This window comes from Mesorhizobium sp. M2E.F.Ca.ET.219.01.1.1, from assembly GCF_004016445.2.
Taxonomy (GTDB): Bacteria; Pseudomonadota; Alphaproteobacteria; order Rhizobiales; family Rhizobiaceae; genus Mesorhizobium.
The window spans coordinates 1-53080 of record NZ_SADT02000013.1 but is presented as its reverse complement, the minus strand read 5'-3'; the positions used below and the strand labels follow the sequence as shown (position 1 = coordinate 53080).

The window sequence follows — 53080 nt, the reverse complement described above, 5'->3', positions numbered from 1 at the left end:
GGTTATGGCGGAGCGGCTGCACCCGATCCCATTCCGAACTCGGCCGTGAAACGCTCCAGCGCTGATGGTACTTCGTCTCAAGACGCGGGAGAGTAGGTCGCTGCCAGGTCTGCTAAACGCATGTTCACCCTCACAGCCGGATCAAGCTCCGGATGGAGGTAAATCTTCTCTCTGCGATTTTAGTGATGCATGTCGTCGGCTCAAAACCGCTAATACTTTTGAGCGACATGCATGAGGCCCGCCAAACGGGATCCCGGGCCGCGTAAGCGGCCCTTTCATTTGGTGCGCCATCTACCTATTTGTAGGCCAGCCTATCCGTAGGCGTGCGCTTACGTCCAAGAACGCAAGCAAACGCTTGCTCGTAGTCGCAAGCAAACGCTTGCTCGTAGTCGCAAGCAAACGCTTGCTCGTAGTCGCAAGCAAACGCTTGCTCGTAGTCGCAGGCAAACGCTTGCTCGTAGGTGACGCGGGGTGGAGCAGCCCGGTAGCTCGTCAGGCTCATAACCTGAAGGTCACAGGTTCAAATCCTGTCCCCGCAACCAATTTTATCATAAATCAATTACCGCCTCGGTCTAACCGGGGCGGTTTTTGTGTTGGAAGGGCGCGCAATCGCCGCGGCGAGCCAGAGGCGCATCACCGCTCCGAGAAGTCGCGCGAAACGGGAACGCGGGCAGGTTAGCGCGCCAAGGCGCGGTGTACCCCGCCTTTAAGGCTGCTGGTGTTGGTAAAGATAGGCACCCGGGCCGATGTCGGAAAGACCGCTTTGCGCCCGATGCCATCCGTCGCAGTATCCTCCGGCGTTTCCTAAAAACGGTCATCGCTGGCGTCCCGGGCAGGCCAATCGCGATCGGTTCGCTTTGTCAGGCCGCGCGACTGAAACGATCCGCTCTGAAATCATCGAGCGGTGTTTCGCAGCGACCAGTCGTGATGAGTTCGGCCATGGCCTCGCCCACGCCCGGACCTAACTGGAATCCGTGCCCGCAGAAGCCGAAGGCGTGGAACAGGCCCGGCGTCGTCGCTGATTGTCCCATGACCGGCAGCATGTCGCGTACATAGCCCTCGCAGCCCGACCATGTGCGGATGACCGCGACCTTTGCGATCGCCGGCAACAGCCGCGCGACGGCGCGCAATTGTATCGGCAGCCGCATCGGGTCGGCGGCCGCGTGGCCTGGATCAAGGTCGACCGATACCCTTTCGGCCGCCCCGCCGAAGACGATGTTGCCCCGCTCGACCTGACGCAGATAAGCGCCATAGTCCTTGTCGCGCGTCCAGATGCCGACCACCGGCAGGACCCGATATGGTAGCGGCTCGGTCACACCCATCTGCGGGCCGCGCGCTTCCAGTGGAACCTCTTCGCCGAATCGCGCGGCGACGCGCGCGCCCCAGGCGCCGGCGGTGTTAAGCAGGCAGTCGGCGGCGAAAGACCCTTTCGAAGTGGCGACAAGGAAACCGGAGCCGGTGTGCTTGATCGTCTCGACCTCAGTGTCCTCGACGATTTCCGCGCTGAGCTTGCGGGCAGCCTCGGCAAAAGCTGGCGCGATCAGCCGCGGATTGCCGCTGCCGTCATGCGGCGAGAACGATGCCGCGATCGCCTCGGGGCCGAGGCCCGGAAAGCGGGACCGGATCTCGTTCGGCCCCAGTTCCTCCAGTTCGAGCCCCCATGGCCGCGCGGCTTGAGCATAGGCGCGCATGTCGGCAAGGCTTCCTTCGTCGAAGATCAGCCTTATGTGACCGGTCGCGCGGAATTCCACGTCGCGGCCAAGCATTTTTTCCGCTTCGCCCCACAGCCTCAGCGATCGGTGGGCCAATGGAAGCTGGGATAGATGGCGCCCGGTGCGCCGGATGTTGCCGAACGAAGCGACGGTCGCGCCGGTGCCGATCCGGTTGCGCTCGATCAGCGTCACGCGCGCGCCGCGCCGGACGAGGAAATACGCCGAAGCCGTCCCCATCAGGCCGCCGCCCAGCACGATCACATCCATAGTCATTCCTTGATCCTTGGATGCATCCATCTTGTCGGCGCCACTTCATTGCGTCAAAGATGGGATTGGGCAAGACCCATAAGCTTTACCTATGGAGTGGGCAATGCGGGCCCGGCAGCTCGAAGTGTTCATCGCCGTCATGCGCGCCGGCACCGTGACCGCCGCGGCGCGGATGCTGAACATCTCCCAGCCTGCGCTCAGCCAGATCCTGCTCCACACCGAGGACGAGCTCGGCTTCACGCTGTTCGAGCGGGTTAAGGGCAGGCTGCGACCGACCCCGGAAGCGCTCGAGCTCTTCGCCGATGCCGAGCGGCTGTCCGCGGGGCTCGACGGCCTGCGCCGCAAGACAACCGACCTGCGGCTCGGACGGACCGGACTGGTGCGGGTCGCGGCCTCGCCGCCACCGGCCATGGCGATATTGCCGCGCGCCTTCACCGCATTCCGGGCGAGGCATCCCGATATTTTGCTGCGTTCCCATAGCGCGCCGATCGCGGCGATCGTTGACATGCTGCGTGCCGGCGACGCCAGCCTGGGTGTGGCCCTGGACGACCGGCTGCCGCCCGATATCGAGGCGGAAGTGGTGGGCAGCGTCGGCTTCGCCTGCCTGCTGCCCGCCGGGCATGCGCTCCAGAAGAAAACCGAGCTGACGCTGGCCGACCTCGTCGGCGAGGAGCTGATATCCTACCGCGGCAACACCCGTCCCGCCGACGAACTGGCCCATGCTGCCCGCGCGCAAGGAGTGGCGCTTTCGCCGTCGCTGGAGATCGACGTCTCCATCTCCGCGGTCGGCTTCGTCCAGGCCGGCCTGGGCATAGGCCTGGTCGACGCGCTGCTGCCCTGGCACCAGTTCGCCGGGCTGAGCGTCAGGCCGTTGGCGGCCGGGCCGGAATTCCCGATCGCGCTGCTGACCTCGCGCGCCCGAGCCCTTTCGCGGGCCGACGAGATGATGCGCGACGAAATCCGCGCGGCCTGCGCCGGCGTCCTCGGCGAGCACCGCGCCAAGGCATAAGCAAGACTTATATCCTTGCCCCTCATCCATCTTGGACCCTGACCGACCGCTCGTGCCAGTTTCCGGCGGCAGACAGGAAGGGACACATCATGGATGGTGCCGTCGCGGCGAACGAGGTGCGGAGCAAGGCCGACTGGAAGGTCGGCGTCGATATCGGCGGGACCTTCATCGATTTCTGTGCGCTCGAGGCAAACTCCGGACGCGTCGCTTCGCTGAAGGTGCTGACGACACCGGATGATCCGGGCGCCGAGCTGATGACGGGCCTCAAGCTTCTCGCTGAACGCGAGGGCTTCGATCCCACGCACATGACGCGCTTCGTGCACGGCACGACCATCGGCATCAACACCATCATTCAACGCAAGGGCGCGCCGTTGGCGCTGTTCACCAATGCCGGCTTCGAGGACGTCATCGAACTGGCGCGGCTGCGCATGCCGGACATGTATTCGCTGTTCTGCTCACGCTCGGATCCGCTGATCCCGCGCGACATGGTGTTCGGTATTCCGGCCCGGATGCGCGCCGATGGCAGCGAGTCGCAGGCGCCTGATATGGCGGCGGTGGAAAGGTCGGTGGCAGCGGCGAAAGCCAACGGCGCGCAAGGAATCATCGTTTCCTTCCTTCACGCCTGGCGCAACGGCGCGCAGGAAGCCTCAGTGAAGTCGGTGATCGCTCGCCTTGCGCCCGAGCTCTTCGTCTTCACCTCGGCCGAGGTCTGGCCGGTCATCCGCGAATATGAGCGCAGCTCGACCGCCATTCTCAACGGCTATGTCCATCCGCGCGTCTCGGGCTATCTGACGGCGCTGGAGGAGCGGTTGACAAGCCGCGGCGTGTCGGCCCGGCCGATGCTGACGAAATCGAATGGCGGGCTGATGAACGCCGCCGAAGGCAAGCGCGCTTGCGTCAACATGCTGTTGTCCGGAACGGCTTCCGGCGTCATCGGCGCTTCCTGGTTGGCGCGCCAGGCCGGCGAGGACAGGATCCTCACTCTCGACATCGGCGGCACGTCCGCCGATTTCGCACTGATCATCGGCGGCGAGGCGCAGTTCGGCACCGGCGAGCTGATCGGAGAGTTTCCGCTGCATATTCCTTCCGTGTCGGTGAGCTCGATCGGTGTCGGTGGGGGCTCGATCGCCAGCGTCGATGCGCAAGGGGTGCTGCGCGTCGGACCGGAATCGGCCGGCTCGACGCCAGGACCCGCCTGCTACGGCCGCGGCGGCATGCGGGCGACGGTCACGGATGCCATGGTGGTGTGCGGATGGCTTGGTCACAGCGAGATGGCCTATGGCCAGCTCAGCATCGATACCGGATTGGCGCATCGCGCGGTCGGCGACCTTGCCGCCCGGCTGGGTCGCCCGGTCGAGCAGACGGCGCAGGCGATCCTCGACATCGCGGTGTCGGAAATGTTCGTCGAGGTCGAGAAGCTCGCCTCGAGGGCCGGCGTCGACCTGCGCGATTTCACGCTGATGCCCTTTGGCGGCGGCGGCCCGATGCTCGGCGCCTTCCTTGCCCGCGAACTCGGCATGAAGCGCGTCATGGCGCCGCGCCGCCCTGGCGTGGTGTCGGCGCTGGGAGGACTGGTTGCGGATCTGCGCGGCGACTTCATCCGCACCATCTTCAGCCCGCTGTCAGCCGCCTCGCTCCCCGCGATTCGCGCGGCTTTCGAGGCACTGGCGCAGGAGGGGCGCGACTGGCTTGCGGCGCAGGGGCATCATGCGGCCGCTGAACTCAATCTCTCCTGCGACATGCGCTACATCGGGCAGAGCTATGAGATCGAGGTCGTCCTTTCGCCGAAATGGCTAGCAGAGAGCGATGCGGAGGCAATCGCGCAAGCCTTCCACCGAACCCATGAACAGCTCTACGATTTCCACGACCCGAACGGCGCAATCGAGCTTGTGAATGTCCGGCTGTCGGCAATCGGCTCAGGGCCGGCCCTCTCCTTCCCGGAGGCAGACGAGATAGAGGCCCTGGCCAGCCCAGCGCGCCGGATTCCGATCTACGCCGGCCTGAGCGTCGAAACTGTCGACCTCTACGACCGGCAGGCGCTCGAACCCGGCAGCACGTTCCAGGGTCCCGCCGTGGTGGTGCAGGAAGACACCACCTTCGCCATCCCCGCCGGAACGCAGGCTCGGGTCGACCGCCACCTCAACCTTCTTCTGACCTTTGCGGAGTGACGCCCTTGTTCGACCGCACAAACCTTCAGGTTCTGGCCAACCATGCCCGCGCGGCGGCCGAGAACATGGCCCACACGCTGCACCGCACCGCGCACTCGGCCTTCGTCAAGGAAACGCAGGATTTCACGGTGATGCTGATGGACCGCTCGGGCGCGACCTTCGCCGTCCCGATGGAACTCGGCGCCACCTGGTACCCCGGCCTTTCCTATCACCGCGCGATCGCGATGGTGGATGATTATCGGCCGGGCGACGTCGCCTTCACCAACGATCCCTATTCAGGCCATGTCGCCACGCACGCGCCCGATACGCATCTGTGGAAGCCGGTCTTCGTCGAAGGCGAGATCGTCGCCTGGACCGGTGGCCACATCCACAACACCGACATGGGCGGGGCGGTGCCGGCATCCCTTAGCCGCGCGCTGACCGAGATCCATCAGGAAGGCATCCGCTTTCCGCCGATGAAGTTGGTGCGCGAGGGCGTCTTCGACGAGACGATCCTGCGGATCATGAGCACCAATGTGCGCAAGCCCGACCTCAATATCGGCGACATCAAGGCGCTGGTCGGCGCGCTCAATACCGGCGAGCGCAAGATCCAGGCGATGGTCAAAAAGTTCGGCACGGCCGGCTTCGTCGAAGGGGTCGCCGCGCTTCTCGATCACGCCGAGGCGCAGGCGCGAGACGTGCTGCGCGCCATGCCCGACGGCACCTGGGAATTCGCCGACTATGCCGACGAGGATTCGGTCGAAGCCAATCCCTGCCGGCTGAAACTGAGGCTGACGATCAAGGGCGACGAGGCGGTGCTCGACTTCACCGGCTCCGATCCGCAGCTAGGTTCGTCGCTCAACGTGCCTTCGGGCGGCGATCCGCGACACACCATGCTGCTCGTCGGCGTCTACTACGTGCTCTACACGCTCAATCCGAAGATCCTGCTCAACACCGGGCTTACCCGGCCGTTCACCTGCATCACGCCGCAAGGGTCGGTGCTAAACCCGGTCCATCCCGCCGCCGTCGGCATGCGTTCGTTGACCTGCGCCCGGCTGCGCTCGGTCATCTTCGGCGCCTTTTCCCAAGCGGTGCCGGAACGCCTGCCCGCGGCGCCGGCCGGCAACAATTGCATCGTCAACGTCATGACCACGGACGAGCGCACCAGCCGCAGCGTCATCGCGGCGGTGAACCCGGTTGTGGGCGGCGGCGGCGCGATGCCGCATCGCGATGGCACCAACGGGTCGGGCGCCGATGCCGCCTATCTGAAGAACACGCCTATCGAGATCACCGAGACCGAGACGCCGGTGGAGTTTGTAAAATACGGGCTCGCCCGGGACAGCGGCGGTGCCGGCCGCTGGCGGGGTGGGCTGGCGACCGAGATGGCGTTTCGCGTCTTCGCGCCGGACTCCAGGATCACGGCGCGCAATCGCGATCGCAGTTTCTTCCGGCCGTGGGGCGTGCTGGGCGGCAAGGCGGCCGGCCTGTCGGACATGGTCGTCAATCCGGGAACCAGTCACGAGCGGCGGCTGGGAAACATCGACACGGCGGTGCTGCAGCCGGGCGACGTGCTCGAGATCCGCTCCGCCGGTGGCGGCGGGCGCGGCGATCCGCATCAGCGCGAGCCTTGGCGGGTCGCGCAGGACGTGCGACGTGGCTATCTCACGCCGGCAGCGGCAGAGCGCGACTATGGCGTCGTCTTTTGCGACGGCGAGGTTGACGAGCAGGCGACGAACGAATTGCGCGCGCAGCACAAGCCGGCCGCCGGTCATTTTCATTTCGGCCCGGAGCGCGAAGGCTACGAAGCGCAGTGGACGCCGGCAGCCTATGACCGGCTCCACGCCGTGCTGGATGCTTTGCCGATCCACTGGCGGTTCTTCGCCAAGACCGAGATTTTTCGGCGCATGAAAGGGCGCACCGGGCCGGAGGGCGTCCAGGCCGCCTTTGATGCGGTCTGCGAACGCTTTCCCGAACTGCCGCGTCCGAAACCGGTGCGAGAGGCCGCGGAATGATCAACGCCGGTCGCATCGTCCGGCTGGCCGAGCGCGACCGGGCGGAGGTACAGTTCTTTCTTGACGGCGAGAAGCGCTCAGCACTTTTCGGCGATACGGTGCTGACCGCGATGCTGGCTTCAGGACACGCATTGCGGAGTTCCGAGTTCGGACCTGAGCCGCGCGCCGGCTTTTGTCTAATGGGAGCCTGCCAGGATTGCTGGGTGTGGCAGGAGGAGGGACCACGCCTGCGGGCGTGTTCCACGCCTGTCACTGAGGGCATGTGGTTGCGCACGACGCCCCCGGAGAGCTGGCCGTGAGTAGGCCCTCATCGCCGAAAATCGTGATCGTCGGCGCCGGTCCCGCCGGCATAAGGGCAGCGGCAACGCTGGTCGCAGCCGGGCTCCATCCGGTGGTGATCGACGAAGGCCATTGCGCCGGTGGGCAGATCTATCGCCGCCCGCCGGACGGGTTCGTCCGCACGCCGGAACAGCTCTATGGGTCGGAGGCAGTGAAGGCGCAAGAACTGCATGCGCTCTTTGACCGGCTGACCGAAGAGCGGCAGCTCACTTATCAAGCACACAGCTCCGTCATTGCCGTGCATCAGGGGCGGCTGCATGTGCTGGGCGAGGGCGGGGTGCAGGTGATCAGCTACGACCGCCTGGTTCTTGCCACCGGCGCGTCCGATCGCATCGCTCCGATCCCGGGCTGGCAGAACGCCGGCGTCTACAGCCTCGGCGCGGCGCAGATCGCGCTCAAGGCGCAGGGCGTGGCGCTCGGACGGCGCATCGTTCTCATCGGATCTGGACCTCTGCTGACGCTGGTCGGCGCGCAACTCCTCAAGGCCGGAGCCGACGTGACGGCGGTGCTGGACACATCCTCGTGGCGCCGGCAGATGAGGGGATTCCCTGGACTCGCGGCCCGGCCGATCGTTGCGTTGCGCGGTCTGACCCTAAGGGCGCGGCTCGGTGGCCGCTATCATGCGGGCGTAACGGTGGAGCGCATCGAGGCGAACGCGTCGGGCGTCATTGCGATGCGCTGGCGCGATGCCGGCGGACGGCAGCGCATCACCCCATGCGACATGGTCGGCATGGGTTGGCACCTGCGGGCGGAGACGCATCTGGCCGATCTGGTCGGATGCGTCTTTGCCTATGACGAGCAGTGGCAACAATGGCTGCCGCAGACCGACGCGATGGGGCGGGCCGGCAACGGAGTCTACCTTGCAGGCGACGGGGCTCGTCTCATCGGCGCGGATGGGGCGGAGATCGCGGGGCGTCTCGCGGCCGTGGCATGCCTCAAGGATCTCGGGCATGCGGCATCTCCCGTCCAAGCTGACCTGCGCAAGCTGGCGCGACTCAAGCGTTTTGCCTGCGGCCTGGCTCGTGCCTTTCCCTGGCCGGCCGAGATGGTGCGAACAATGCCCGACGACGCGATCGTCTGCCGCTGCGAAAACATCACTGCCGCAGCCGTGCGCGAGGGTGCGGATTTCGGCGGCGGCGAGGCCAACAGGGTGAAGTCGCTTTCACGCGTCGGCATGGGGCGCTGCCAAGGGCGCTATTGCCACTTGGCGGCCGTCGAGCTCGTCGCCGCGCAATCCGGATGCGCGTCAAGGGATGTCGGTCGGTTTCGCGGGCAGGCGCCTGTCCGGCCGGCGCCCGTCGGCGCCTTTCTTCGGGAGGACTGATGCTAGAAGTCGGCGACCTTGCCCCAGGACGACGCGTCGAAGCGCCGTGGATCATAGGATGTCGGATCGACGATCGGCTTCGCCCCGGTCACCAGATCGGCGACGAGGTGCCCGGCGCCGGGGCCGATGCCGAAGCCGTGTCCCGAAAATCCGGCAGCCAGGAAAAAGCCTGGAACGGAATGGATCTCGCCTATGGCCGGCACGCCGTCCGGTGTGCTGTCGATATAGCCTGCCCAGGCAGCACTGATCCTGGTCTTTCTGAGGTCGGGCAGCAGCTCGAGCGCCCGGGCATGCGTCAGGCGGATCGTCGAATGATCCGGAGCCGGATCGAGGATGCGCATGCGCTCCATCGGCGTCGGCCGATCGAGCCGCCAGCGTTTCAGCGTTTCATGACCCGAGCGCACGCCTTGCAGCCCGCCGGGGCCGAGGCTTCGCCAGCGCTTCAGGAACATCGGCACGAACTGCGAGGAAAAGCGCAACTGCTGTGGTGTCACGTCGACGCGTCCGCGTCCGCTGATGGCGACCGTATAGCCGCCGTCGCCGCGACGCGTCGCCGAAATCCTTGCAGTGTGCAGGGCATCCGGCAGGCCCTCCGCGCCGGGCGAGACCGACAGGATGGAGGAGCGGACCGACGCCTGCGGGAAGCGGAAGCCGAACTGGTGGCAAAACGAAGAGGCCCAGGCGCCGCCGGCCATCACTGCGATCTTCGTGCGGATCATTCCGCTTTCCGTGACCACACCGCTCAAACGCCCGCCTTCGGTCTCGATGCCGCGTGCGGCGCAATTCTGATGCACGCTGCCGCCAAGCTTGAGGATGGCGCGGGCGACCGCGGGCGCCGCCCGCGATGGATCGGCGGTGCCGTCACTCGGCGAGAAGACGCCGCCCTTCCACGTCCGGCCGGTGGCGCGGCCTTGCTCGCTGGCCGCGGCGCTATCGAGCATATGCGTGGTGACGCCGGCGGTTCTGGCGAAGTCGCGCCAGCGCGCCCAGCCGGCCAGCTCCGCCTCGTCATTGCTGAGATAGAGCAGGCCGCAGCGGCGGAAGCCGGTGTCCTCGCCGGTCTCCGTCGCAAAGCGCTCCCACAGATCGAGGCTGTGGGTTGCCATCGGCAACTCGCGGGCGTCGCGGTTCTGCTGCCGGCACCATCCCCAGTTCCTCGAGGACTGCTCGGCGCCGATGCGTCCCTTTTCGACAAGCGCGACCTTCATGCCGCGCCGCGCCAGGTAGTAGGCCGCGAAGACGCCGACGATGCCGCCGCCAATGACCACCGCGTCCGCGGATTGCGGCAGTTCGCTGGATGTCTCGATTTGCTGCAGTGGCGCGCGCATGATCCTCTCTGCCTTTAAGCGCCAGTTTATCGCGTTGCGCAGGCAGCCGCTGCCGCAGTTGAGGCACAAGCAGAATTTTGTTCCGACAATCCCATTGAAATCGCGAGTCCCTGCGTTTCAAAGCGGTGTCGGCTCAGATGGACAGGCCGGCGGGCTATGGTAGTCTCGGCGGTCACCAGCATAGCAGCATTTTGTGCTGTAGCACTCTTCCTCGGAGACAGCTCATGAAACTGGATCGGATCGACATCAAGATTCTGCACGAACTGCAGAAGAACGGCCGCATCACCAATGTCGAACTGGCCGAGCTGGTGCATCTGTCGCCGAGCCCGTGCCTGATGCGGGTCAAGAAGCTGCAGTCCGAGGGCTACATCGAGGGTTATTCGGCGCAGGTCAATATCGGCAAGCTCGGCCAGACGCTGACCGTGTTCACCGAGATCACCTTGAAGAACCATCGCCAGGTCGACTTCGCACGCTTCCTCGCCGTCGTGGAAAAGATCGATCAGGTCATCGAATGCCACCTCGTCTCGGGCGGCTACGACTATCTGATGAAATTCGTCACCGCCGGTATCGGCGAGTACCAGTCGATCATGGAACGGCTGACCGACATGGACATCGGTATCGACAAGTATTTCAGCTTCGTGGTGCTGAAGTCGCCGATCGTCAAGGCGCACATGCCGCTGCCCAGCTTGTTCCCGATGTGAGACGCGGACGTCGTTTTCTAGGCATCCGCTACAAAGCAACTCCGGCCGGAAAGCCGTTACACGCGTTTTCCTGGAATTGCTCTAACGGTGGCCGTACTGGCTGACGAGCTCCGGATCGCGGACAAGGCCATCGAGCCAGGTCGGATCGAGTTTCGGCACCGACGAGAATAAAAGCTTGGAATAAGGGTGGGTGGCCGCTTTGACCTTGTCGGGCGTGATCTGCTCCACGCGCTGGCCGTTATACATCACCATGATCTCGTCGCAGATGGCCTCGACGACGGAAAGGTCGTGGCTGATGAATATGTAGGACAGACCCAGCTCGCGCTGCAGCTCCTTGAGCAATTCGATCACGGCCGACGCCACCACCGTGTCGAGCGCCGAGGTGATTTCATCACAGATGATCAGCTTCGGGTCGGCCGCCAGCGCGCGCGCGAAATTCACGCGCTGCTTCTGGCCGCCCGACAGCTCCGAGGGATGGCGATAGCGCAGCGTCTTGGGCAGGCGCACCATATCAAGCAACTCGTCGACGCGCTTGGAGCGTGCCTGCCGATCGAGCCCGTGATAGAAGACCAGCGGCCGGGCGATGATGTCCTCGACCGGTTTGGCCGGATTGAGCGCGGTATCGGCATACTGGAACACGATCTGCATCTCGCGCAGCTGGTCCTGGCTGCGTTTCCCGGCAGCCCGTTGCAACGGCTTGCCGTCGAAGACGATGTCGCCAGCCGCCGCCGAATGGATGCCGGCGATGACCCGCGCCAGTGTTGACTTTCCGCAGCCGGACTCGCCGATGACGCCGAGATTGCGGCCCTTCTCCACGACCAGGCTGACGGAATCGACGGCGCGGATCAGCGGCAGTCCGTCGTTCCGCACCGCACCGTAGCCGGCGGTCACATTGTCGATGCGCAGCAGCTGGTTGGTCGCGGCCTCCGCATTTGCGTTCGCTTGCCGCCGCTTCGGTTCGAAGGCGGCCAGCAGCTCGCGCGTATAGGGATGCTTGGCGGCTGAAAGGATTTCAGCCGTCGTGCCGGTCTCCTGCACTTCGCCGCCCTTCAGCACCACGATGCGATCGGCGATCTGGGCGACGACGGCGAGGTCGTGGGACACATAGACACCCGCAATCCCGCCCGCCCGCATCACCGACTTGAAGGCCTTCAGCACGTCGATCTGCGTCGTCACGTCGAGAGCCGTCGTCGGCTCGTCGAAGATGACCAGTTTGGGATCGCCGATGAGCGCCATGGCCGCCGCAAGCCGCTGCAATTGTCCGCCCGAAACCTGGTGCGGATAGCGGCCGCCAATCCGTTCCGGGTCCGGCAGCGACAAGGATCTGAACAACTCGACTGCCCGTTTGCGGGCCTGCTCGGGCGGCATCAGCCTGTGGATGCGCGTGACCTCGATCACCTGCTCCATGATGGTGGACGCGGGATTGAACGATGCGGCCGCACTTTGCGGCACATAGGCGATGTCGGTCCCGCGCAGCTTTGCCCTTTCCTTCTCGGAGAGCGCCGCCATGTTCTTGCCGTTGACGTTGATCTCGCCGCCGGTGATCTGGCATCCGGGCCGCGCGTGGCCCATGAGCGAGAGCGCCACTGTCGTCTTGCCGGAGCCGCTCTCGCCGATCAGCGCGATGATCTCGCCATCGGCGATATCGAGGCTGACGCCCTTGATGATTTCGACGACACGTCCGGCGTCCGTCGTCGCCTTGATCCTTAGGTTCCTGACCTCGACGAGATTGGTCATGCGTCACGGTCCCTGATCTTCTGCGGCAGGTTGTCGATCAGCAGGTTGACGCTGATGGTGAGGCTGGCGATCGCCAACGAGGGCACGACGACCGCTGGGGCCGCGAAGGGCAGGCCGCCGATGTTCTCACGCACCAGCGCGCCCCAGTCGGCCAAAGGCGGCTGCAAGCCGAGCCCGAGGAAGGACAGGCCTGAGAGCAGGAGCACGATGAAGACGAAACGCAGGCCGAAGTCGGCGAGCACCGGGCGAATGATGTTGGGCAGGATTTCGGACCCGATGAGATAGGCCGTGCTTTCGCCACGGACACGGGCGACGGTCATGAAATCCATAGTGTTGATGTTGACTGCGAGCGCCCGAGCGAAGCGGTAGGCGCCGGGGATGTAAATCACCGCGAGCGTCAGGATCAGCACAGGGATCGACGAGCCGACCGCAGCGACGACCACGAGGCCGAACAGCTTGCTTGGGATGGAGTTCATCGCGTCGAGGAAGCGGCTGAGGCAGGTGTCGAACCAGCCGCCGGTCACGGCCGCGAGCATGCCGAGCACGACACCCGAAAAGCAGGCGATGGAAACGGCGGCGAGCGATATGCCGACAGTGTAGCGTGCGCCCATCAGAACGCGCGAGAGCATATCGCGCCCAAGATAGTCCGAGCCAAGCCATAGCCCCTGGCGCATCGGGCCGAAATAATCGTCGTCGACGATGTCGCCGATCGGATGCGGAATGATGTAGGGCGCGAAGATCGCGACCAGTGTCCACGCCAGGATGACCAGCGAAGCCACGACGCCGACAAGGTTATAACTGTGGCCCAAGAAGGAGCGTCGGGAGGCTACTGCGCGCGCCATCGTTATCTCAGCCTCGGGTTGGACATGATGGCGACGATATCGGCGGCCGTGATGAGGAGGAGATATCCCAGGCAGAAGATCATCGCGCAGCTTTGGATCAGCGGCAGGTCGCGGGTGGCGACTGCATCGACCATCAGCTTGGCGATGCCGGGATAGTTGAAGATCGTCTCGACTATGATGACGCCGCCGACCAGATAGGACAAAGACAGCGCGACCGCGTTGACGATCGGTCCGAGCGCGTTGGGAAGCGCGTGCCGCAGGACCATGCGGCTGCGCGACGCGCCTTTGAGGAGCGCCATCTCGACATAGGGCGTGGACAGCGTCTCGATCACTGCGGCGCGGGTCATGCGGATCATCTGGGCGGAGATGACGAAGGTGAGCGTGATAACGGGCATCGCGTATATGCGCACCAAGTCGGTCAGCGAATGCGCCTCGTTGACCGAGGACAGCGCCGGCAGCCATTTGAGATAGACGGCGAAGAGCAGCACCGCCAGCGTCGCGACCATGAACTCCGGCACGGAGATGACGCCGATGGAAAGTACGGTGACGGCGCGGTCATAGAGGGAACCGCGCAGCATCGCGGCGCAGATGCCGAGCGTCAGCGCCAGCGGCACCGAGATGAGCGTAGTGACGCCGGCGAGCTTCATCGTGTTGACCAGGCGCCCGCCGATCAGCGCCGCCACGGGCATGTCGTTGGCATAGGAAGTGCCGAGGTCGCCATGGAGCAGCCCGAAAAGCCAGCGCAGGAAGCGCAGGATCGCCGGGTCGTTGAGATGCATGGCTTCGCGCAGGCCGGCGACAGCTTCAGGAGTCGCCGCCTGGCCGAGAAGGATCGACGCGGTATCGCCCGGCAGCATGCTGGTGGCGAAAAACACGGCGAACAACACGATCAGAAGCGTGACGACCGCGATCCCGAGCCGCTTGACCACGAGGTTGAGAACCCCAGATTTCATGGAAGCGCTCCCTGCGGTTGCGTTCGGTCAAACAATCCTGCGCAATGCAGTGCCGGGGCCGGCCGACCGGCCCCGGCGTGCGCCTCTCAGGCTTCGAGCCAGAGATATTCCGCCATTGCGTAGCCCATCATGCCACCGAGCGGGTTGGCTTCCAAACCCTTCACCTTGCTGGAGAGGGCATCGACGTTGGAAATATAGGCCGGGATGATGGTGCCGGCCTCTTCGGACACCATGGTCTGCATATCGCCGTAGATCTCCTTGCGTTTGGCCTGGTCGAGCGATCCGCGCGCCTCGACCAGCAGCTTGTCGAACTTCTCGGACTTGTACTGGCTCTCGTTCCAGGGCGCGTTGGAAGCGTAGAGGAGCGAGAACAGGATGTCCGGCGTCGGGCGCGGATTGATGTTGCCGAAATGGATCGGCGCCTTCAGCCAGTAATTGTCCCAGTAGCCGTCGGACGGAACGCGCTGTACGTCGAGCTTCATGCCGATGTCGGCGCCCGCGGCCTGGATGATCACTGCCATGTCGATCGACGAGGTGGCGGCTTCGGAGGCGATCACCGGGATGGACTGGCCGAGCAGGCCTGACTTCTGGAAGTGGAACTTCGCCTTGTCGGGGTCGAACGCCTTCGGCTTGAGGTCGGCGTTGTGGAAGATGTTGGCCGGCGAGACGGGCTGGTCGTTGCCGATTTCGCCGAGGCCACGCAGGGCCGATTTGACGATCTGCTCGCGGTTGACGAGATATTTCATGCCGGCGACGAAATCGGCCTTCTTGCCCGGTTCCATGTCGAGCCGGATGTTGAGGTCGGTGTAGTTGCCCGCGGTCGTCTTGGAGAGTTCAAAGCCCTGCTGGCCGCTGATGAGCTTCATCGCACGCGGGTTGATCGAGGCTGCGAAATTGATGTCGCCGGAAAGCAGCGCATTGACCCGCGCGCTGTCGTCGCTGATGGCGATGAACTCGAAGGAGTCGAGATAGGGCTTGCCCGATTTCCAGTAGTTCTTGTTCTTGGTGACCACCGAACGCACGCCAGGCTCGAAGGTCTCGAGCACGAAGGCGCCGGTGCCGTTGCCTTTTGAGAAATCAGTCGTGCCGTCCTGGACGATCATGAAATGATGCAGCGCCAGTATGGTCGGCAGGTCTGCATTCGGGTCGGCAAGCGCGATTTCCACGGTCGACTTGTCTACCGCCTTGAAGCCGGTCATCTGTGCGGCGATCTTGGCCACCTTGGAGCCGACCGCTTTGTCCAGATGACGCTTCAGCGAGAAGACCACGTCGTCGGCGGTGAGGTCCTTGCCGTCATGGAAGGTCACGCCCTTGCGCAGCTTCACGGTCCAGGTCTTGGCGTCCTTGCTGTCGAAGCTCTCAGCCAGCTCCATCTGCGTCTTGCCATCCTTGTCGAGGAAGGTCAGGCGGTTGTAGAGCGAGCAGCAGCGCACATAGTCGGTAGAGAGGGACGCCTTCGCGGGGTCGAGCGTGTCGGCGGTCGAGGACGACCAGCCGGCCGCCTTGAACGTTCCGCCGGAGACAGGCGTGGCAGCGACGGCCTGCGTGGCGCGGCCAAGCACAACGCCGCCCGCGGCAATCGCGGCGCCGCCGGCCAGCAGCATCTTGAGAAGTTCGCGGCGGCTCGCGCCTCGCCGGATGGCGTTCTCGACCACGGCATCGTCTGCGCTGGTCCAGTTGGTGATCTTGTCGGTCATGTTCATTCCCCTTTCTGTTGGTTTGATCGGTATGCTCGTCTTGCTGCGGCTTTCCGGGCTTGTGTTCAGGTTCGCTCCTTCAGGCTCTCGCGCACGGCAGCGGCAAGGGCGGCCATCGAGGTAAAGTGGTAGTCCGGCACGGTGAAGCGCTCGGGCTCGATCGTGCCGCCATAGCCCTTCTGGGCGTGCCGGCGCTCGATCCAGCAACTGGTCATGCCGAGCGCCCGGGACACGCCGATGTCGTGGTACTGGCTCTGCGCGACATGCAGGATGTCGTCCTTGCTGTCGCCCCGACCCGCTACGAAATCGAAGACCTTTTGGAAGAAGGCTGGGTCGGGTTTTTCCGTACCAGTGTCGTCGGCGGTGAAGGTGGCGAAGAAGGGCGATCCGAGTTGCTTCTCGAAATGGTCAAGCGCCCAGCGCCGGGCATTGGTCATGGCGATCAGCTTGTGCGACTTGGCAAGCTCGGCCAAGGCCGCCGCGCTGTCGGGAAAGCCTTTCCAGACGGCCGCTGAATCCCGTAGGCGGACACCGTATTTCTCCTCGGCCGGCAGGCCGAGCCGCGGAGCGATGACCATGTAGACGCGCACGAGATCGTCCGGGAACAACCCGACGCCGGGCATGTAACGGGCCTGCCGATAGAGCGCCAGCGCTTCCTCTCCGTCGATGGCGACGCCGGCCTCGGCGGCAATGCCGGCCAGGCAGGCCGTGATACCGCCTTCGAAGTCGATCACCGTGCCGACCACATCGAAGGTCATGTATTTGAATTCGCTTAAGGCCTTGGCCAAGAACTAGCTCTCCTCTGCGGCCGAACCGTGCTGAACAGAACAAAATTGCGTGCTGTCCGGGACGTCGCCTTTTTCAAGAAGCCGGTAGATTCCGGCTTTCTGGCCTTGTCTTAACGGTAGTCTGGCACTTCCCCCGCGTTGGATTCGCCGAAAAGGCGCGGGGCTTCGGCACAAAATTGCGAAATCGTCCGCCCCGGCGATATTTCGCGACGCGAAAAATCCGCCGCCCTTCATGCGAGAGCCTTACGAACATCCGGATCGGCCAGCGTCTGGTCGAGCGTGAGGCGCGTGCGCTCGATGATCGCATCGACGTCGCTGTCGGTGCAGCAGAGCGGCGGCGCATAGCCGAGAACCCCATGGGCGAAGGCACGGATGATCAGGCCGTTGTCCCAGGCTCGGTCGAAGACCCGACGCGCCGGCATCGCCGAGGCGGGAAGCGGCGTCTTCATCTGCTTGTCGGTCACCAGCTCGACCGCCGCAAGCATGCCGCGACCGCGCACGTCGCCGACCAGAGGATGGTCGCTCAGGCCGGCCAATCCAGCCATCAGGCGGGCGCCGGCCTTGATGCCGTTCTCCAGAAGGCCGTCCTCATAGAGCTTCAGCACCTCCAGCGCGACGGCAGCGCTGACGGGATGGGCCGAATAGGTGTAGCCATGGCCGACCGCCGCGTTGCCCGCGCCATCGGCGATGACCTGGTAGACATGGTCGGCCATGAACACGGCGCCCATCGGCACATAGCCCGAGGTCAGGCCTTTCGCCGTCGTCATGAAATCGGGAACGATGTCCTCCTCCGTGCAGGCGAACAGCGGCCCGGTGCGGCCGAAGCCGGTGATCACCTCGTCGGCGATGAACAGGATGCCGTATTCGCGGCAGAGCTCGCGGATCGCCTTGATCCACCCCTTCGGCGGCACGATGACGCCACCCGAGCCCTGGATCGGCTCGGCGTAGAAGGCGGCGACCCGTTCCGGTCCGATCGCCTCGATCTTCGCCTTCAGCGCGGCGAGCGACGCGGCAATGATCGCATCGCCGTTTTCGCCGACCGGGTTACGGTAGGGATAGGGCGACGGGATCTTGTGCTGCCATTCGAAGGGAATGCCGAAGCCGGCGTGGAAGGCGGGCAGGGCCGTCAGGCCGGCGCCAACCACCGACGACCCGTGATAGCCCTGCTCGATCGAAATGAACTGGTCGCGTTGCGGCTCGCCCCTCGCATTCCAGTAGTAGCGGACGAAACGGATCGTGCTGTCGACCGCGTCCGATCCGCCGAGCGTGAAATAGACGTGGTTGAGATCGCCCGGCGCGCGCTCGGCCAGTTCCGAAGCGAGCCGGATCGCCGGCTCCGAGCCGAGATCGAAATAGGCGGTGGCATAGGGAAGTTCGCGCATCTGCCGGGCCGCCGCCTCGACGATGCTGTCGTGACCGTAGCCGGCGTTGACGCACCACAGCCCGGCGAAACCGTCGACGAGTTGCTTGCCGGATGCGTCGCTCACAGTCGCGCCCTTCGCCGACTTCAGCACGCGCACTCCGAGCGCCTCGTGGCCGCGATAAGAGGAGACCGGATGGATGAGATGGGCACGGTCGAGTTCGATCAGCGAATTGGCGAGCATTGTTTTTCTCCGAACTAGCCGAGCGCCTGGTTGGCGAGGGCGTAAACTTTTGGCCGGGCCTTTTCCGCGTCCGTCCTGGACGGACGGTCCATGGTCACGCCGCCGCCGACATGGGCGAGGCCGATTTCCGTGAGCCAATCGGCGAGGCCTGTCCTGCTGTCGGTGTCGACGCGCAGGAAGGCGCCGGCGCGCGACGCGGCGAAGAAGCTGATCAAGGCCCTGGTGTCGTCGACATTTCCGGCGATGACCGGGCCGATCACCTCGCCGCGTCCGAACGGACGGATGGCGGCATAGGCCTCGATGGCGCCGTTGCGGCGGATGACGGCGAACTGGCCGCGCTCCGCCAGCGCGTCGATCAGAGCTTCGCGGTCGGCGCCATAGGCGTCGCGGTCCAGCGCCTTGATGTCAGGGAGATCGTCAGGACCGGCTGCTTCCACGCCATCGGGCGCGCAAAGCTCCGCAACCTTGCCCTGATGCTGCAGGACCCTGCCGGAGGGCACAAAGCCCAGCTTCTGATAGAGAGGCATGCCGTCCGCCGTCGCGACAAGCCGCAACGGCCGGTCCTCGGCAAGGGCGAAGGCTTGTTCCATCAGCCGGCGCCCGAGCCCTTTGCCGCGCGCGTTCCTGTCGACGATCACCATGTTGATCATGGCGCAATCCATGCCGTAGGGCGTCACCAGGATGGTTCCGGCGACCCGGCCCCGGTCGTCGAGCGCGACCGCGCCGCTCGAAAGCTGCAGCGCCATCTGCCAGTCCTGCTTGCGATGCGGCCAGTTCTCCTGGCGAGAAAGCGCCACCGCGCCCTCGATATGGTCCGGCCCGAAATCCCGGAGTTCGATCTCGCCTTGCTGCATGAGGCATCCTTCCGTCTGCCTGCAAGTCTCGCCCATCGGCGCGCCGCAGATCGTCTGAAGGTTTCGGCTTCGGCGGTATCATTCGCCGTTACGCGGGGCGTGCGCCGCATCTTCTGCTGGCGGCGTCCCAGGCGGATGCGCTTGACCTTCGTGGAATGACGCGCTTCTCGACAGGCAAGATGCTACAGCGTGCCAAACAAGACCCCGGATACGGAACTTTCTGCTTTCGCGGAGCCGATTTCGGTCAAGTGGCTCGTCGCCTGCCCGCATATTATGAAGTCAAATCCCAACGCGGATACGCTTCCACCGGAGATCGACGGACATGGCTTCTTTCAGGCCCAAATACATCACCTTCGACTGCTATGGCACGTTGACCTTTTTCCAGATGGCGGAAGCGGCACGCGATCTTTACGGCAGCCGGCTCGACGAGTCGCGCATGCAGGAGTTCATCAAGAACTTCGCGGCCTATCGGCTGGACGAGATCCTGGGCGATTGGAAGCCCTACGCCGACGTCGTACACAATGCGCTCGAGCGCGCCTGCAAGCGCAACGGCGTCGCCTTCAGCGCTGATGACTCTAAAATGGTCTATGAGCGTGTCCCGACCTGGGGGCCGCATGCCGACGTTCCGGCAGGCCTTGCCAAGGTCGCCAAGGAAATTCCGCTGGTGATCCTCTCCAACGCTATGAACGCGCAAATCATGTCCAATGTCGAAAAGCTCGGCGCGCCGTTCCACGCCGTCTACACAGCCGAGCAGGCGCAGGCTTATAAGCCGCGCTTCAAGGCCTTCGAATACATGCTCGACATGCTGGGCTGCGGCCCGGAAGACATCCTTCACTGCTCGTCTTCGTTCCGCTACGACCTGATGTCGGCGCATGATCTCGGCATCAAGAACAAGGTCTGGGTCAACCGCGCCCACGAGCCGGCCAACCCCTATTACGGTTACACCGAGATCGCCGATGTTTCCGGTCTCCCGGGCGTGGTCGGGCTTTGAGACAGGCGGATTGCCGATGAAGCTGGTCTCCTACTGGCACGATACCGCCCCGGTCTTTTCCGGCGGGGCGCAGGGCCCGGTCGAGGGGCACTATGATGCCGCCATCATCGGCGGCGGCTTCACCGGCCTCGCCGCCGCGCGCCAGCTGGCGAAGGCCGGCGCCAAGGTGGTCGTGGTGGAAGCGGAACGGGTCGGCTGGGGCGCGTCCGGCCGCAATGGCGGGCATCTGAACAACGGTCTCGCCCACAGCTATCTTTCGGCCAAGGCGGAACTCGGCAAGGAACGCGCAATCGCGCTCTACCGGGCGCTGGACGATGCCGTCGACACCATCGAGGCGCTGATTGCGGAGGAGGGCATCGACTGCAATTTCCGCCGTGCCGGCAAGCTCAAGCTCGCTTCCAAGCCGCAGCATTTTGAGGCGATCGCCCGCAACTTCGAAGCCATCCATGTCGAGGTCGATCCCGATACGGCGCTGCTGTCGGCTGACGACCTCAAATCGGAGATCGGCTCGCCCTTCCATGGCGCGATGCTGTCGAAGAAGAGCGCGATGATGCATATGGGCCGCTATGTGGCCGGCCTCGCCGCGGCCGCCGTTCGACACGGCGCGATCATCCACGAGAACACCAGGGTGACCGACCGCAGGCAAGCCGGCGCCAGGCATGAGCTGACGACGTCCCGCGGCAAGATCAGCGCCGACAATGTGCTGGTGGCGACCGGCGCCTACACGACATCGAATTTCAGCTATTTCCGCCGCAGGCTCATCTCGGTCGGCAGCTTCATCATCGCCACGCGGCCGCTGAGCGACGCCGAGATCGCCGCCACCATGCCAGGCAACCGGACCTGCGTGACCTCGATGAACATCGGCAACTACTTTCGCCTCGCGCCCGACAAGCGTTTGATCTTCGGCGGCCGCGCGCACTTCTCGGCGACGTCGGACCAGCGCTCCGACGCCAAGAGCGGGCAGATATTGCGGGCAAGCCTCGCGGCGATTTTTCCGCAACTTGCCAAGGTCGAGATCGACTATTGCTGGGGCGGGCTGGTCGATATGACCAAGGACCGTTTTCCGCGCGCCGGATATAATAGCGGTGTCTGGTACGCGATGGGCTATTCCGGCCACGGCGCGCAGCTTTCCACTCATCTCGGTATGATACTGGCCGATGCCATGCTCGGCCGCGAGGACCGCAATCCGCTGAAAGGGCTCGAGTGGCCTTCCATTCCCGGCTATTCCGGCAAGCCCTGGTTCCTGCCGATGGTCGGCCTCTACTACAAAGCGCTTGACCGGATTCAGTAAGATCCGGTCCGGAACTGGCCGGGCTTCAGCCCAGCCCGCCCATGTGGAAGCTTTTCATCTCGAGATATTCCTCGATGCCGGCCTGCGCGCCCTCGCGCCCGAGGCCGGACTGCTTCACGCCGCCAAATGGAGCCACTTCCATCGACACCGAGCCGGTGTTCAAGCCCACCATGCCGAACTCCAGCGCCTCGCCGACGCGCCAGGCGCGTTTCAAATTCTCGGTGTAGAAGTAGGAGGCAAGTCCATACGGTGTGCCATTGGCCAGAGCGATCGCCTCCTCTTCCGTTTCGAAACGGAAGAGCGGCGCTACCGGGCCGAAGGTCTCCTCGCCGGCGAGCTGCATTTCCCTCGTGGCGCCGGTCAGCACCAGCGGCGCAACATATTGCGTCCCCTTGGGCAATGCCGGCTTCTCGGTGATGATCTCCGCACCCTTGGCGAGCGCGTCCTCGACATGGCGGTTGATTTTCTCGACCGCCGCCATGTTGATCATCGGCCCGATGGCGACGCCAGGCTGCGTGCCCGGCCCCACGGTCATCGCGTTGACGCGCGCGCTAAGCTTCTCCGCGAAGGCGTCATGGACACCGGCCTGGACGATGATGCGGTTGGCGCACACGCAGGTCTGGCCGCCATTGCGGAATTTTGAGATGAGCGCGCCCTCCACGGCGAGATCGAGATCGGCGTCGTCGAAGACGATGAAGGGTGCATTGCCGCCGAGCTCGAGGCTGAGCCGCTTCACGCTGTCGGCCGCCCCGCGCATCAGCAGCGAACCGACCCGCGTCGAGCCGGTGAAGGAGATCTTGCGCACCGTCTCGTTGGCCATGATCTCGTTGCCGATCCCGGCCGGCATGCCGGTGACGATGTTGATGACGCCGGCCGGGATGCCGGCGCGTTCGGCGAGCACGCCCAGCGCCAGGGCTGAATAGGGCGTGAACTCGGAAGGCTTGATTACCACCGTGCAGCCGGCGGCCAGTGCCGGCGCGACCTTGCGGGTGATCATCGCGTTGGGAAAATTCCACGGCGTGATGATGCCGCAGACGCCGACAGGCTCTTTCAGCACGATGATGCGCCGGTCTTGCGTGGGCGAGGGGATGGTATGGCCGTTGATGCGGCGTGCTTCTTCCGCGAACCATTTGACGAAGGAGGCGCCGTAGCGGATCTCACCTTTGGCCTCGTCCAGCGGCTTGCCCTGTTCCGTGGTCAGGATCAGTGCCAGATCGTCCAGATTCGCAAGCATCAGACCATGCCAGGCTTCCAGCAGCGCCGCGCGCTCGGCGTTGGTCTTCTTCCTCCAGTCCCGATAGGCGGAGGCCGCGGCATCGATGGCAGCGCGGGTCTCCGCACCGGCCATGTCGGGCACCGTGCCGATCGCGGCCTGCGTCGCCGGATCGATGACGTCGACCGTCTTGCCGGAGCCGGCAGCTACCCATTCACCGCCGATCAGGCCGGCTTCGCGGAAGAGGCTTTTGTCCTTCAGGTTTTTCATCGGAAACGACCTTGCATTCAGCTGAGCGCCGCGACGACGGCGGCTGTGATGGCGTCGGTTCTGTCCTTGCCGGCGCTGGTTCCGATGCCGCGCGCGGTCGTCGCTTCGAGCGCCATCATGATGCGGTCGGCGGCGGCCTTTTCACCGAGATGATCGAGCATTATGGCGCCAGACCAGATGGTGGCGATCGGATTAGCGATGCCGAGATGAGCGATGTCGGGCGCCGAGCCGTGCACCGGCTCGAACATCGACGGCGCCGAGCGGTCGGGGTTGATGTTGGCGGATGCTGCATAGCCGAGCCCGCCCTGGATCGCCGCGCCGATGTCGGTCAGGATGTCTCCGAACAGATTGGAAGCCACGACCACGTCGAGGCTGTCCGGCGCCATGATCATGCGCGCGGCGAGCGCGTCGACATGATAGCTGGTGACTGTGACGTCAGGATACTCCGCCGCCAGCTTTCGCGTGATCTCGTCCCAGAACACCATTGAGTACTTCTGGGCGTTGGACTTTGTGACGGAGGCCAATTTGCTGCGCCGTGCCCGCGCCTGCTCGAAACTGAAGCGAAGGATGCGCTCGACGCCAGCGCGGGTGAAGATCGAGGTCTCCACTGCGACCTCGTCCTGCGTGCCCTGGTGCACGCGCCCGCCGGCGCCCGAATATTCGCCTTCGGTGTTTTCGCGGATGCACAAGATATCGAAGCTCTCGGCGCGCAGCGGACCCGTCACGCCCGGCAGCAGACGATGCGGCCTTATGTTGGCGTATTGCACGAACGCCTTACGGATCGGCAGCAAAAGACCGTGCAGCGAAACGGAATCGGACACTTCCGCCGGCCAGCCGACGGCGCCGAGCAGGATGGCGTCGAAGCCGCGCAAGGTCTCGATGGCGTCTTCCGGCATCATGCGGCCGGTTTCCTTGTAGAATTTGCAGGACCAGGGGAACTCGGTTGCCGTTAGGGCAAAGCCCGCGTGTTTGGCCGCGGCCTCCAGCACAGACCAGGCAGCGGTGATCACGTCGCGGCCGATGCCGTCACCGGGGATAAGAGCGATCGAATAAGATTTCATCGGCATCTCTCTGGAGGCTGATCAGGACGCTCTTGGTCCTGCGATTGGCGAGATAGGCCTCGCGGCCAAGGTCCTTGCCGATGCCCGAGCGCTTGTAGCCGCCGGTCGGCAGGATGTGGTCGCGTGAACGACTGTAGCGATTGACCCAGACGGTTCCCGCTTCGAGCTTGCGCGCGAGGCGAATCGTGCGGGACAGGTCGGTCGTGAACAGGCCGGAAGCCAGCCCGTAGGTCGGATGGCTGGACAGCGCCAGCGCCTCGTCCTCGGTCTCGAAGGTCTGGATCGTCAGGACCGGGCCGAAGATTTCCTCGACGATCGCCGGATTGGCCTGGTCGACATTGGCGATCAGCGTCGGCTCGTAGAAATATCCAGGAGCTTCCATGGCCCCGCCACCGGTCAGGCATTCGCCACCGGCTGCGACCGCGGCTTGCACGATACTGTTGACACGCGCCCGCTGCCGCTCCGAAATGATCGGCGAGTACTGCGTCGCCTGGTCCCAGGTCGGGCCAGGTCGCACCGTTTTCATTCGTTCCGCGATGGCTGCCGTAAGCCGGCCGGCAATGCTCTTCTCGACGATAAGGCGCGTGCCGGCCACGCAGGCCTGGCCCGCATTGAAGGTAACGCTGCCGGCGATAGCCGCCGCCGCCTTGTCGAGATCGGCATCGGCAAAGACGAGCTGGGGACTTTTGCCGCCAAGCTCGAGCGTCATCGGCTTGACGCCGGTGCGAGCGACGTTTTCCATGATCGCCGAGCCGGCGCGGGTCGAGCCGGTGAAGCTGACCTTGGCGATCTCGGGATGACCGGTCAGCGCCGTGCCGGTCGTCGGACCGTCGCCTAGCACCACATTGATCAGCCCGGCCGGCAGGCCGGCCCTGATGGCGAGTTGCGCCAGATAGACGGCCGAGAACGGCGTCATCTCGGAAGGTTTCAACACGACCGCGTTGCCTGCGGCCAGCGCCGGGCCGAGTTTCCATCCGGCCATCGAGATCGGAAAATTCCAGGGCGTGATCGCGCCGACCACGCCATAGGGCTCGCTCATGATCATGCCGAGACTGGTGTCGTCGGTCGGCGCCAACTCGCTGCCTTCCTTGTCGGCGAATTCGGCGAAGAAGCGGATCTGCTCGGCGGTGACGGCGATGTCGCCGGCGACGAGCTGGCCGACGGGCCGGGTCGAGCTCAGCGCCTCGATCCTGGCGAGTGTTTCGGCTTTGGCCTCGATCAGGTCGGCCCAGGCCTGCAGCGCCCTGGTGCGCTCGCGCGGCCGGACGCCGCCCCAGTTGCTGGCCTTCAGCGCCGTCTTGGCGCTGTCCACCGCACGCTCGACCAAGTCAGGGCCGGCCACGGGGCAGTCAGCATAGGATTTGCCGTCCGACGGGCGACGTATCTCGATCCCACCCTCGCCCGGGATCAGTTGCCCGCCAATGAAATGGCCGGCGGGGAGAGGAATTGTATCGGGATCGAAGCTCAGGCTCATCGAAACCACTCTGCGGCATCGACCTAAGCCTAGCGCCTGGCGGCACGCAGCATGCGCTGTTCGGCGTTCCGCCACCGACGAATGTTGCGCGCCAGGCGTAAGAGACGGCAAAATCTTCCGCGCGGGGACGTGTGTCGCGAGCCTCGCTATCCGACGGTCACGTAGATCTTGCGCACCGTCTCGATGGTCTTCCAGACGCCCGTGAAACCCGGCTTCATCACGAAGCTGTCGCCGGCCCGGTAGGTCACCGCCTCGCCGGCATCAGGCGTGATCTCAACCACGCCGGAGAGAATGTAGCAGAACTCGAAGGTTTCGCCCTTGATCGAACGCGTCTCGCCCGGGGTCGCCTCCCAGACGCCGGTATGGACGAGATCGTCCTTGGCGACATCCTGCACCCAGGTCTTGAAGGCGGGGTCGCCGGCAATCAGCCGCTCGGGCAGCGCCTTGGATTGGCGCGGTGAAAAGCTCGGGTTGGTGTCGACGGATTTGAGCAGGGACAAAGGATGGCCTTTCGGTTGGAGCTTGACTTTGATGCATGTCGATCTCCCAGAACCGCTGCACACTTGTGGGCGACATGCATTAATAACCGCGCGACCGGTCGACGAGCCCGATCGGGTCGAGACCGGCGCGATGGCGTCTGATGTTGTCGATGACGGCGCGCGCGGCGGTCGCGGGCTGGGTGACGCTCGCGACATGCGGGGTCAGGATGATCTTCGGATGCGACCAGAATGGATGGCCCGCGGGCAGCGGCTCGGGATCGGTGACGTCGATCATCGCCGCCGAAAGCTGGCCGCTGTCGAGCGCGGCGACTAGCGCTCCATGATCGAGCTGCGGCCCCCGGCCGGTGTGGATCAGTGCTGCGCCTTCAGGCAGTTTCGCAAACAGCCCGGTATTGAGGAACCCGCGCGTCTCCTCGGTCAGCGGCAGCAGGCAGATCAGTATGTCGCTGGCCGCGAGCATCGCCTCCAGTCCGGCCTCGCCATGATGGCAGGCCACGCCCTCGATGTGTCGCGGTGAGCGGCTCCACCCCGCAAGCGGGAAGCCGAAAGGCTTCAGGCGGTCGAGGACGGCCTGGCCGAGCTGCCCAAGGCCCAGCACGCCGATCCTACGCGACCCGGCCTGAAACTGCGTGATGTCACGCCATTCCCCCGCGTGCTGCTGCGCCAGATAGGCGGGCAAGTTGCGGTGGAGTGCCAGCACGCCGAGCGTCACATATTCCTGCATCATGCGTACGATACCTTCCTCGATCATGCGCACGACCTTCACCGTCGCGGGCACCGCATCGAAGCGGAACTGATCGACGCCTGCGCCGAGTGAAAACAGCATTTCGAGGTTGCGGAAGCGGGCGAGGTTTTCCGGCACCACCCACGTGATGAGATAGCGCACCGCATCGGGATCGACCGTCGCGGCGTCGATGACGAAGGGAAGATCTGGCAATTCCTTCGCGAAGGCCTTGGCGAAGATAGCGCCGCGCTGCGCATCGGAGTTGAACAGGAAGGTCATTCGGTTTCCCTTCAGGCCGCGCAACGCGCGCCCAGCGCCTCGATCATCCGCCGGCAGGCGGCGAGTTCGCTGGCGAGGATATATTCGTCCGGTTTGTGGGCACGACCGATGTCGCCGGGGCCGCAGATGATCGCATCGAAACCGGCAGCCTGATAAAGCCCGGCCTCGGTGCCGTAGCTGACAGCGGCCAAAGGCGTTTCGCCGGTCAGTTCGCCCAGCAGTGCCGCCAATGGCGCGCCCTGCGGCAGCGACAGCGCCGGATAGGCGCTGACCGGCGTCCACTCGACAATATAGCCCCGCGCGGCAAGAGCCTGGGCCTGCTCCTTGATGGGCGCGAGCAAACCGGCGGGGTCGACGCCCGGTATGGCGCGCGCCTCGAGATCCAGTGTGCAGGTATCGGGGATGATGTTGACCGACTGCCCGCCGGCGACCACGCCCGCCTGCAGCGAGGAATAGGCTGGTTCGAAGGCCGGGTCGAGCGAACCGTGTGTCAGCCGCCCGGCTTCGCTTACGGCCGCGCTGAGCACCTCGGCTATGGCATGGATGGCGTTCAGCCCAAGATCGGGCCGCGAGGAATGGCCCGAGCGTCCCTTGACAATCACGCGGGCGGCCGCCTTGCCCTTGTGGCCGCGCACGGCGCGCATGCTGCTCGGTTCCCCCACGATGACGCCGAGCGGCTTGGCGCAAAGTTCCGGAAGCCGGGCGATCAGATGCGGCACGCCGCGGCACCCGATCTCCTCGTCATAGGAAAAGGCCAGATGGACCGGCTTGGCGAGGCGCAGGCCCGCCAACGTGGACACGGCCGCGAGCGCGGCCGCCAGAAATCCCTTCATGTCCGTCGTACCGCGTCCATAGAGCCGTTCGCCCTCTCGGCGTAGCGCGAAAGGAGACGAGCTCCATTGCGGCTCGGCGGCGGGAACGACGTCCATGTGGCCTGACAGAACATAGCCCGGAACATCGGCCGGGCCGATTGTCGCGAAAAGATTGGAGCGGTCGCCTTCCGGCCCCGGGAGCAGGGTGACGCGCGCTCCGTTTTCGGCGAGATAGGCCTCGATCCAGTCCGCAATGTCGCCGTTCGACTTGCCGGCGACTGACGGAAAGGCGACGAGACGGTCGAGGATGTCGAAGACGTCCATTCCAGCCCCTCAAGGCATTTTCGGGTTTGCGGGCTCGGTCCCGCTGGCCATAACTTCAGAATTGCCGCAGAGCATGGGCGCGTTCTTTCGCGATTGCGTGCCGAAAGCGGAAGTGTTTCAGTCGAATCTTGCGTTGGCGCGCGGCATTCGAGCAAATCGTATAGGTCTGGTTGTTTAGCGTTGGCAGGGGCGTTTGCGTCACCCGCTACGCAATCTTTCAGAGGCAAGGAATTGAAGCCGTCCGAAAGCTTGAAAATCGATGCCTTCTCGATGCGGATCGCCGACATCGAAGCCGTCGAGCTGGACCGCTTGCATGCGCTCTCCCTGTCGGTGGGGTGGCCGCATCGGGCCGAGGACTGGCAATTCCTGCGCGAAACGGGACGAGGCTTCGTGGCGCTCGACGAGATCGGCCGCGTTCTGGGTTCCGCCATGTGGTTTGAGCACGGCTCCGATTTCGCAACCATCGGCATGGTGATCACCTCGCCTCGGCTTCAGACGCTGGGGGCGGCGCAGTGGCTGATGAAGCGGGTCTTCGACAAGGTTCCCGGGCACGACCTGCGCCTCAATGCGACCCGAGCCGCACGGCGGCTCTATCTCTCGCTCGACTTCCAGCCGGAGAAAACCGTCTACCAATGCCAGGGAATCGCCCGCGTGCCGACAACAAGGAGCCTGGCGGAGGCGTCCGGCGACATCCGAACTCTGGACGCAAGCGATATTCCGGCGGCGATCGCGCTCGACGCGGCGGGCTTTGGCGTGAAGCGGCCGGCACTCATTGAAAAGCTCTTTGCGCATTCGGTCGGCTACGGGCTTTTCGACGGAAACAAGCTGAGCGCTTTCGCGCTCTGCAGGCCCTTCGGGCGGGGCCATGTTGTGGGGCCGGTCGTGGCAGAAAGCGATGCCGACGCCGTGGCGGTCCTCCGGCCGCACGTGGCCGACCATTCGGGGACTTTCCTTCGCGTCGACACCCACATGGACAGGGGCGAGTTCGCCGCCTTTCTCTCGCATGCCGCAATGCCGGTCTTCGACACGGTGCTGACCATGTCGTTGGGCAAACGCCTCACCGATTTTGCCGCCCTCGGTGAGGCTAGTCCGAAAACTTACGCTCTAGCGAGCCAAACTCTCGGGTAGTTCGGTGCTGCCTGGCCTACAAAAGTGGCGGCGAGCATTCAATCTCAGCCGTCCCCGGAAACCTGTCCCCGCAACCAATTTTATCATAAATCAATTACCGTCCCGGTCTAACCGGGGCGGTTTTTGCGTTTAAGGGCACCAATCGAGCGAGTTAGGACGCCTAGGCGCGATGTATCACTCCTTTTAAGGCAAGCCATTGTTCTATTGCGGACGGTTGGCTGGTCCCCAAGGCGGAGTAGAGTAGGGCAAAGGCCAGATGCGGAAAAAGGCAGCTCTGCGCCCAATGCCGGTGGTATGAACAACCTTCTCCCTGGCCCCCAAGCAGACATTGAAGGCAAGTTCGTGGAAAACGCACGAGGCTGGATCGCCGATCACAGGCCGAGATGCTTGTACACAGTCGTTCGCGAAAGACCGAGCCGGCGGGCCGTCTTCGAGATATTTTCGGATGCATCGCGATAGGCCCGGCGAATTTCGCGGCATCTGTTCTCGTCGAGCGGGTTTCCGCGGCAGGCTTCGCAACTGTCCGTTTCGTCCCGCGGCGAGCAATCGTCGAAAGATCCTTCGTCGACGAAATCCACCCCGCGGACCAGCGCACGCTGCAGCGCGGCCTGGAGCTCGCGGATGTTGCCGGGCCATTTCCGCAGCGAAAGTGCCATGATCGCGGCGTCGGTGATGGCTGCGTCCGGCGCCAGCTTGCGCATCAGGTGCCGTACGATCAGCGCGAAATCGGAACGTGCTCTCAGGGGCGGCAGATGCAGCGTGAAGGCGTTGAGCCGATAGAGAAGATCGGCGCGGAAGCTGCGCTCGGCAACCATTTCGGAAAGATCTCGGTTGGTGGCGGAGACGATCTGCACATCCACCCTGTGCGTGTGTTGTCCGCCGACCGCGCGGACTTCCATGGAATCGAGGAAGCGCAGCAGCGCGGTCTGGGCGGGCAGGGGGATGTCGGCGACCTCGTCGAGGAACAGCGTGCCCCGGTCGGCGAGGCGCGCGAGGCCGGGCGATCCCTCGCTGCGGGCGTTGGTATATGCGCCGCGCTCATGTCCGAAAATCTCGGCTATGAAGAGCTGCTCCGGCACCGCGCCGCAGTTAACGGCGACGAATTCGCCTTTCCTGCCGCTGACGGTGTGGACATGGCGCGCCATCAACTCCTTGCCCGTTCCCGTCTCGCCGGTGATGTGGATCGGCATGCGCAGCGCGGCGGCCCGGCCGATCTCTGCCACGGCCCGCTTCAAGCTGCGGTCCTCGCAAACGAAATCGGGCGCATGGTCAACGTGGGCCGCCGGCGCGACCCCGGACGGCCGCGCCGGTGATACGCGTCCTCCCGGCGCTATCTGGCGGCATACCATGAACACGCCGCTGCCCGCCCGGTCGCGGATGGTGGTTACGCCACCATTGAGCAGGCCGCTGATCGTGGCTCCGAAGCTTGCCTCGAACAAGTGGTCGAAATGGCTGCCCGCGGCCGCGGGAAGACCCGCGAGCAGCGAGGTGCCGGGCCTGTTGAGCGAGATCACCTCGCCGTCGCGCGAGACGGCGACCAGGCCGGCCGAAAGCGTGTCCAGATATTCGGCGCGCGGGTGAAAGGCCAGGATGAAGCACTCAGCGCGTTCCTGGAAGATCAGGCCGTTCTCGATCTGCGCGGCGGCCATGCGCACCAGCGCGTGCGTATGCTGCTGGCGAGCCTCGTTGGAGCAGGAGGCGTCGAGAAGGCCGAGGATCCGGCCGTTCGAATCGAGGATGGGCGCGGCCATGCAGCTCAGATGGCCGTGGCAGGTGAAATAATGCTCGCGCCCGTAGACAGCGACGGCCTCCTTGCCGGCCGCCGCCAGTCCAAGCGCGTTGGTGCCGTAGCGAGCCTCGCTCCATGTGCTGCCGGGGATGACGGACCGGCCGGCGGTGCTGTCGGCGAAGTGCTGGTCGCTGATCGTGTCCAGCACCATGCCTTCGGCATCGCCGAGCGCGATGATGAAATTCGATCCGGCGATCTGGGAATGCAGCAGCTTCATCTCCGCCAGTGCCAGCCGGCGGAGGGCCGCGACCTTTTCGCGCTTTCGCGTCACCTCGGCAAAGGCGGTCACCTCGCCGTTCGGGATCGAGCGGGGATCGAGCCCCAAATCGCGGCAGCGCTGCCAGCTCTCGGCGATCGCCGCCGGCAGCGTTCCGCCCGGCAGCCTGTCTCCGCGTTCCAGGGCCTGACGCGCGCGATCAATTCCAGACGGGTGCAACATGGTCCCTCCACTGCGCTGCGCGTTCGCATGAAGCGCCGCGACGTCGACTTGAGCTTGGCTGGAAACTGAACAGCTTGCGCCCGGAATTGTTCAGCCGATGAACGGCCTCGCGTCGGGGTCTGAATCTCAAAACGTTGATTTCATTGGGGTTTGTTATCTGGCATGCAGGTTGCTGATCTCCTTGTCGAAGGCCGACGCAATGCTCGGTCCCGCGGAGGAGACAACAATGAAAGCCCAGGTTCTCACCAGATATGACGACAGCCTGACCGGGAGCGAATGGGTTTCCCAGCAGGAGGTCCCGGACCCGAAGATCACCAGATCCACGGATGTGATCGTGCGTATCGGCGGCGCCGGCGTTTGCCGGACGGACCTGCACATCATCGAAGGCGTATGGCGCCCGCATATGGATCCGACCGGAGACGCCCTGCTGCCGCTGATCATGGGCCACGAGAACGCCGGCTGGGTCGAGGCGATCGGCAAGGAAGTGGAAGGCATCAAGGTCGGCGACCCGGTCATCGTCCATCCGAAGATTTCCGGCGGCACCTGCCTGGCATGCCGTCGCGGCTTCGACATGCATGGCTCTGGAAAATTTCCGGGGCTCGACTGCAATGGCGGCTACGCCGAATATCTTTGCACCTCCGAGCGCAACATCGTGGCGCTGCCGAAGACGCTGGCGCCGAAGGATGTCGCGCCCTACGCAGATGCGGGCCTGACGGCTTACCGCGCCGGCAAGAAGGCGAGCCGGCATTTGCTGCCGGGCGAAAGCTGCGTGGTGATCGGCGCCGGCGGCCTGGGGCATATAGGCATCCAGTGCCTCAAGGCGATGTGCGCGGCGGACGTGATCGTCGTCGACAAATCGGACGACTCGCTGACGCTCGCCGGACGCATCGGCGCTGACAAGCTGGTCAAGGCGGACGGCAACGAGGTGGAGGCCGTGCTGGCATTGACGGATGGCCAGGGCGCCGAGGCTGTTATCGACTTCGTCGGCGAGAAGGGCACCACCGCCAAGGGCTTGGCGATGACCCGGCCGATGGGCAGCTACTACGTCGTCGGCTATGGCGAGGACATCAAGGTTCCGACCGTCGACATGGTCATCACCGAGAAGAACATCATCGGCAATCTGGTCGGCACCTGGGCCGAGCTCGTCGAGCTCATGGCGCTGGCCGATCGCGGCCTGGTCGACCTGACGACGGTCGAATACCGGCTCACCGACGCCAACAGGGCGCTGCATGATCTCCATCACGGCAAGATCCACGGCCGGGCGGTGCTCATTCCCTGACGAGGGGGATGCGATCCCGAGCCTGGTCGTGCGATTGCCGCGCGACCAGGCATGGAAGCCGAACCATGTCGCGAGGCCGCATGCGGTTGCCTCGTGCCGCTTCCGCGTATCGGGGGGCCACAATGTCGTCCATTGGCATCAATGAAAGCTGGAGCCGCGCAAACAAGACCTGGGCGACCTGCGCCCGGATCGGCGCCGCTCCCCAAAGGACACCGGGAGGAGACATGTGCAAGCTCCTGGCCAGGCAGGATCCGCGTCGCTTCACGCAGACCAGCCGGTCCCTGCGCATCTCGGGACAGTCGACCAGCATCAGGCTGGAGACCGCGTTCTGGGAAATACTGGATGCCATTGCCGCCGGCGAAGGTATGTCGGTATCGCGCCTCGTCGCCTTGCTTTACGACGAGGCCGTGGATCTGCACGGCGAGGTCGCGAACTTCGCGTCGCTCCTGCGCACGGTCTGCCTCATCTACCTGGGGGAGCGCGCCGAGATGGCAATCCGCCGGCATCCGCCGGCGTGACGCCTTTGCTGGGTTGCCAGCCGCGGCGCCGCCGCGGCATGGGGCCGTCACGATGGCTTCCCCGCGCGCGCTTCGCCGCCGATGCGGTTTTCCGCGATCCAGCGGGCCGCGAGCACCAGCGCGCCCATCGAAAAGTCCTTGCCGTGCCTGGCCACCATCTCTTCCGACAGCTTGGCAAGCTGCTGGAAGAAATCGTCCTTGCTCACTTCTTCCGGGGTCAACTGTGTCTGTTGTATCTGCATCGTTTCCTCCTGTTCGTTGTCGCCCGTCACTTGAACATCTGGGCGGGGAATGTGATGAGGCTGGCGCCGCCGTCCGTCGTGCCCGCCGCCAGATGGCGACCATCGGCGGACCAGGCCAGGGCCGTGACAGCTCCGCCGGACGGCTTGACCAGAAGTTCGTCACGCTCGCCGATCCGGGCGACGACGATCTGACCATTGGCGAAGCCGGCGGCCGCGAGCGGCCGGGTCGGATGGCCGGCCACCGTCTCGACCACCACCAGGCCGGGACGTCCGGTGACGAGCGCGCCTCCGGTCTCACCCTCAAGCGGCGGAAGCTTCATCGACCAGGCCGCGATGCGGAAAGCGCCGGAGGCAATCAGCGCATCGGCGCGTTCGCTCCACGACACGGCGCGCACCAGGGCGGGGAATTCGCCGACCGTGCCTGCCTTCCCGTCCACCAGGCGGGCGACACCGAATCCGCCGGAGGCCAGCGGGCAGGCGATCCATTCGCTGTCGGCGCTCCACCGTGCCGCTGCCGGCGCCTGCGGGAAACCGATCGTCCGGATCAGGGCAGGTTCCCCCACGAGGGTCCAGATCGAAATCTCGTTGCCGCGGCATACGGCAAGCTGCCGCCCGGAAGGAGAAAAACCAAGCGCCGCGACATTGCCGCTACCGTGCCGCACCAGCGAGCGGATGATGCCGCCCGAAGCCATTGCAAGAAAGACGTCCGCGCCGTCGCTGACCGCCGTCACGCCTTGCCCGCGGGCGTGATCGAGGGCCACGATTGCGTCCAGCCGGATGTCCGTATCGTCGATCTCTCCGGTCGCGGTGGCGCGCACGACCCTGCCGTCCGACGCTCCTGCGAGGAAACCCGATTGGGCGGACGCTGCAATCAAGGGCGCGCCGTCGCAAAGACGCTCGGTGACGATGAGTGGCGCCGGTGGTTTCTCACGGGGCCGGATGGTCGTCTGGCCGAGATCGCCGCTTACCCTGATGCGCGACTCCGGCGGTTCAGGGTCGGAGAGCGCGGCAAGGGCGATCGTGCCGCCCGTGCAGGCGAAGGCCGCAACGGAGCTGTCGGCACTGAACTGCAGGGTCTCGACGGCCGACGGCAGCGCCCAGCTTCTGGCGAGCAGGTCGAACAATGTCAGATTGCGCATATTTTGCTGGTTCACGCTTCAGGTTCCCTTCATTCCTATCAGGCCGTGGCCAGCAGGCGGTCGACCTCATCCACCTGCCGCTCGGCGGCGGCGATGCGCTCCTCGCAGTCCGACAACGCGGTGCGTATCGAGGCGGCGCTCGTTTCCGCGCCATGCAAGTCCCGCACCAGTTGCTCGGAGGCGCCATTTCGGTCGAGCTCGAGTTCGATCCGCTGGATGTCCATTTCGATCGCGCCCAGGAGCTGGGTCCATTTCAGGGTCTCGGCATTCAGCCCCGACAGGGCCACCACCAGCGACAGGCGCCTCTCCAGCAATTCCACGCGCACAGACGAGGTGTCCGTCATCGCGATCCTCCTTGCTGCGGGCTGGGCACCGGAGAAAACCTGAGATGTTCGAGACCACCGGCAGGACGTTCTTCCAGGCGCTGCACGCGGCGGCCGAGAAGCGGTTGGGCCAACAGCATCCTTGCTCCCTGGCGATCGCCGAGGCCGCGCGGGAGTCGAATGCGACGGCGGTTCGCGCCGCGCAAGCCGCCCTGAACGGCTTGCCGAAAGAGGTGCTGGTCGCGCTTATGGCCGATGCGCACAAGGCGTTGCGGGAAGATCCGTCGGTGATCCTGGGAGCGTGGGGCGGCTCTGTTTCGCGGCATTGACGGCATCCTCAACGGTCGCCCGGCGGCGTCTCCGCCGACGCAGCCCAGCCCGACAAAAGCTGGGGCAGGCCGGGAACCTGGCTCCGGAATTGCCGCTCGGCCATGGCGATGTGGCCCCTGAGCTGGTCCCAGATGTCGACGCGCAGCAGCGAGGTGCTGTCGCCAATCAGGCGCTCGACCTCTTCAATCCGGAACTGGCGGGTAAGCGCGACGCCCGAGAAGACGAAATCGCGCATCAGCAGCGCGTGCCGTTCGATGAAGGCATGGATCATGGGATGCGTTTCCTCAGTCATGCCCGCCGCCGCCATCTCGGCTTCCATGAAACCCCGGAAATGCCGCTGCAAAAGATTCTGGCTCTCGCCGAGGAAGCGCATGGTGAACACCAGGTCGCGCGGCATCAGGCGGACCAGCTCGGACGTGACGTCGTCTTGCTCTTGGCGCCCCGGCAGGGGGAGGTCGTCTTTCCCAGGCATAGTCGTTCCGTCGGCTGCGCTTCGCCTGCATGTGCATTAAAGGATAGGGTCGGCTTTGCAAGTTGTCGACAAATGATTATGCTGCGCTTGCGAAGTAATATTTTGCGTATGCGAATAATTATGAAATATTACAAACGTAAAATTCGAATGTAACGATTCTTTACAGTTGTATGATTGCACGCTGTCCGCAGCGACATCTGAGGCCGGTGCGCAGGTTGATTTGCCGGCGACTGATCAGTGATTTTGGCGTTGACTCAAACTGGCACGCCCCTTGCTTCATCGGTTTGCATAAGAAGCCCATCGCGTCTGAGGCGCGGTGCCACAAGAACGAAGGAGCGGAGGAGGAGACCGGAAACCGCGCACGCGGCCGCAACGGCGCCTGGCGCCAGGGCATTCCGGAGATCTCGTCGCACACCTTTGCCGTGATCCACTTGAACGGTTGGCCGGGCATCCGACTGCGCCCTGTCGCTTGCCGTTCGATCTGCAACTGGCGGCGGTGTGTGCCGCGACTGCCCGGGCCATGAGGTCCGGGACTCAAATCTGGTGGAGGCTTATGGCTATGACGTCTTTGACGCTCAACAAGATAACCTCGCAACGCGGCATCTCCGTGGGCGAGGCGACCAAGAAGATTTCCGACCTCGGTTGGAACCCGACCTACGTCCAGGAGGCGATGACCTTCCCGACGGACTACAAGATCACCAAGGCGCCGCGCGACCCGATGAAGCAGGTGCTGCGCTCCTATTTCCCGATGCAGGAAGAGAAGGACAATCGCGTCTACGGCGCTCTCGATGCGGCACTGCGCGGCGACATGTTCCGCAATGTCGAGCCGCGCTGGGTGGAGTGGATGAAGCTGTTCCTGGCGATCATCCCGTTCCCGGAAATCTCTGCGGCACGCTCGATGGCAATGGTGGCCCGGCTCGCCCCCGGCGAGGACCTGCGCACCGGCTTCACCATGCAGATGGTCGACGAGTTCCGCCACTCGACCATCCAGATGAACCTTAAGAAATGGTACATGGAGAACTACATCGACCCGGCCGGGTTCGACATCACCGAGGAAGCCTTCGGCAAGTGCTACGCCACGACGATCGGCCGCCAGTTCGGTGAGGGCTTTATCACCGGCGACACGATGACCGCCGCCTGCATGTACCTGACGGTCGTCGCCGAGACTGCCTTCACCAACACGCTTTTCGTCGCCATGCCGTCGGAAGCCGCCCGCAACGGCGATTACGCGCTGCCGACTGTGTTCCTGTCGGTGCAGTCGGATGAAAGCCGCCACATCGGCAACGGCCACTCGCTGCTGATGGCCGCGCTGAAGGAGCCGGAAAACCATCTGCTGCTCGAGCGTGACCTGCGCTACGCCTTCTGGCAGAACCACGCGATCGTCGATGCCGCCATCGGCACCTTCATCGAATATGGCACCACCAACCGCGACAAGAACAAGGAGTCTTACGCGGAGATGTGGCACCGGTGGATCTTCGAGGACTACTACCGCACCTACATGCTGCCGCTCGAGAAGTACGGCATCAAGATCCATCACGACGACGTCCAGACCGCCTGGAAGCGCCTCACCGAGAAGTTCTACGTGCACAAGGTCGCGCAGTTCTTCGCCGTCGGCTGGCCGGTGAATTTCTGGCGCATCGAGGCGCAGCGCGACGCAGACTTCGAATGGTTCGAACAGAAGTACCCCGGCTGGTATGCCCAGTTCGGCGAGTTCTGGAAGTGGTACGACAAGCTCAGCCACAAGGGCGAGAAAGTGCTGCTGTTCAACGAGGCCGTCGGCTACGTCTATCCGCATCGCTGCTGGTCGTGCCTGGTGCCCTGCCTCATCCGCGAGGACATCGTCACCGACGAGATCGACGGCAAGCTCTACACCTTCGCCCACGAGCTCGATCGCTGGACCGCCGTCGAGGCGTTCGCCGACGAGTACCAGGGCCGTCCGACGCCCGCGATGGGCCGCTTCAGTGGCAAGCGCGAGTGGGAGACGCTCTATCATGGCTGGGATCTGGCCGATGCCATCAAGGACCTCAACTTCGTCCGGTCCGACGGCAAAACGCTGGTGCCGCAGCCGCACCTGCGCTTCGACGACAAGGAGATGTGGACGCTCGACGACGTGCGCGGCCACACGCTGCAGTCGCCGCTGACGCTGCTGCGCGGGATGAGCCCCGCCGACCGCGAGAAGCATCTCGCCGAATACCGCGCCGGCTTCACCATCAACGCCTGCAACTAAAACCCGCAATCACGGGGGAGGCCCTTCCGGGCTTCCCCCGGCAGACACGGCCGATGCCGTCCTAGCGGACGGGCAACGGCGGAGCTTTGGGAGGAGAAACGATGAGCGGCGCTCACACAGTGCGTCTTGAGCCGGTCGGGGTCGAGTTCGAGGTCGAGAACGGCGAGACGGTGCTGAACGCGGCATTCCGTCAGGGAATCGCGCTGCCGCATGGCTGCAAGGAAGGCCAGTGCTCGGCCTGCAAATGCGTGCTGCGCGAAGGTGAGGTCGACATGCTGAAATATTCGACCTTCGCGCTCAACGACACGGAAAAGGAAACCGGCCACATCCTGCTGTGCCGGTCGATCGCCTATTCCGACATGGAGGTCGAGCTCCTCAACTACGACGAGGAGGTGCTTTCGAAGTCGATCGCGGTGAAGACCTTCAAGGGCCGCATCGCCAATGTCGAGAAACTGACGCACGACATCCGCGGCATCCAAATAGAGCTCAACTCCCCGATCAAGTTCTGGGCCGGACAATATGTCGACATCACGGTCACCACGCAAAAAGGGGAGACGATTACGCGCTCGTTCTCCATGGCAAATACGCCGGACGAAGCCCAAAAGCTCTCCTTCATCATCAAGAAATACCCCGAAGGAAAGTTCTCCGGAGAACTCGATTCCGGAGGGATCCAGGCCGGAGCCGAGGTCACCGTCGTCGGACCTTACGGAACCTGCTTCCGGCGCGAGAACCGCCAAGGCCCCATCATCCTCGTAGGCGCCGGTTCCGGTATGTCGCCGGTATGGTCCATCCTCAACGATCACCTCGCCAGCGGCGAGAAGCGGCCGGTCTATTTCTTCTACGGCGCGCGTACGCAGGACGACCTGTTCCACCTCGATCGCATCGCCGAGCTCGTAAAACGGCACCCTGAGCTCAGCTTCATTCCGGTGCTGTCGCACGTCAACGGCGACGCCTCATGGCCGGGCGAGCGCGGTTTCGTGCACGAGCGCGTCGACGCCAAGCTCAAGGAGCTCGCCATCGACGGGCAGGGCGACGTCTACGCCTGCGGCCCGCCGCCCATGATCGATGCGCTGCAGCCCGTCCTGTTCATGAACGGCTTCGAGGTGGAGCGCATCTTCTTCGATCGCTTCACCACCACGTCTTCCGGCGCCGGCACGCCGGGACATTGAGACCGCCGCGGCGGCTTCACCAGCAACTGCAACCAAGGGAGAGAGAAATGCCAGCCATATCGAGTTCAGTAGGGTCGGGAGCCGCGGGCGCCGCGATCTTCGCCGACTCCGATAGCCGCAAGTACCGCTACTTCGACCCGAGAGGTCAAAGGGCGACGCATTACGAGGACGTCACGGTCGACGTCCAGCCCGATCCGGAGCGCTACCTGATCCAGAACTGGATCATTTCCTTCGCCAACGGCAAGGGCGCCTACGTCAAGGACAACACCGCAGCCCAGAGCTCGAACTGGCACGCCTTCCGCGCTCCGGATCAGGAGTGGGAGCGCACCCACTACCAGCGCCAGTCGAGGATCGAGACGATGGTGCAGAGCGTCATCGCCAACGGCCGCAAGTCTGGCGCTCCGAAGTCCTTCGACAAGGTGTGGGCGAAGATCCTGCAGACGCATCTCGGCGCTTGGAAACACGCCGAGTTCGGCCTCGGCACCTCCCTGATGCAGGCGCAGCGCTACGGCTACACCCAGATGATCAATAACGCCACGCTGACCAATTCCTCCTACAAGCTTCGCCTGGCGCAGGACATCACACTCTACCTCGCCGAGATCGGCATGGACATTCCCGGCTGGAACGACGAGCTCGGCAAGCAGGCCTGGCTCGAGGACGGCATCTGGCAGGGCACGCGTGAGGCGATCGAGACGATCATGGGGACCGCCGACTATCTGGAGCAGTACTTCGCCATCAACATCGTCTTCGAGCCGCTGGTGGGCGAGCTGTTCCGGTCGGGCTTCCTGATGCAGGTCGCCGCCGCCAACCACGACTTCATCACGCCGGCGGTGATCTCGGCGGCCGAGGCCGACTACGAGCGCAACCTCGCGAACACGATCGACCTCATCTACCTGCTCGCGCATGACGAGAAGCACGCGGCCGCGAACCAGAAGCTCTTCAAGGGCTGGCTGAAAAAGCACCGTGCGCTCGCCGACAAGGCCGCGCAGGGCCTGCAGCCGATCTGGTCTGCGCCGCATTCCAAGCCGATCTCCTTCGATGACGTGCGGGCTCAGTCCCAGGAGCGCATCGCTAGGATACTCGGCGAACTCGGCCTCAACGGCTAACCGCAAACAGGAGACAAGGAACATGTCAACAGCAGCCCGCGATGCCTCGCACGACAACATCTTCAAGTCGATGAAGGACATCACCTTCGAGCAGACGATCTCGCACCAGTGCGGCGTCACCATGAACGACTCCGTCGAGGCGCGCGCCATCGCCGAGTTCATGAGCAAGAAGCCCGGCGTCACCATCACCTATCAGCCGGCGCTGATCCGCATCGACGGTAACGGCAAGCTGATCTTCAAGATGGACGAGATCAGCGAATATCTCGGCCGTGACATGACCGCCGAGATCTTCGAGGTGAACACGTCGACCCATTACGGCCGCATGGTCCGCGTCGACGACAATACGGTGATCCTGTTCGGCAATATGGACGAGGTCTTCGAGTTTATCTGAGCACGTCACGAGACGGGCGCGCCGCGCTTCCGCGGCGCGCCGACCAACCAATCCGACTTGCGGAGCGCAAACATGTTCATCACACCGGAAGGCAAGGAAATCTTCGTGGTCGACGGCCATACCCATTTCTGGGACGGCAGCCCCGAGAACCAGCGCAACATCCACGGCAAGCAGTTCATCGACTGCTTCTACGGCTACCACACGTTCCTCAGCCCGAAAGAGGAATACTGGCCGAAGGAGAAGTTCGAGAAATACAGCGCCGACGATCTCTACAACGACCTTTTCATCAACGGCCCGGATGACGTGGCGATCATCCAGTCGACCTATCTGAAGGATTTCTACAAGAACGGCTTCAACACGATCGAGCGCAACGCGGAAGTCGCGAAACGCTATCCCGAGCGGTTCATCGTCAACGGCTCGTTCGATCCCCGCGACGGCGAGAAGGCGATCGAATACATCCACTACATGAAGGAGACCTACGACATTCAGGGCGTGAAGATGTACACGGCCGAATGGAACGGAGCCTCCAAGGGCTGGCGGCTCAACGATCCGGACGCCTACCGGTGTTTCGAGCTCTGCGAGAAGCTCGGCATCCGGAACATCCACGTCCACAAGGGACCGACGATCATTCCGCTGGCCAAGGATTCCTTCGACGTCCATGACGTCGACCATGCCGCGACCGACTTCCAGGGTCTCAACTGGATCATCGAGCATTGCGGACTGCCCAGGCTCGACGATTTCTGCTGGGTCGCCGTGCAGGAAACCAATGTCTACGGCGGATTGGCGGTGGCTCTGCCATTCATCAACAACCGGCCGCGCTATTTCGGCGAGGTGATCGCCGAGTTGCTCTACTGGCTTGGCCCGGACAAGCTCCTGTTCGGATCGGACTATGGCATCTGGACGCCGCGCTGGCTCGTCGAGAAGCTCTGGGCCTACCAGATCCCCGACGACATCGCGGCGGAGCGGGGCGTCCAGCTGACCGACGAGATCAAGGAGAAGATCCTCGGCCTCAACGCCGCACGGCTCTACAACATCGACGTGGCGGCCAAGAAGGCGGCGCTGGCGAAATCGCCGCTGCGGATCGCGGCGGAGTGACGGCGATGAGCGTGCAGGCCGATCTGCGAGGCAACCGCCAGGGCGAGCTCTGGCGGAGCCTGGAAGGCGTCAACGATCCCGAGCTCGACGAACCCGTGACCGAGATGGGTTTCGTCGAACGGGCCGAGGTTCTGGCCGACGGGTCCGTGGCGGTCGATTTCCGCCTGCCGACCTATTGGTGCTCGCCGAACTTCGCGTTCCTGATGCTGGACGGCATGCGCCAGGCGCTCGAAGCGCTGTCCTGGTCGCCAGCCTACCGGATCCGGCTGCACGACCACATGTTCGCCGAGGAGGTCAATCGCGGCGTTGAAGCCGGCAAGACATTCGGCGAGATCTTCTGCGAGCTGGCCGGCGACGAAGACATCGCCGACCTGCGCGAGACCTTTGCCCGAAAGGCCTATCTGAGGCGCCAGGAGGCCATGCTTCTCGGACTGCGCAAGCAGGGCCTGACCGATCGCGAGATCCTCGGCATGGACCTGCTTGCCTACGACACCGCAAGGTTCGAAGGGGAGGAGGCCGTCAAGCAGAAGCCGCGATACCGCGAAGCTCTGCTGCTGCGGTGGTCCGGCCGGCGTCCGACGGAGCCCGTCTTCGTCACCTGGGAGGGATCGCCAATCGCGCCGAGGGCGCTTGGCGCCTATCTTGCCGAGCTCAGAAGCGTGCGCATCAACATGGAGTTCAACGGCGCGCTGTGCCGTGGACTGAAGACCACACGGTACAAGGAACTGGAGGTGGTGGACGGCGAGCCGACGCTGGTCGACTTCATCTTGGACCGCGTGCCGCCCCGGGACTGCGCGAGCCGTCCGGCACATAGCTGAAGAACAGCCTCCGCAACGAGGCCGCAACAAGCGCCGTCCCACGGCGAAGGAGGAGTCATGCCCAAATTGCTGATCCACAATTCACATGCCCGCCGCGCGCTCGCGCGGGGCGTCCACCAACTCGCCGCCGCCGTCGAGCCGACGCTCGGGCCGCGCGGCATGAACGCTATGATCGATCGCCCGATCGGCACGCCCATCGTCACCCGCGACGGCGTGTCGATCGCGGCTTCCATCGAGCTGCATGACCGGTTCGAGAACATGGGGGCGCAGGTCGTGCGCGAAGTGTCGATGCAGACCAACGAGGTCGCCGGCGACGGCACCACGACCGCGATCGTGCTCGCCAATGCTCTCGTCCAGAACGGCGTCGAAGCCAACGAGCGCGGCGCCAAATCCGTCGATCTGGTCAGGGGCATCGACCTTGCGGTGGCGAAGGTCGTCCAGGCGCTGAAGGCCTCGGCGAAACCGGCCCGGTCCAACGGCAATCTGGCCGCCGTCGCCAACATTGCCGCGACGGATCCGAGGCTCGGCAGCCTGGTCGCGGAAGCCTATGAGCGCGTCGGCGCCGACGGCGTCATCACCACCGACTTCAGCGTGACGAGGGATACCACGCTGGACGTGGTCGAGGGCATGTCCTTCGACCGAGGTTACCTTTCGCACCACATGGTCACCGACCAGGACAAGATGGAGGTGGTGCTCGAGCGGCCGCTGATCCTGATGACCGATCTCAAGATCAAGGAGCCGAAATCGCTCGACGCCGCCAGGGCTATAGCCGAAAAGCAGAACAGGCCGCTGCTGATCGTCGCCGAGGAGATGTCGCCGGATGTCGTGGTCACGCTGCTCGGCAAGAACGGACCCGGCAAGTATCTCGTGGTGCATCCGCCGGAATACGGCCATTGGCGCAAGGCCATGATGGAGGATCTTGCGATCCTCACCGGCGGCCGCGTGATCGCGCGCGATCTTGGCGGGCGGCTCGAGGACATCCAGGAAGAGGAACTCGGCTCGGCCGAGCGCGTCCGCACCAGCGCCACGCACACGAGTGTCATCCGTGGCGGCGGCCACCCGCAGGCAATCGCCGCCCGCCGCGCCCAGGTGCAGCGCCAGTACGAAGTCGCGCCGCCGAATGTCGAGCAGGACAAGCTGCGCGAAAGGTTGGCCAAACTGTCCGGCGGCACGGCGGTCCTCTATGCCGGCGGCGTGACGCCGGTCGAACAGAAGCGCACCATCCAGCTCATCGAGGATTCGCTCTCGGCGGTCCGCGCAGCCTGGGAGGAGGGCGTGGTCGCGGGCGGCGGCGTGGCGCTCGCCCAGATAGCTCCAGTGCTCGACGATGTGCTGGCCAAGGTCGACGGCGATGTCGCCGAAGGCGTGCGGCTGGTCAGGTCGGTCCTCTCGCGTCCGCTATGGCGCATCGTCACCAATACCGGCGCCGACGCCGACGCCGTGGTTGCGAAGATATCGAGCGTCAATGGCGGCTACGGTTACAATGCCGACAAGGGCGAATTCCAGAACATGTACGAGGCCGGGATCATCGATCCTGTTCGCGTCACCTGCGCGGCTCTCAGCAATGCCGCGTCGGTCGCCAAGCTCATCCTCACCACCGAAACGCTGGTCGGCGATCTTGCCGAGGACGAGGACCCCACCGAAGGGCCCGCGCTCGGCGGCGGCGCGGAGAAGCTCGGGCGTCCAGTGATCCGGAACCAACCGGCCGCGCGCGCCGCGGCCATCCACCCCTACAAGCGATCGCCCGGAGCCTGAGCCCCGGTTCATGCGATCAAATCATCGGAGACAGGCATGAACAAATACATCTGCGAATTCATCGGCACTTTCGCGCTGGTCTTTTTCGGCTGCGCGACCGTTCTCTTCATGCACCAGGAGGTGGGCCTCATCGGCGTCGCCTTTGCCTTCGGCCTCTCGGTGGTGGCGATGGCCTATGCTGTCGGTCCGGTCTCCGGCGCCCATCTCAACCCGGCCGTCAGTCTCGGCTTCGTCGTCTCGGGTCGGCTCGGCTCGGGCGACTTTGTCGGTTACGTCATCGCCCAATGCGTCGGCGCGATCGTCTCGGCAGGAGTGCTCTACCTGATCGCTGCGGGCAAGGCCGGCGGCTATGACGTCGCGGCGAGCGGCTTCGCGCAAAACGGCTGGTCGACCTATTCGGCGACATCGGCGTTCGTGTTCGAGCTGGTGGCGACCTTCCTGTTCGTGACCGTCATCCTCAACAGCACCGCGCCTGGCGGCGCCGGCGCGCTCGCCGGCCTGGCGATCGGGCTGACGCTGGTGGCGATACATCTTGCGGGGATCGCGGTTTCGGGGTCGTCCGTCAATCCGGCCCGCGCGCTCGGTCCGGCGCTGTTCGCCGGCGGCGCCGCCCTCTCCCAATTGTGGCTCTATATCCTGGCGCCTTGCCTCGGAGCAGCAGCGGCCGGTCTGCTGCAGCGCAACCGGGCGATCGGTTTGGAAGGCGCCGCACAGCCGGCCTGACCCCCGGCTTCAGGCAACGACACAAAAGGCCCCATGGTTTCGCGCCATGGGGCCTTTGACCTTTTCAGCTTGGGGCGAATTCAGATGAAACCGCGTCGGATGCCGAACTGGTCGAGCTTGCGATAGAGCGTCGGGCGCGACACGCCGAGACGCAGCGCAGCCCGGCTCAAATTGCCGCCCTCCGCCGCCAGCGCGTCCCTGATGACCTGGCGCTCGGCATCCTCGATGCTGCGGATGGGCGCGTCGCCGATGGCGCAAGGCAATGCGCCGAGCGCGCTGGCCGTTGCGGGCGCTGCCAATTGTATTTCGGCCCCCGCCTTTGCTGTTCCGGCTCCCAGCATTTCCTCGGGCAGATCGCCGAGGCCGACGATGGCGCCGCGAGACAGCACGTGCAGCCTCTCCACCAGGTTCTTCAGCTCGCGCACGTTCCCCGGCCACTGGTAGGCCAGGAACGCATCCATGACCACCGTGGAGAATTCAAGCGGGGCCGATCCCATCCGACCCGAGATCTTGTGGTTGAAGTGCTCGGCAAGCAAGAGCACGTCGTTGCCGCGGTCCCGCAGGGGCGGCACGCGGATGGAAACAGTCGAGATGCGATAGTAGAGATCGCGGCGGAAACGTCCGGCGTCCACCTCGCGCTTCAGATCGCGGTTGGTCGAGGCGACCAGGCGCACGTCGACGGGCCGGGCGCGGCTGTCGCCGATGCGATGGACCACGCGCTCTTCCAGCACCCTGAGCAGGAACGGCTGGATCTCGAGCGGCATTTCGCCGATCTCGTCGAGGCTGAGAACACCGCCATTGGCGAGCTCGAAGACGCCGGGTTTTCCGTCGCGGCTCGCGCCAGTGAAGGCGCCCGACACGTGGCCGAACAGCTCGGAGCCGAACAGCTCCTTGGTGATCGCGCCGCAGTTCACGGCGATGAACGGGCTGTTCTGCGAGGCGCGGCTGCCGATATGGATGAGCCTCGCGAACAATTCCTTGCCGACGCCCGTCTCGCCCTCGAGCAGGACCGAGGTGACCTCCTTCGATTCCGCGACCCTGCAGGCGATGTCGACGGCCGCAAGCAGGGGCTCGCTTTCGCCGATGATCAGCGCCGATGCGGCTTCCAGTTGCTTGAGCTGCGTTCTGCGGCCGTCCGATACGATCGTGGTTGATCCCTGCGCCGGGAAGACCAGGGCCGCGCCGCGCAGGCCGTCGTCGAACTCGAGCGCGCTGATGTGGCAGGACCGCAGCGATGCCGGCAGGGCCTCGCCCAGTTCGGCGCCCGAGCCGAGATCGGGCAGCTTGACCAGGAACCTGGCGTTCGGATTCTGCGCGGCCGGCTCCGCCAGCAATTCGCGCGCGGCTTCCTCGGGAAGGTTGTTGCAGTAGATCGGCCTCCCACGGCGGTCGACGATCATCAGGCCGTCGCGCCGGCGGTAGTTGGGCGCCGAACTGATGAAGGCTTCGAGCAGGCGCGCGCGGTCCTCGATCTGCTGCTCGGCGAGCGCCTTCTCGATCTCGCGCGCGGCGGCCGCGACCAGCACGGTATTATGCGGCCGGAAGATGTCGGGATGGCCCGAGAGATCGACGACGCCGATGATGTTTCCGTCGATCGGATCGCGAATGGGCGCGCCGGCGCATGTCCACGACTTGATGCCGGCGCAGAAGTGTTCCGCCGCATGCACGAACACCGGCTCGCCCGCCCAAAGCGCGGTGCCGATCCCGTTGGTCCCGACGACGTCCTCGGTCCATTTCCCGCCGACGGCGAGATGGATGTCCATGCCGTCATGGATCGTGCGCTTGTCGCCGATGGCATCGATCAGCACGCCATCGCCGTCCGCCAGCACCAGCATGGCGCCGGTCCCCTCGAGAAGGCGGCCGATGGTGAAGAAGGACCGCCGCGCCGCGGCAAGCAACTCGCCGTTGGAGCGCGAGAGCAGCTCGATGTGGTCCTTGCCGTTCTCCAGCGGCGCTTCACTCTGCTGCGCATTGATTCCGCTTGTGGCGCAGCGGCTCCAGGAATCGTGGATCAGGGAGCGAACCGGAAAGCGGTTGCCCACTCGTTCGCTGTCGCCGGCGAGCAACGTCTCCCAGGCTCGCATGGTCGCGCGCTCGTCATAGCCTGGCACTACAAGCGCGTTGGGACGCATCGGATGACGGGCGGAATGCGTCATGAGCAGGCTTTCGTCTGGCCGGTGCTACGCTTCATTTAACCATCGCACGCTCTCGCCCACCTCAGTTCATGCCAAGCCTGTTGCCGATGTCCGCGGCGAGCTGTTCTTCGCCATAATCCGCTCCGAGCCGGCCGCCGTCGAGGTCGGCCAGCGCGGCCGCGATGTCCTCGTCGACCGGCGAGAAATAATGGTTGGCCTTGGTCGCAAGCACAAAGACATCGTTACCATCCCTGCGCTTGAGATCGCCGATATGATGCAGCTGCCGGCCCGACTTCTCGTCCACCATGATCACCCGGCCGTTCAGGCTGATGCGGATCCTGGGGCTCGCTTCGATGGCGGGCCTTGCGCTGCCGACGGAATGGATGATGAGGCCCTTTGCTTCCGGCTTCGGCCTTGCCGCCTTGCCCGCCGAATAGCTACCGCCGCTGATATGGTCGGCGAGCCGCGTGATGGTTGCCCGGTTCTGCTCGATCAAACGCCTCATGGCGGCGTCCTCGCGTCGCGAGCCGTCGCGCTTCGATATGATTTCGACCATTGCTCCTCCCAGAGTCATTTGGTCAAAAAGCCGTCTGCAATCGCCCCCTTTTCAAACCGTATCGCAGAACCACCTTTCGTGCCAGTACACTAACATACGACATCCGACACTGGTGCGGGTGGTAGCCCCATGCCGCATCACAGCCGGCAAAATCGCTGTTCCAGTCTTGGTCGCACGATCTCGAGCGCCAACGGATTGATCATTGAGGCAGGTGCCGAGATTGGCAAAGAACTGGCCGGCGAGCTTGCGCGCGGTCGAATCGATCAGACGCCCTCCCAGCAGGAGGGTAGCCATAAGAGCATGGAATCCTTCCCACGCAGCGCCGAGGTCAAATCGCTGCTGGTCCTGCAGCGTAAGCGCCGGGTGATGGCCGCTGTCCGGGGTGGTGTTCGGATCGGACTGGGGTCGGGCTCTTGACGCTGAAGATAGCGTCCACCAGTGGGGCTTAATGGACACGATCGCGGCGAATGGAATCGTGGCGAGACGGCGCGCCGGCGCAAGTCATACACTCTCGAAGAGAAGCAGCGGCTGGGTATCCGGCCCTGACGATCAGCAGATCCTCGCCTTCACAGACTTCGGCCTCGAATGCCTGATCAACCTGATCCGCGAGCACAAAGCCAATCGCCGCAGCGATCAAAGCAATGGCCGGTAAAAGCCCCCGGGCCATGACCGCCGCTTAACCAAAATGTTGACTTCTAGTTGCAGTTTCCGCGAAACCTCATAAGTCGCGGTGGCTTGTGGGGTTTCACTTTCTGGAAGATTGAAAACAGGCGAAAGACTCCGTGTTCCTCCACAAAAAAACCGGCAGCGCATGCCGAAAGCATTAGACAACTTCATGATGGCTGACATTTGGTTCCCTCCAGGGAGCAGCCCTTGAAAATAATCACGCGTGACGCAAGCGGCGCAACCACGGGGACGACGCTTGACGCGTTGTTGGCCGAGCGTGAAACCGGGACTGCCGCATCATGAGGACGCGTTGGAAGACTTTCCTGTTGCTTGCAGCATTGGCAATGGTGGGTTTTGTTGTTGCGCGCTACTACTTCAGAACGGAAAGTTACCGCTACAAGTTAACCCTTGCGGTCAACACGTCCGAGGGCATCAAACGCGCATCGAGCGTGACTGAAGTGACGTTTTGGAAGGTTTCGATACCTGAGCGTGGGGTCATGCAAAGACTTCAGGGGGAAGCTCTGTATCTCGATCTCGGCCCCACCAAAAGGCCGATGATCGCGTTGCTGACCAGCCAGCTTCACCCGGTGTATGCAAAGAATGACCTGGAATATCAGAAGAGGATACGCTGGTCGCGTGATGCGGGGCCGGGCTATAATTTGCTCGCCGAACTGTACGGTCCACCCTTAGACGATCGCCTGGAAAACGTGGCGCGTATAGCCCGCATGCGCGGCGCGCACAGGATCACCCCCGATGATCTGCCGGACCTCGTAACCTTTGCGGACATCAAGGATCCAAAAAGTGTGATCGAAGTCGATCCGAACGACCTTAAGGGGACGCTCGGGGCCGATGTCTCGTGGAATGAAATTACGCTTGAAATGACCGATGAGCCGGTCACCGAAGGCATCGAGAAGAAGCTGGCCTGGTTACCAACCTATAACTCTAAGGGCGCGACGCTCGACGGCTCACCCTACAGCAGCAAAAATACCGTGGCCAATATTCTGTACCCGTGGGACTTCTATCAATAACGTTGATCAGCAAGGGATAACTAGCGATGGCAACGCGGACCGATCCGTCGCAGACGGCGGTCGTGGTCGCTGCGTCCTGTAGGCGAAGGTGGTGCACACTTTGAACAGGACAGGCCGCACGGGCCGCCGGTTCAATGCCGGGAGAAAGACGCCACAGTTAATTTCCTGCCGTCCACATTTTGGGCAGGGGCTGGGGGTAATCGATAGCGCGCCATGCCGAAGGAGTGGCCGCGCCGGCGACCAGCTACCGCACATTGTGTGCGCTTGTGTTGGTCGAGGTCGTAGCGGGAGAGGGCTACCGCCAATACAGCGCTGCAACCGAGTTCGTCTGTTGAAAGGACTTCGCAAGCGAGGTCAGCAGACCGAAATCCGGTCCCCGCAACCAGATACAAGAACAGCCCGGCTCAATCCGGGCTGTTCTTGTATCCGGCTGCCGGTGGCCGGCTGATTTGAACTGTCATCGGGGGCCCGCAAGCAGGCAAAGCCGATGCCGCGGGACAGAAAAGCAAAATCCCGTCCCCGCAACCGCCCGCCTCGCGCGGGCGTTTTGTCTTTTGGCCGCCAGGGCCGGTCGTTCATCCTTGCTCACCGAATCCAGCAGGATCGCCGCGCGCCAGTTCCTCCAGATATGCCCGCAGCAACCGCGGCTCACGACCCAGGATCGCACGCAGCGTCAGCGGGTTGCCGAGCAGCCCGTGGTGATCGTAGTGATCGAACATCGCCCTCAAGCCCTGGGAAACGTCACCCAGGACACCGGGATCGCGGCGCTCCCCGATTTTGCGGCCCAGCACATCGCTCATCAGCGCGACGACCTCGTGTCGATCGAGTTGCCCGGGTGCGCAAAGTTCGAACGTGCCAAAAAGCAGCCGGTCTTCCGTCAGGGCTATCGCCGCGACCTCGGCGACATCCCGATAGTCGACCAGGGAGAAACGGGTCTCGGATGACCAAGGCTCCGCGAGCACGCCCTCCTTCACGACTTTGGGCCAGAATGCCGCGTAGTTCTGAAAGTAGCGCGCCGGATGGAGGAACGTATATTCCAGGCCGGAGTTGAGAACCGCCTCCTCGACCGGCGCCTTGGCGACATGATTGACGAGGTCGGAGAGCACCGGATGGATCACGGCCGAGAACACGAATCGCCGTACACCGGCGTTGATGGCTGCCTTCACGACAGTTTTTCCCACGTCGGCCTCGCCGGGAATGAATGCCGGGGCGATGTAGAAGACGACGCCGACATCCTTGAGTGCCGCATCCAAAGCTGGCCGATCGCGGAGGTCGCCGATGGCGACTTCGGTTGCGCCGTGACCACGCACCAGTTCAGCCTGTTCTGGCCTGCGGATGAAGGCACGGACGCGCGCGCCTCGCGTAGCAAGGGCGGGAATGACACTGCCTGCAAAATTTCCCGCAGCGCCGAAGGCGAGAATCATCATGATCACGTTCCTGCAAGTTCGTCACGGCCACCAGTGGCCCTCAACTCAATCTGGTTCCCGCGACTGAGATGTCACCGCGCCCGCCGGCCTTTTTTCGGGTGACGCCCAACGGGTGCACAAGATGAACTGGCGAAGGCGTGCCCGCGTTCCCAAATGCCCACTTGTGGGCCGGCTCGCCTCGGGCTTTCTTTGCTGACATGCGTTTACGTCCGAAATCTCGGTAACTATTCGTCCTTGGCGACCTCGAACGAATGCAACCAAACCGACGGAGAGAAAAATGCGGCAGGCGCTGATCGTATGGGGCGGCTGGGAGGGGCACGAGCCCGAGGCCGGGGCGCGCGTCGTCAAGGCGATGCTTGAGGAAGAAGGCTTTGCCGTGCGCGTCGAGAACACGACCGCGGTCTTCGCCGACCCGGCGATCGCCGAGCTCAGCCTGATCGCGCCGATCTACACGATGTCCAAGCTCACCAAGGCGGAAGAAACCAATCTGACGAAAGCGGTCGAAAACGGCGTCGGCCTCGGCGGCTACCATGGCGGCATGGGCGACGCGTTTCGCGAATCGCCCGAATACCAGTTCATGTGCGGCGGGCAATGGGTCGCGCATCCCGGCAACATCATCGACTATCATGTGAATGTGACGCGGCGCGACGACCCGATCATGCAAGGCATCGACGATTTTCCTTACCGCTCCGAACAATATTACATGCATGTCGACCCCTCGAACGAAGTGTTGGCGACGACAACCTTCTCCGGCGAACATGCGCCATGGATCGACGGCGTCGTCATGCCGGTGGTGTGGAAGCGCAGGCACGGCAAGGGGCGGGTGTTCTATTCGTCGCTCGGTCACGCAGCGTCGGAATTCCAGGTGCCGCAGATGCGCACCATCCTGCGCCGAGGACTGGCGTGGGCCGCGCGCTGAGCCGGCGAGCCGGCTAAAGCGCGTGGCGATCCTCGATCGGCGCCGGCGTCCCTGATCGACATTTCGGTTGTTGCCCGGATTCGGGGGAGCTCGGTCGTCTACCGAATCGCCAAGGATGAAGCGCGCCCGAATCAGCCAACTTTGCCCTGAACGACCATTTTGAGCGCTTCATCAGGAAGCAGCTCGAATCAGGCCGCTACAATAACGCCAGCGAGGGTGGCCGCGCTGGCTTGCGCATGCTCGAGGATTTCGAGGCGGAGCGGGAGAAGTGGACGCGCGAGGAAATCCCGGCGCGCATGGCCGAGCTTCAGCAGGATCCGGCAAGGGGAGTTCCCGCCGAAACGGTATTTTCCCGGTTGGAGGCCGTCATCGCGCGCGGCAGGCGAAAGCCAAGTGGGAGATGGAATACCGGATTGTCTTCCACGCGAGCGCGGAAGCTGAGCCCGAGCAGCAGCTCTATGACGACATAGCCGAGCGTGCGTCGCCGGCGGTTGCCTGGAATTTTGTCGCGGGCATCCGCGATCACTGCCTGGGCTTGTCGACATATCCACAGCGCGGCACCGAGCGGGTCGAAATCATACCGGGGCTGCGGATTATCGGCTATCGCCGCGCGGTCAGTATCGTTTTCGCCGTCGACGGCGAGCGCGTGCTGATCCTGGGCATTTTCTATGCAGGCCGGAACATCACGCCTGAATTGCTCGAAGAACGGCTCTAAACCGGGGTTCAGTCGGGCGCCGCGGTCGGCATTCGGCTAAGCGCTGCAGGCGATTTCCGGGTTGAACGCATCCGCTCGGCGGAGCGGTTGTGGCTGCTATCGCCGGGGCGGCCGGCAACGCACCTCAGGCAAAAAATTCAACCAAGCCAGCTTACCATTTTTCCCGCCGTGGATATCTCCGCGAGAAATCGAAAAAAGAGCGATCTTGGCTGTTGACAGTTCGATCGGGTGGCGACTATATACGCCCCACGAACGAGGGCGGTGCGCCGCTGGCGACGAAGAAGTTCGCTTCTAAATCTGCCCTCTGCGAGATTCAAGAGAGCCGCGTGAGCGACACTCGGGAGGCCCCGGAGCCGAGAGCGAAACGGGCCATGACGCTGCGTCTGTGGTGTCTGTTCTTTGACAATTGAATATTGAAGAAAGAGAAACGTGGGCGGC

General features: G+C 64.2%; 49 protein-coding genes, 1 tRNA gene, 1 rRNA gene and 1 pseudogene. 29 read left to right on the top strand and 23 right to left on the bottom strand.

Annotated features, from left to right (window positions below):
• Positions 1–109 (top strand): 5S ribosomal RNA (rrf, locus tag EN862_RS34305); the annotation flags it as partial.
• A gap of 356 nt (positions 110–465) precedes the next feature.
• Positions 466–542 (top strand) — tRNA-Met (locus tag EN862_RS34300).
• Between the two features lie 318 nt (positions 543–860).
• On the opposite strand, the gene EN862_RS34295 is transcribed toward EN862_RS34300, so the two are convergent.
• On the bottom strand, positions 861–1979 hold the full coding sequence (locus EN862_RS34295) for an FAD-binding oxidoreductase (RefSeq protein WP_127868878.1): 1119 nt from the start codon (positions 1977–1979) through the stop codon (positions 861–863).
• A gap of 103 nt (positions 1980–2082) precedes the next feature.
• Between EN862_RS34295 and EN862_RS34290 the strand changes: the two genes are divergently transcribed.
• The 5 genes from EN862_RS34290 to EN862_RS34270 all read left to right on the top strand — a co-directional run bounded on the left by EN862_RS34290 (position 2083) and on the right by EN862_RS34270 (position 8810).
• Complete coding sequence (locus EN862_RS34290; RefSeq protein WP_127868871.1) at positions 2083–2988, top strand: LysR family transcriptional regulator; 906 nt, start codon at positions 2083–2085, stop codon at positions 2986–2988.
• 89 nt (positions 2989–3077) lie between these two features.
• A complete protein-coding gene (locus EN862_RS34285) occupies positions 3078–5156 on the top strand; it encodes a hydantoinase/oxoprolinase family protein (protein ID WP_127868870.1) in 2079 nt (692 codons plus the stop codon).
• 5 nt (positions 5157–5161) lie between these two features.
• Positions 5162–7147: a hydantoinase B/oxoprolinase family protein gene (locus EN862_RS34280; protein WP_127868869.1), complete on the top strand. Its 1986-nt coding sequence runs from the start codon at positions 5162–5164 to the stop codon at positions 7145–7147.
• On the top strand, positions 7144–7446 hold the full coding sequence (locus EN862_RS34275; RefSeq protein WP_127868868.1) for a (2Fe-2S)-binding protein: 303 nt from the start codon (positions 7144–7146) through the stop codon (positions 7444–7446). Before EN862_RS34280 ends, EN862_RS34275 begins: the two co-directional genes overlap by 4 nt.
• Positions 7447–7469: 23 nt before the next feature.
• On the top strand, positions 7470–8810 hold the full coding sequence (locus EN862_RS34270; RefSeq protein ID WP_245519815.1) for an FAD/NAD(P)-binding oxidoreductase: 1341 nt from the start codon (positions 7470–7472) through the stop codon (positions 8808–8810).
• Between the two features lie 2 nt (positions 8811–8812).
• Here the strand turns inward: EN862_RS34270 and EN862_RS34265 are convergent, their stop codons facing one another.
• Entirely contained in the window at positions 8813–10138 is a 1326-nt protein-coding gene (locus tag EN862_RS34265) for an FAD-binding oxidoreductase (protein ID WP_127868867.1), read from the bottom strand.
• A gap of 224 nt (positions 10139–10362) precedes the next feature.
• Between EN862_RS34265 and EN862_RS34260 the strand changes: the two genes are divergently transcribed.
• Positions 10363–10839: an Lrp/AsnC family transcriptional regulator gene (locus EN862_RS34260; protein ID WP_095819213.1), complete on the top strand. Its 477-nt coding sequence runs from the start codon at positions 10363–10365 to the stop codon at positions 10837–10839.
• 81 nt (positions 10840–10920) lie between these two features.
• Here the strand turns inward: EN862_RS34260 and EN862_RS34255 are convergent, their stop codons facing one another.
• From EN862_RS34255 to EN862_RS34225, 7 genes are all read right to left on the bottom strand, one after another.
• A complete protein-coding gene (locus EN862_RS34255; RefSeq protein WP_127868866.1) occupies positions 10921–12576 on the bottom strand; it encodes an ABC transporter ATP-binding protein in 1656 nt (551 codons plus the stop codon).
• Positions 12573–13418, bottom strand: coding sequence for an ABC transporter permease (locus EN862_RS34250; protein WP_127868865.1), 846 nt, complete (start codon positions 13416–13418; stop codon positions 12573–12575). Before EN862_RS34250 ends, EN862_RS34255 begins: the two co-directional genes overlap by 4 nt.
• 2 nt (positions 13419–13420) lie before the next feature.
• A complete protein-coding gene (locus EN862_RS34245) occupies positions 13421–14371 on the bottom strand; it encodes an ABC transporter permease (RefSeq protein ID WP_127868864.1) in 951 nt (316 codons plus the stop codon).
• An 86-nt stretch (positions 14372–14457) separates the two neighbouring features.
• The gene (locus EN862_RS34240; RefSeq protein ID WP_127868863.1) at positions 14458–16068 is read right to left on the bottom strand and encodes an ABC transporter substrate-binding protein; all 1611 of its coding nucleotides are present in this window, start codon (positions 16066–16068) and stop codon (positions 14458–14460) included.
• 65 nt (positions 16069–16133) lie between these two features.
• Positions 16134–16856: an HAD-IA family hydrolase gene (locus tag EN862_RS34235; RefSeq protein WP_127868862.1), complete on the bottom strand. Its 723-nt coding sequence runs from the start codon at positions 16854–16856 to the stop codon at positions 16134–16136.
• Between the two features lie 230 nt (positions 16857–17086).
• Positions 17087–18460: an aspartate aminotransferase family protein gene (locus tag EN862_RS34230; protein WP_127868861.1), complete on the bottom strand. Its 1374-nt coding sequence runs from the start codon at positions 18458–18460 to the stop codon at positions 17087–17089.
• A 14-nt stretch (positions 18461–18474) separates the two neighbouring features.
• Entirely contained in the window at positions 18475–19314 is an 840-nt protein-coding gene (locus EN862_RS34225; protein WP_127868860.1) for a GNAT family N-acetyltransferase, read from the bottom strand.
• Between the two features lie 322 nt (positions 19315–19636).
• Between EN862_RS34225 and EN862_RS34220 the strand changes: the two genes are divergently transcribed.
• Together EN862_RS34220 and EN862_RS34215 are read left to right on the top strand one after the other, a co-directional pair.
• Complete coding sequence (locus EN862_RS34220; RefSeq protein ID WP_127868859.1) at positions 19637–20305, top strand: haloacid dehalogenase type II; 669 nt, start codon at positions 19637–19639, stop codon at positions 20303–20305.
• Positions 20306–20321: 16 nt separating this feature from the next.
• Positions 20322–21596 (top strand): FAD-binding oxidoreductase, encoded by a 1275-nt coding sequence (locus tag EN862_RS34215; protein WP_127868858.1) that lies wholly within the window; start codon positions 20322–20324, stop codon positions 21594–21596.
• A 25-nt stretch (positions 21597–21621) separates the two neighbouring features.
• On the opposite strand, the gene EN862_RS34210 is transcribed toward EN862_RS34215, so the two are convergent.
• From EN862_RS34210 to argE, 6 genes are all read right to left on the bottom strand, one after another.
• Positions 21622–23079, bottom strand: a complete 1458-nt coding sequence (locus EN862_RS34210) for an NAD-dependent succinate-semialdehyde dehydrogenase (protein ID WP_127868857.1) — start codon at positions 23077–23079, stop codon at positions 21622–21624.
• Between the two features lie 17 nt (positions 23080–23096).
• On the bottom strand, positions 23097–24140 hold the full coding sequence (locus EN862_RS34205) for a tartrate dehydrogenase (RefSeq protein ID WP_127868856.1): 1044 nt from the start codon (positions 24138–24140) through the stop codon (positions 23097–23099).
• A complete protein-coding gene (locus EN862_RS34200) occupies positions 24106–25614 on the bottom strand; it encodes an aldehyde dehydrogenase family protein (RefSeq protein ID WP_127868855.1) in 1509 nt (502 codons plus the stop codon). The genes EN862_RS34205 and EN862_RS34200 overlap by 35 nt, the downstream gene beginning before the upstream one ends.
• Before the next feature lie 146 nt (positions 25615–25760).
• Positions 25761–26114: a cupin domain-containing protein gene (locus EN862_RS34195; RefSeq protein ID WP_127868854.1), complete on the bottom strand. Its 354-nt coding sequence runs from the start codon at positions 26112–26114 to the stop codon at positions 25761–25763.
• Positions 26115–26193: 79 nt separating this feature from the next.
• The gene (locus EN862_RS34190) at positions 26194–27117 is read right to left on the bottom strand and encodes a glyoxylate/hydroxypyruvate reductase A (RefSeq protein WP_127868853.1); all 924 of its coding nucleotides are present in this window, start codon (positions 27115–27117) and stop codon (positions 26194–26196) included.
• An 11-nt stretch (positions 27118–27128) separates the two neighbouring features.
• On the bottom strand, positions 27129–28253 hold the full coding sequence (gene argE, locus EN862_RS34185) for an acetylornithine deacetylase (protein ID WP_127868852.1): 1125 nt from the start codon (positions 28251–28253) through the stop codon (positions 27129–27131).
• A 270-nt stretch (positions 28254–28523) separates the two neighbouring features.
• Here argE and EN862_RS34180 point away from each other — a divergent pair, with 270 nt between their 5' ends.
• Positions 28524–29381 (top strand): GNAT family N-acetyltransferase, encoded by an 858-nt coding sequence (locus EN862_RS34180; protein WP_127868876.1) that lies wholly within the window; start codon positions 28524–28526, stop codon positions 29379–29381.
• A gap of 371 nt (positions 29382–29752) precedes the next feature.
• Here the strand turns inward: EN862_RS34180 and EN862_RS34175 are convergent, their stop codons facing one another.
• The gene (locus tag EN862_RS34175; protein ID WP_127868851.1) at positions 29753–31609 is read right to left on the bottom strand and encodes a sigma-54-dependent Fis family transcriptional regulator; all 1857 of its coding nucleotides are present in this window, start codon (positions 31607–31609) and stop codon (positions 29753–29755) included.
• A 226-nt stretch (positions 31610–31835) separates the two neighbouring features.
• On the opposite strand from EN862_RS34175, the gene EN862_RS34170 reads away from it, so the two are divergent.
• Together EN862_RS34170 and EN862_RS34165 are read left to right on the top strand one after the other, a co-directional pair.
• Positions 31836–32888 carry an NAD(P)-dependent alcohol dehydrogenase gene (locus EN862_RS34170; protein WP_189402010.1) on the top strand — a complete coding sequence of 351 codons (1053 nt, stop codon included), beginning with the start codon at positions 31836–31838 and terminating at the stop codon, positions 32886–32888.
• 224 nt (positions 32889–33112) lie between these two features.
• Positions 33113–33406 (top strand): ribbon-helix-helix domain-containing protein, encoded by a 294-nt coding sequence (locus EN862_RS34165; RefSeq protein WP_127868849.1) that lies wholly within the window; start codon positions 33113–33115, stop codon positions 33404–33406.
• 47 nt (positions 33407–33453) lie between these two features.
• Here the strand turns inward: EN862_RS34165 and EN862_RS34160 are convergent, their stop codons facing one another.
• The 3 genes from EN862_RS34160 to EN862_RS34150 are packed head-to-tail and all read right to left on the bottom strand — an operon-like array spanning position 33454 to position 35131.
• Entirely contained in the window at positions 33454–33678 is a 225-nt protein-coding gene (locus EN862_RS34160; protein WP_245519814.1) for a hypothetical protein, read from the bottom strand.
• Positions 33675–34802, bottom strand: coding sequence for a hypothetical protein (locus EN862_RS34155; protein WP_127868848.1), 1128 nt, complete (start codon positions 34800–34802; stop codon positions 33675–33677). Before EN862_RS34155 ends, EN862_RS34160 begins: the two co-directional genes overlap by 4 nt.
• 23 nt (positions 34803–34825) lie before the next feature.
• The gene (locus tag EN862_RS34150) at positions 34826–35131 is read right to left on the bottom strand and encodes a hypothetical protein (RefSeq protein WP_127868847.1); all 306 of its coding nucleotides are present in this window, start codon (positions 35129–35131) and stop codon (positions 34826–34828) included.
• A gap of 44 nt (positions 35132–35175) precedes the next feature.
• Between EN862_RS34150 and EN862_RS34145 the strand changes: the two genes are divergently transcribed.
• Positions 35176–35439, top strand: coding sequence for a hypothetical protein (locus EN862_RS34145; RefSeq protein WP_127868846.1), 264 nt, complete (start codon positions 35176–35178; stop codon positions 35437–35439).
• A gap of 8 nt (positions 35440–35447) precedes the next feature.
• Here EN862_RS34145 and EN862_RS34140 read toward each other — a convergent pair whose 3' ends face one another.
• Entirely contained in the window at positions 35448–35912 is a 465-nt protein-coding gene (locus tag EN862_RS34140) for a hypothetical protein (RefSeq protein WP_127868845.1), read from the bottom strand.
• A gap of 559 nt (positions 35913–36471) precedes the next feature.
• Between EN862_RS34140 and EN862_RS34135 the strand changes: the two genes are divergently transcribed.
• The 8 genes from EN862_RS34135 (at position 36472) to EN862_RS34100 (ending at position 45196) form a co-directional block, all read left to right on the top strand.
• On the top strand, positions 36472–38139 hold the full coding sequence (locus EN862_RS34135) for an aromatic/alkene/methane monooxygenase hydroxylase/oxygenase subunit alpha (RefSeq protein ID WP_127868844.1): 1668 nt from the start codon (positions 36472–36474) through the stop codon (positions 38137–38139).
• Between the two features lie 101 nt (positions 38140–38240).
• Positions 38241–39308 (top strand): 2Fe-2S iron-sulfur cluster binding domain-containing protein, encoded by a 1068-nt coding sequence (locus EN862_RS34130; protein WP_127868843.1) that lies wholly within the window; start codon positions 38241–38243, stop codon positions 39306–39308.
• Between the two features lie 47 nt (positions 39309–39355).
• Positions 39356–40414 (top strand): aromatic/alkene monooxygenase hydroxylase subunit beta, encoded by a 1059-nt coding sequence (locus EN862_RS34125; RefSeq protein ID WP_127868842.1) that lies wholly within the window; start codon positions 39356–39358, stop codon positions 40412–40414.
• Positions 40415–40436: 22 nt separating this feature from the next.
• Complete coding sequence (locus EN862_RS34120) at positions 40437–40805, top strand: MmoB/DmpM family protein (protein WP_127868841.1); 369 nt, start codon at positions 40437–40439, stop codon at positions 40803–40805.
• A gap of 72 nt (positions 40806–40877) precedes the next feature.
• Positions 40878–41900: an amidohydrolase family protein gene (locus EN862_RS34115; RefSeq protein WP_127868840.1), complete on the top strand. Its 1023-nt coding sequence runs from the start codon at positions 40878–40880 to the stop codon at positions 41898–41900.
• Between the two features lie 5 nt (positions 41901–41905).
• Positions 41906–42718 (top strand): iron-sulfur cluster assembly protein, encoded by an 813-nt coding sequence (locus EN862_RS34110; RefSeq protein ID WP_127868839.1) that lies wholly within the window; start codon positions 41906–41908, stop codon positions 42716–42718.
• 57 nt (positions 42719–42775) lie between these two features.
• Positions 42776–44473: a molecular chaperone GroEL gene (locus EN862_RS34105; protein WP_127868838.1), complete on the top strand. Its 1698-nt coding sequence runs from the start codon at positions 42776–42778 to the stop codon at positions 44471–44473.
• A 36-nt stretch (positions 44474–44509) separates the two neighbouring features.
• Positions 44510–45196: an aquaporin gene (locus EN862_RS34100; protein ID WP_127868837.1), complete on the top strand. Its 687-nt coding sequence runs from the start codon at positions 44510–44512 to the stop codon at positions 45194–45196.
• Positions 45197–45276: 80 nt separating this feature from the next.
• Here the strand turns inward: EN862_RS34100 and EN862_RS34095 are convergent, their stop codons facing one another.
• Positions 45277–47352, bottom strand: a complete 2076-nt coding sequence (locus EN862_RS34095) for a sigma-54-dependent Fis family transcriptional regulator (RefSeq protein ID WP_210235700.1) — start codon at positions 47350–47352, stop codon at positions 45277–45279.
• 61 nt (positions 47353–47413) lie between these two features.
• Positions 47414–47887 (bottom strand): hypothetical protein, encoded by a 474-nt coding sequence (locus EN862_RS34090; RefSeq protein ID WP_127868836.1) that lies wholly within the window; start codon positions 47885–47887, stop codon positions 47414–47416.
• A gap of 129 nt (positions 47888–48016) precedes the next feature.
• Between EN862_RS34090 and EN862_RS34085 the strand changes: the two genes are divergently transcribed.
• The 3 genes from EN862_RS34085 (at position 48017) to EN862_RS34075 (ending at position 49581) form a co-directional block, all read left to right on the top strand.
• Positions 48017–48304 (top strand): hypothetical protein, encoded by a 288-nt coding sequence (locus tag EN862_RS34085; protein WP_127868835.1) that lies wholly within the window; start codon positions 48017–48019, stop codon positions 48302–48304.
• A gap of 31 nt (positions 48305–48335) precedes the next feature.
• Complete coding sequence (locus EN862_RS34080) at positions 48336–48539, top strand: hypothetical protein (RefSeq protein WP_127868834.1); 204 nt, start codon at positions 48336–48338, stop codon at positions 48537–48539.
• A 340-nt stretch (positions 48540–48879) separates the two neighbouring features.
• The gene (locus EN862_RS34075; protein ID WP_127868833.1) at positions 48880–49581 is read left to right on the top strand and encodes a hypothetical protein; all 702 of its coding nucleotides are present in this window, start codon (positions 48880–48882) and stop codon (positions 49579–49581) included.
• 575 nt (positions 49582–50156) lie between these two features.
• Here EN862_RS34075 and EN862_RS34070 read toward each other — a convergent pair.
• Entirely contained in the window at positions 50157–51008 is an 852-nt protein-coding gene (locus tag EN862_RS34070) for an NmrA family NAD(P)-binding protein (RefSeq protein WP_127868832.1), read from the bottom strand.
• A 277-nt stretch (positions 51009–51285) separates the two neighbouring features.
• On the opposite strand from EN862_RS34070, the gene EN862_RS34065 reads away from it, so the two are divergent.
• From EN862_RS34065 to EN862_RS37145, 4 genes and pseudogenes are all read left to right on the top strand, one after another.
• On the top strand, positions 51286–51927 hold the full coding sequence (locus EN862_RS34065; protein ID WP_127868831.1) for a ThuA domain-containing protein: 642 nt from the start codon (positions 51286–51288) through the stop codon (positions 51925–51927).
• A 146-nt stretch (positions 51928–52073) separates the two neighbouring features.
• A pseudogene (locus EN862_RS34060) lies at positions 52074–52321 on the top strand (type II toxin-antitoxin system ParD family antitoxin); the annotation flags it as partial.
• Positions 52322–52327: 6 nt separating this feature from the next.
• Entirely contained in the window at positions 52328–52642 is a 315-nt protein-coding gene (locus EN862_RS37150) for a type II toxin-antitoxin system RelE/ParE family toxin (protein WP_127868872.1), read from the top strand.
• A gap of 89 nt (positions 52643–52731) precedes the next feature.
• Entirely contained in the window at positions 52732–53052 is a 321-nt protein-coding gene (locus tag EN862_RS37145; RefSeq protein WP_245519813.1) for a hypothetical protein, read from the top strand.
• Positions 53053–53080: the final 28 nt, after the last annotated feature.

What these genes read in the sequence shown, in the direction of transcription:
- EN862_RS34295 (WP_127868878.1), bottom strand. Translation starts at nt 1,979, where the DNA reads ATGGATGTGATCGTGCTGGGCGGCGGCCTGATGGGGACGGCTTCGGCG.
- EN862_RS34290 (WP_127868871.1), top strand. Translation starts at nt 2,083, where the DNA reads ATGCGGGCCCGGCAGCTCGAAGTGTTCATCGCCGTCATGCGCGCCGGC.
- EN862_RS34285 (WP_127868870.1), top strand. Translation starts at nt 3,078, where the DNA reads ATGGATGGTGCCGTCGCGGCGAACGAGGTGCGGAGCAAGGCCGACTGG.
- EN862_RS34275 (WP_127868868.1), top strand. Translation starts at nt 7,144, where the DNA reads ATGATCAACGCCGGTCGCATCGTCCGGCTGGCCGAGCGCGACCGGGCG.
- EN862_RS34265 (WP_127868867.1), bottom strand. Translation starts at nt 10,138, where the DNA reads ATGCGCGCGCCACTGCAGCAAATCGAGACATCCAGCGAACTGCCGCAA.
- EN862_RS34260 (WP_095819213.1), top strand. Translation starts at nt 10,363, where the DNA reads ATGAAACTGGATCGGATCGACATCAAGATTCTGCACGAACTGCAGAAG.
- EN862_RS34255 (WP_127868866.1), bottom strand. Translation starts at nt 12,576, where the DNA reads ATGACCAATCTCGTCGAGGTCAGGAACCTAAGGATCAAGGCGACGACG.
- EN862_RS34250 (WP_127868865.1), bottom strand. Translation starts at nt 13,418, where the DNA reads ATGGCGCGCGCAGTAGCCTCCCGACGCTCCTTCTTGGGCCACAGTTAT.
- EN862_RS34245 (WP_127868864.1), bottom strand. Translation starts at nt 14,371, where the DNA reads ATGAAATCTGGGGTTCTCAACCTCGTGGTCAAGCGGCTCGGGATCGCG.
- EN862_RS34240 (WP_127868863.1), bottom strand. Translation starts at nt 16,068, where the DNA reads ATGACCGACAAGATCACCAACTGGACCAGCGCAGACGATGCCGTGGTC.
- EN862_RS34230 (WP_127868861.1), bottom strand. Translation starts at nt 18,460, where the DNA reads ATGCTCGCCAATTCGCTGATCGAACTCGACCGTGCCCATCTCATCCAT.
- EN862_RS34225 (WP_127868860.1), bottom strand. Translation starts at nt 19,314, where the DNA reads ATGCAGCAAGGCGAGATCGAACTCCGGGATTTCGGGCCGGACCATATC.
- EN862_RS34220 (WP_127868859.1), top strand. Translation starts at nt 19,637, where the DNA reads ATGGCTTCTTTCAGGCCCAAATACATCACCTTCGACTGCTATGGCACG.
- EN862_RS34215 (WP_127868858.1), top strand. Translation starts at nt 20,322, where the DNA reads ATGAAGCTGGTCTCCTACTGGCACGATACCGCCCCGGTCTTTTCCGGC.
- EN862_RS34210 (WP_127868857.1), bottom strand. Translation starts at nt 23,079, where the DNA reads ATGAAAAACCTGAAGGACAAAAGCCTCTTCCGCGAAGCCGGCCTGATC.
- EN862_RS34205 (WP_127868856.1), bottom strand. Translation starts at nt 24,140, where the DNA reads ATGAAATCTTATTCGATCGCTCTTATCCCCGGTGACGGCATCGGCCGC.
- EN862_RS34200 (WP_127868855.1), bottom strand. Translation starts at nt 25,614, where the DNA reads ATGAGCCTGAGCTTCGATCCCGATACAATTCCTCTCCCCGCCGGCCAT.
- EN862_RS34190 (WP_127868853.1), bottom strand. Translation starts at nt 27,117, where the DNA reads ATGACCTTCCTGTTCAACTCCGATGCGCAGCGCGGCGCTATCTTCGCC.
- argE (WP_127868852.1), bottom strand. Translation starts at nt 28,253, where the DNA reads ATGGACGTCTTCGACATCCTCGACCGTCTCGTCGCCTTTCCGTCAGTC.
- EN862_RS34180 (WP_127868876.1), top strand. Translation starts at nt 28,524, where the DNA reads ATGCGGATCGCCGACATCGAAGCCGTCGAGCTGGACCGCTTGCATGCG.
- EN862_RS34175 (WP_127868851.1), bottom strand. Translation starts at nt 31,609, where the DNA reads ATGTTGCACCCGTCTGGAATTGATCGCGCGCGTCAGGCCCTGGAACGC.
- EN862_RS34170 (WP_189402010.1), top strand. Translation starts at nt 31,836, where the DNA reads ATGAAAGCCCAGGTTCTCACCAGATATGACGACAGCCTGACCGGGAGC.
- EN862_RS34165 (WP_127868849.1), top strand. Translation starts at nt 33,113, where the DNA reads ATGTGCAAGCTCCTGGCCAGGCAGGATCCGCGTCGCTTCACGCAGACC.
- EN862_RS34150 (WP_127868847.1), bottom strand. Translation starts at nt 35,131, where the DNA reads ATGACGGACACCTCGTCTGTGCGCGTGGAATTGCTGGAGAGGCGCCTG.
- EN862_RS34145 (WP_127868846.1), top strand. Translation starts at nt 35,176, where the DNA reads ATGTTCGAGACCACCGGCAGGACGTTCTTCCAGGCGCTGCACGCGGCG.
- EN862_RS34140 (WP_127868845.1), bottom strand. Translation starts at nt 35,912, where the DNA reads ATGCCTGGGAAAGACGACCTCCCCCTGCCGGGGCGCCAAGAGCAAGAC.
- EN862_RS34135 (WP_127868844.1), top strand. Translation starts at nt 36,472, where the DNA reads ATGACGTCTTTGACGCTCAACAAGATAACCTCGCAACGCGGCATCTCC.
- EN862_RS34130 (WP_127868843.1), top strand. Translation starts at nt 38,241, where the DNA reads ATGAGCGGCGCTCACACAGTGCGTCTTGAGCCGGTCGGGGTCGAGTTC.
- EN862_RS34125 (WP_127868842.1), top strand. Translation starts at nt 39,356, where the DNA reads ATGCCAGCCATATCGAGTTCAGTAGGGTCGGGAGCCGCGGGCGCCGCG.
- EN862_RS34120 (WP_127868841.1), top strand. Translation starts at nt 40,437, where the DNA reads ATGTCAACAGCAGCCCGCGATGCCTCGCACGACAACATCTTCAAGTCG.
- EN862_RS34115 (WP_127868840.1), top strand. Translation starts at nt 40,878, where the DNA reads ATGTTCATCACACCGGAAGGCAAGGAAATCTTCGTGGTCGACGGCCAT.
- EN862_RS34110 (WP_127868839.1), top strand. Translation starts at nt 41,906, where the DNA reads ATGAGCGTGCAGGCCGATCTGCGAGGCAACCGCCAGGGCGAGCTCTGG.
- EN862_RS34105 (WP_127868838.1), top strand. Translation starts at nt 42,776, where the DNA reads ATGCCCAAATTGCTGATCCACAATTCACATGCCCGCCGCGCGCTCGCG.
- EN862_RS34100 (WP_127868837.1), top strand. Translation starts at nt 44,510, where the DNA reads ATGAACAAATACATCTGCGAATTCATCGGCACTTTCGCGCTGGTCTTT.
- EN862_RS34095 (WP_210235700.1), bottom strand. Translation starts at nt 47,352, where the DNA reads ATGACGCATTCCGCCCGTCATCCGATGCGTCCCAACGCGCTTGTAGTG.
- EN862_RS34090 (WP_127868836.1), bottom strand. Translation starts at nt 47,887, where the DNA reads ATGGTCGAAATCATATCGAAGCGCGACGGCTCGCGACGCGAGGACGCC.
- EN862_RS34085 (WP_127868835.1), top strand. Translation starts at nt 48,017, where the DNA reads ATGCCGCATCACAGCCGGCAAAATCGCTGTTCCAGTCTTGGTCGCACG.
- EN862_RS34080 (WP_127868834.1), top strand. Translation starts at nt 48,336, where the DNA reads ATGGACACGATCGCGGCGAATGGAATCGTGGCGAGACGGCGCGCCGGC.
- EN862_RS34070 (WP_127868832.1), bottom strand. Translation starts at nt 51,008, where the DNA reads ATGATGATTCTCGCCTTCGGCGCTGCGGGAAATTTTGCAGGCAGTGTC.
- EN862_RS34065 (WP_127868831.1), top strand. Translation starts at nt 51,286, where the DNA reads ATGCGGCAGGCGCTGATCGTATGGGGCGGCTGGGAGGGGCACGAGCCC.
- EN862_RS37150 (WP_127868872.1), top strand. Translation starts at nt 52,328, where the DNA reads ATGGAATACCGGATTGTCTTCCACGCGAGCGCGGAAGCTGAGCCCGAG.